This window comes from Pseudodesulfovibrio karagichevae (genome assembly GCF_041414475.1).
In the GTDB taxonomy this organism is placed as follows: Bacteria; Desulfobacterota; Desulfovibrionia; order Desulfovibrionales; family Desulfovibrionaceae; genus Pseudodesulfovibrio; species Pseudodesulfovibrio karagichevae.
Map to the genome: position 1 here is coordinate 1 of NZ_JBGLYH010000004.1, position 55,761 is coordinate 55,761.

At 61.7% G+C, this 55,761-nt stretch carries 59 protein-coding genes and 1 tRNA gene (1 of these 60 only partly in view); 27 read left to right on the forward strand and 33 right to left on the reverse strand.

Annotation, left to right across the window (positions count from 1 at the left end):
• Positions 1–295 precede the first annotated feature (295 nt).
• From AB6M95_RS02395 to AB6M95_RS02405, 3 genes are all read right to left on the reverse strand, one after another.
• The gene (locus AB6M95_RS02395) at positions 296–2,527 is read right to left on the reverse strand and encodes a GGDEF domain-containing protein (RefSeq protein WP_371385133.1); all 2,232 of its coding nucleotides are present in this window, start codon (positions 2,525–2,527) and stop codon (positions 296–298) included.
• 250 nt (positions 2,528–2,777) lie between these two features.
• Positions 2,778–5,024 carry a carboxyl transferase domain-containing protein gene (locus AB6M95_RS02400; RefSeq protein WP_371385134.1) on the reverse strand — a complete coding sequence of 749 codons (2,247 nt, stop codon included), beginning with the start codon at positions 5,022–5,024 and terminating at the stop codon, positions 2,778–2,780.
• Between the two features lie 4 nt (positions 5,025–5,028).
• Positions 5,029–6,447 carry an ATP-binding protein gene (locus AB6M95_RS02405; RefSeq protein WP_371385135.1) on the reverse strand — a complete coding sequence of 473 codons (1,419 nt, stop codon included), beginning with the start codon at positions 6,445–6,447 and terminating at the stop codon, positions 5,029–5,031.
• A 248-nt stretch (positions 6,448–6,695) separates the two neighbouring features.
• Here AB6M95_RS02405 and AB6M95_RS02410 point away from each other — a divergent pair, with 248 nt between their 5' ends.
• Entirely contained in the window at positions 6,696–7,958 is a 1,263-nt protein-coding gene (locus tag AB6M95_RS02410; RefSeq protein WP_371385136.1) for an NAD(P)/FAD-dependent oxidoreductase, read from the forward strand.
• Positions 7,959–8,022: 64 nt separating this feature from the next.
• Here AB6M95_RS02410 and AB6M95_RS02415 read toward each other — a convergent pair whose 3' ends face one another.
• Positions 8,023–10,245 carry a CHASE2 domain-containing protein gene (locus AB6M95_RS02415; protein WP_371385137.1) on the reverse strand — a complete coding sequence of 741 codons (2,223 nt, stop codon included), beginning with the start codon at positions 10,243–10,245 and terminating at the stop codon, positions 8,023–8,025.
• Between the two features lie 151 nt (positions 10,246–10,396).
• Positions 10,397–11,119, reverse strand: coding sequence for a sulfite exporter TauE/SafE family protein (locus tag AB6M95_RS02420; protein WP_371385138.1), 723 nt, complete (start codon positions 11,117–11,119; stop codon positions 10,397–10,399).
• Between the two features lie 161 nt (positions 11,120–11,280).
• On the opposite strand from AB6M95_RS02420, the gene AB6M95_RS02425 reads away from it, so the two are divergent.
• Positions 11,281–11,460, forward strand: a complete 180-nt coding sequence (locus tag AB6M95_RS02425; RefSeq protein ID WP_338666950.1) for a ferredoxin — start codon at positions 11,281–11,283, stop codon at positions 11,458–11,460.
• 64 nt (positions 11,461–11,524) lie between these two features.
• On the opposite strand, the gene AB6M95_RS02430 is transcribed toward AB6M95_RS02425, so the two are convergent.
• The 7 genes from AB6M95_RS02430 to AB6M95_RS02460 all read right to left on the reverse strand — a co-directional run bounded on the left by AB6M95_RS02430 (position 11,525) and on the right by AB6M95_RS02460 (position 15,938).
• A complete protein-coding gene (locus AB6M95_RS02430) occupies positions 11,525–11,971 on the reverse strand; it encodes a DUF1499 domain-containing protein (protein ID WP_371385139.1) in 447 nt (148 codons plus the stop codon).
• Positions 11,972–12,036: 65 nt separating this feature from the next.
• The gene (locus AB6M95_RS02435; protein ID WP_371385140.1) at positions 12,037–12,906 is read right to left on the reverse strand and encodes a DMT family transporter; all 870 of its coding nucleotides are present in this window, start codon (positions 12,904–12,906) and stop codon (positions 12,037–12,039) included.
• Positions 12,907–12,963: 57 nt separating this feature from the next.
• A complete protein-coding gene (locus AB6M95_RS02440; protein WP_371385141.1) occupies positions 12,964–13,296 on the reverse strand; it encodes an MGMT family protein in 333 nt (110 codons plus the stop codon).
• A 46-nt stretch (positions 13,297–13,342) separates the two neighbouring features.
• Entirely contained in the window at positions 13,343–14,053 is a 711-nt protein-coding gene (locus AB6M95_RS02445; protein WP_371385142.1) for a DUF554 domain-containing protein, read from the reverse strand.
• Positions 14,054–14,183: 130 nt separating this feature from the next.
• Positions 14,184–14,486 (reverse strand): DUF190 domain-containing protein, encoded by a 303-nt coding sequence (locus tag AB6M95_RS02450; protein ID WP_371385143.1) that lies wholly within the window; start codon positions 14,484–14,486, stop codon positions 14,184–14,186.
• A 228-nt stretch (positions 14,487–14,714) separates the two neighbouring features.
• Entirely contained in the window at positions 14,715–15,524 is an 810-nt protein-coding gene (locus AB6M95_RS02455; RefSeq protein ID WP_371385144.1) for a ZIP family metal transporter, read from the reverse strand.
• A gap of 159 nt (positions 15,525–15,683) precedes the next feature.
• Entirely contained in the window at positions 15,684–15,938 is a 255-nt protein-coding gene (locus AB6M95_RS02460; RefSeq protein ID WP_371385145.1) for a hypothetical protein, read from the reverse strand.
• A 445-nt stretch (positions 15,939–16,383) separates the two neighbouring features.
• Between AB6M95_RS02460 and AB6M95_RS02465 the strand changes: the two genes are divergently transcribed.
• From AB6M95_RS02465 to AB6M95_RS02475, 3 genes are all read left to right on the forward strand, one after another.
• Entirely contained in the window at positions 16,384–16,635 is a 252-nt protein-coding gene (locus tag AB6M95_RS02465; RefSeq protein WP_371385146.1) for a hypothetical protein, read from the forward strand.
• A 10-nt stretch (positions 16,636–16,645) separates the two neighbouring features.
• The gene (locus tag AB6M95_RS02470) at positions 16,646–16,834 is read left to right on the forward strand and encodes a hypothetical protein (protein ID WP_371385147.1); all 189 of its coding nucleotides are present in this window, start codon (positions 16,646–16,648) and stop codon (positions 16,832–16,834) included.
• 758 nt (positions 16,835–17,592) lie between these two features.
• Positions 17,593–17,910: a TIGR03905 family TSCPD domain-containing protein gene (locus tag AB6M95_RS02475; RefSeq protein WP_371385148.1), complete on the forward strand. Its 318-nt coding sequence runs from the start codon at positions 17,593–17,595 to the stop codon at positions 17,908–17,910.
• 104 nt (positions 17,911–18,014) lie between these two features.
• On the opposite strand, the gene AB6M95_RS02480 is transcribed toward AB6M95_RS02475, so the two are convergent.
• From AB6M95_RS02480 to AB6M95_RS02510, 7 genes are all read right to left on the reverse strand, one after another.
• Complete coding sequence (locus AB6M95_RS02480; RefSeq protein ID WP_371385149.1) at positions 18,015–18,431, reverse strand: hypothetical protein; 417 nt, start codon at positions 18,429–18,431, stop codon at positions 18,015–18,017.
• 23 nt (positions 18,432–18,454) lie between these two features.
• Positions 18,455–19,297, reverse strand: a complete 843-nt coding sequence (locus AB6M95_RS02485) for a peptidoglycan-binding protein (protein WP_371385150.1) — start codon at positions 19,295–19,297, stop codon at positions 18,455–18,457.
• A 387-nt stretch (positions 19,298–19,684) separates the two neighbouring features.
• Positions 19,685–20,851 carry a histidine kinase dimerization/phosphoacceptor domain -containing protein gene (locus tag AB6M95_RS02490; RefSeq protein ID WP_371385151.1) on the reverse strand — a complete coding sequence of 389 codons (1,167 nt, stop codon included), beginning with the start codon at positions 20,849–20,851 and terminating at the stop codon, positions 19,685–19,687.
• A gap of 187 nt (positions 20,852–21,038) precedes the next feature.
• Positions 21,039–21,134 (reverse strand) — tRNA-Ser (locus tag AB6M95_RS02495).
• A 182-nt stretch (positions 21,135–21,316) separates the two neighbouring features.
• The gene (locus tag AB6M95_RS02500; protein ID WP_371385152.1) at positions 21,317–21,703 is read right to left on the reverse strand and encodes a NifB/NifX family molybdenum-iron cluster-binding protein; all 387 of its coding nucleotides are present in this window, start codon (positions 21,701–21,703) and stop codon (positions 21,317–21,319) included.
• A gap of 76 nt (positions 21,704–21,779) precedes the next feature.
• On the reverse strand, positions 21,780–22,268 hold the full coding sequence (locus AB6M95_RS02505; RefSeq protein WP_371385153.1) for a nucleoside deaminase: 489 nt from the start codon (positions 22,266–22,268) through the stop codon (positions 21,780–21,782).
• Positions 22,269–22,277: 9 nt separating this feature from the next.
• On the reverse strand, positions 22,278–23,093 hold the full coding sequence (locus tag AB6M95_RS02510; RefSeq protein WP_371385154.1) for a phosphoribosylformylglycinamidine synthase subunit PurQ: 816 nt from the start codon (positions 23,091–23,093) through the stop codon (positions 22,278–22,280).
• 173 nt (positions 23,094–23,266) lie between these two features.
• Between AB6M95_RS02510 and pyrG the strand changes: the two genes are divergently transcribed.
• The 15 genes from pyrG to AB6M95_RS02585 all read left to right on the forward strand — a co-directional run bounded on the left by pyrG (position 23,267) and on the right by AB6M95_RS02585 (position 35,942).
• Entirely contained in the window at positions 23,267–24,904 is a 1,638-nt protein-coding gene (pyrG, locus tag AB6M95_RS02515; protein ID WP_371385155.1) for a CTP synthase, read from the forward strand.
• Between the two features lie 3 nt (positions 24,905–24,907).
• Entirely contained in the window at positions 24,908–25,711 is an 804-nt protein-coding gene (gene kdsA, locus AB6M95_RS02520; RefSeq protein ID WP_371385156.1) for a 3-deoxy-8-phosphooctulonate synthase, read from the forward strand.
• Positions 25,704–26,228 (forward strand): KdsC family phosphatase, encoded by a 525-nt coding sequence (locus AB6M95_RS02525; RefSeq protein ID WP_371385157.1) that lies wholly within the window; start codon positions 25,704–25,706, stop codon positions 26,226–26,228. The genes kdsA and AB6M95_RS02525 overlap by 8 nt, the downstream gene beginning before the upstream one ends.
• Positions 26,229–26,846: an LPS export ABC transporter periplasmic protein LptC gene (lptC, locus tag AB6M95_RS02530; RefSeq protein WP_371385158.1), complete on the forward strand. Its 618-nt coding sequence runs from the start codon at positions 26,229–26,231 to the stop codon at positions 26,844–26,846.
• Positions 26,830–27,687 carry an LptA/OstA family protein gene (locus AB6M95_RS02535; protein ID WP_371385159.1) on the forward strand — a complete coding sequence of 286 codons (858 nt, stop codon included), beginning with the start codon at positions 26,830–26,832 and terminating at the stop codon, positions 27,685–27,687. Before lptC ends, AB6M95_RS02535 begins: the two co-directional genes overlap by 17 nt.
• Entirely contained in the window at positions 27,688–28,413 is a 726-nt protein-coding gene (gene lptB / locus AB6M95_RS02540; protein ID WP_371385160.1) for an LPS export ABC transporter ATP-binding protein, read from the forward strand.
• A 238-nt stretch (positions 28,414–28,651) separates the two neighbouring features.
• Complete coding sequence (rpoN, locus tag AB6M95_RS02545) at positions 28,652–30,061, forward strand: RNA polymerase factor sigma-54 (protein WP_371385161.1); 1,410 nt, start codon at positions 28,652–28,654, stop codon at positions 30,059–30,061.
• 36 nt (positions 30,062–30,097) lie between these two features.
• A complete protein-coding gene (hpf, locus tag AB6M95_RS02550; protein WP_371385162.1) occupies positions 30,098–30,640 on the forward strand; it encodes a ribosome hibernation-promoting factor, HPF/YfiA family in 543 nt (180 codons plus the stop codon).
• A 2-nt stretch (positions 30,641–30,642) separates the two neighbouring features.
• The gene (locus tag AB6M95_RS02555) at positions 30,643–31,092 is read left to right on the forward strand and encodes a PTS sugar transporter subunit IIA (RefSeq protein ID WP_371385163.1); all 450 of its coding nucleotides are present in this window, start codon (positions 30,643–30,645) and stop codon (positions 31,090–31,092) included.
• Positions 31,093–31,110: 18 nt separating this feature from the next.
• Positions 31,111–31,992 (forward strand): RNase adapter RapZ, encoded by an 882-nt coding sequence (rapZ, locus tag AB6M95_RS02560; RefSeq protein ID WP_371385164.1) that lies wholly within the window; start codon positions 31,111–31,113, stop codon positions 31,990–31,992.
• A gap of 2 nt (positions 31,993–31,994) precedes the next feature.
• Entirely contained in the window at positions 31,995–32,432 is a 438-nt protein-coding gene (locus AB6M95_RS02565) for a PTS sugar transporter subunit IIA (protein WP_371385165.1), read from the forward strand.
• Positions 32,433–32,442: 10 nt separating this feature from the next.
• Positions 32,443–32,907, forward strand: a complete 465-nt coding sequence (locus AB6M95_RS02570; RefSeq protein WP_371385166.1) for a PTS sugar transporter subunit IIB — start codon at positions 32,443–32,445, stop codon at positions 32,905–32,907.
• Between the two features lie 26 nt (positions 32,908–32,933).
• Positions 32,934–33,608 (forward strand): PTS sugar transporter subunit IIC, encoded by a 675-nt coding sequence (locus tag AB6M95_RS02575; RefSeq protein WP_371385256.1) that lies wholly within the window; start codon positions 32,934–32,936, stop codon positions 33,606–33,608.
• A 333-nt stretch (positions 33,609–33,941) separates the two neighbouring features.
• Complete coding sequence (locus tag AB6M95_RS02580) at positions 33,942–34,862, forward strand: manganese-dependent inorganic pyrophosphatase (RefSeq protein ID WP_371385167.1); 921 nt, start codon at positions 33,942–33,944, stop codon at positions 34,860–34,862.
• 360 nt (positions 34,863–35,222) lie between these two features.
• A complete protein-coding gene (locus AB6M95_RS02585) occupies positions 35,223–35,942 on the forward strand; it encodes a PEP-CTERM sorting domain-containing protein (RefSeq protein WP_371385168.1) in 720 nt (239 codons plus the stop codon).
• 177 nt (positions 35,943–36,119) lie between these two features.
• On the opposite strand, the gene dapA is transcribed toward AB6M95_RS02585, so the two are convergent.
• From dapA to AB6M95_RS02655, 14 genes are all read right to left on the reverse strand, one after another.
• Positions 36,120–37,001, reverse strand: coding sequence for a 4-hydroxy-tetrahydrodipicolinate synthase (gene dapA, locus AB6M95_RS02590; RefSeq protein WP_371385169.1), 882 nt, complete (start codon positions 36,999–37,001; stop codon positions 36,120–36,122).
• Between the two features lie 49 nt (positions 37,002–37,050).
• The gene (locus tag AB6M95_RS02595; protein WP_420705220.1) at positions 37,051–37,911 is read right to left on the reverse strand and encodes a UshA-like (seleno)protein family 2; all 861 of its coding nucleotides are present in this window, start codon (positions 37,909–37,911) and stop codon (positions 37,051–37,053) included.
• A gap of 1 nt (position 37,912) precedes the next feature.
• On the reverse strand, positions 37,913–38,188 hold the full coding sequence (locus AB6M95_RS02600) for an HU family DNA-binding protein (RefSeq protein WP_371385171.1): 276 nt from the start codon (positions 38,186–38,188) through the stop codon (positions 37,913–37,915).
• A gap of 136 nt (positions 38,189–38,324) precedes the next feature.
• Positions 38,325–39,134: a MinD/ParA family protein gene (locus AB6M95_RS02605; protein WP_371385172.1), complete on the reverse strand. Its 810-nt coding sequence runs from the start codon at positions 39,132–39,134 to the stop codon at positions 38,325–38,327.
• Between the two features lie 12 nt (positions 39,135–39,146).
• Positions 39,147–39,998 (reverse strand): GGDEF domain-containing protein, encoded by an 852-nt coding sequence (locus AB6M95_RS02610; protein ID WP_371385173.1) that lies wholly within the window; start codon positions 39,996–39,998, stop codon positions 39,147–39,149.
• A protein-coding gene (prfB, locus tag AB6M95_RS02615; protein ID WP_371385174.1) for a peptide chain release factor 2 occupies positions 39,976–41,095 on the reverse strand; the annotation gives its coding sequence in 2 pieces (ribosomal slippage) (positions 39,976–41,019 and positions 41,021–41,095; 1,119 coding nt in all). The genes AB6M95_RS02610 and prfB overlap by 23 nt, the downstream gene beginning before the upstream one ends.
• On the reverse strand, positions 41,095–42,612 hold the full coding sequence (gene lnt, locus AB6M95_RS02620; protein ID WP_371385175.1) for an apolipoprotein N-acyltransferase: 1,518 nt from the start codon (positions 42,610–42,612) through the stop codon (positions 41,095–41,097). Before lnt ends, prfB begins: the two co-directional genes overlap by 1 nt.
• Positions 42,613–42,615: 3 nt before the next feature.
• Positions 42,616–43,437 carry a hemolysin family protein gene (locus AB6M95_RS02625; RefSeq protein WP_371385176.1) on the reverse strand — a complete coding sequence of 274 codons (822 nt, stop codon included), beginning with the start codon at positions 43,435–43,437 and terminating at the stop codon, positions 42,616–42,618.
• Between the two features lie 130 nt (positions 43,438–43,567).
• Entirely contained in the window at positions 43,568–45,451 is a 1,884-nt protein-coding gene (gene mnmG, locus AB6M95_RS02630; RefSeq protein WP_371385177.1) for a tRNA uridine-5-carboxymethylaminomethyl(34) synthesis enzyme MnmG, read from the reverse strand.
• Positions 45,452–45,466: 15 nt separating this feature from the next.
• A complete protein-coding gene (locus tag AB6M95_RS02635; protein WP_371385178.1) occupies positions 45,467–46,690 on the reverse strand; it encodes a M20 family metallo-hydrolase in 1,224 nt (407 codons plus the stop codon).
• A gap of 101 nt (positions 46,691–46,791) precedes the next feature.
• On the reverse strand, positions 46,792–47,079 hold the full coding sequence (locus tag AB6M95_RS02640; protein ID WP_371385179.1) for a PxxKW family cysteine-rich protein: 288 nt from the start codon (positions 47,077–47,079) through the stop codon (positions 46,792–46,794).
• Between the two features lie 129 nt (positions 47,080–47,208).
• Positions 47,209–48,558: an amidohydrolase gene (locus tag AB6M95_RS02645; protein ID WP_371385180.1), complete on the reverse strand. Its 1,350-nt coding sequence runs from the start codon at positions 48,556–48,558 to the stop codon at positions 47,209–47,211.
• A 3-nt stretch (positions 48,559–48,561) separates the two neighbouring features.
• Positions 48,562–49,311 carry an S-methyl-5'-thioadenosine phosphorylase gene (gene mtnP / locus AB6M95_RS02650; protein ID WP_371385181.1) on the reverse strand — a complete coding sequence of 250 codons (750 nt, stop codon included), beginning with the start codon at positions 49,309–49,311 and terminating at the stop codon, positions 48,562–48,564.
• Between the two features lie 12 nt (positions 49,312–49,323).
• Entirely contained in the window at positions 49,324–49,845 is a 522-nt protein-coding gene (locus AB6M95_RS02655) for an adenine phosphoribosyltransferase (protein WP_371385182.1), read from the reverse strand.
• Between the two features lie 113 nt (positions 49,846–49,958).
• Here AB6M95_RS02655 and rsmA point away from each other — a divergent pair, with 113 nt between their 5' ends.
• The 7 genes from rsmA to dnaG all read left to right on the forward strand — a co-directional run.
• Positions 49,959–50,744: a 16S rRNA (adenine(1518)-N(6)/adenine(1519)-N(6))-dimethyltransferase RsmA gene (gene rsmA, locus AB6M95_RS02660; protein ID WP_371385183.1), complete on the forward strand. Its 786-nt coding sequence runs from the start codon at positions 49,959–49,961 to the stop codon at positions 50,742–50,744.
• 273 nt (positions 50,745–51,017) lie between these two features.
• Entirely contained in the window at positions 51,018–51,290 is a 273-nt protein-coding gene (locus AB6M95_RS02665) for an HU family DNA-binding protein (protein WP_371385184.1), read from the forward strand.
• 15 nt (positions 51,291–51,305) lie between these two features.
• Positions 51,306–51,476 carry a hypothetical protein gene (locus AB6M95_RS02670; protein ID WP_165610760.1) on the forward strand — a complete coding sequence of 57 codons (171 nt, stop codon included), beginning with the start codon at positions 51,306–51,308 and terminating at the stop codon, positions 51,474–51,476.
• A 187-nt stretch (positions 51,477–51,663) separates the two neighbouring features.
• Positions 51,664–51,864 (forward strand): 30S ribosomal protein S21, encoded by a 201-nt coding sequence (rpsU, locus tag AB6M95_RS02675; protein WP_371385185.1) that lies wholly within the window; start codon positions 51,664–51,666, stop codon positions 51,862–51,864.
• Positions 51,865–51,867: 3 nt separating this feature from the next.
• Complete coding sequence (locus tag AB6M95_RS02680; protein WP_371385186.1) at positions 51,868–52,314, forward strand: GatB/YqeY domain-containing protein; 447 nt, start codon at positions 51,868–51,870, stop codon at positions 52,312–52,314.
• 17 nt (positions 52,315–52,331) lie between these two features.
• Complete coding sequence (locus tag AB6M95_RS02685; protein ID WP_371385187.1) at positions 52,332–54,629, forward strand: endonuclease MutS2; 2,298 nt, start codon at positions 52,332–52,334, stop codon at positions 54,627–54,629.
• 22 nt (positions 54,630–54,651) lie between these two features.
• Positions 54,652–55,761, forward strand: the 5' portion of a protein-coding gene (gene dnaG, locus AB6M95_RS02690) for a DNA primase (RefSeq protein ID WP_371385188.1). Its footprint extends 642 nt past the window's final position; only the first 1,110 of its 1,752 coding nucleotides appear in the window; it begins with the start codon at positions 54,652–54,654; the stop codon falls past the right edge of the window.

Here is a 55,761-nt window from a genome sequence, read left to right on the forward strand (position 1 = left end):
CCCCCGAACCCCCATCCCCCTTTCCTTCCGAAACTTTTTATATGCGCAGTTGCGCGTGTGAGCTGTGAAGACCGCTTGTGCTTCTTTGCTGTATTATTTCGGGAGCCGTGAAACTTCGGGTAAGCCACGGCTAAACGCAACTCCCCGCGAAGCGGAAACAAAAAGTTCTGGAGATTTTTAAGAACCTCTTTCAAGAGGTTCTTAAGCGGGGTCCGGGGCAGCGCCCCGGCCGCCGGAGGCGAGACATCACCCGTCCATTACCGCGTGGCGGTTTTCAAGTCTCGCTTTAACAAAATCACTTGCACACGGCCGGGTCGATCTTGCCGATGGCGGGCCTGCGGTCGATGACCACGGAGTTGCCGGGGATGGACTTGGCGTATTTCTTGATATGCGCGGCGCGTTCGCCGATTTCCATGAGGGAGCAGGGGCCGTCGATTTCGATGACGCCGAGCGAGATGGTCACCAGCGGGTATTTGCGTTCCTTGTCATCGCGGCCCTTGGCCTGAATCCAGCCGCGCTGCTGGTCCTCAAGGCAGTAGCAGTTCTTGACCAGACGGCCGAAGCAGCGGGTGATGGATTTGCACAATCTCTGGACCGCGTCGGGCGGGGTGATGAGCACGAAGTCGTCGCCACCGATGTGGCACAGGCGGGCATCGCTCGGCCTGTGCTTGCGCGTGGCCCAGGACATGATGTCCGCGGCCAGTTTGATGATCCGGTCGCCGTTCTTGAACCCGTAGGTGTCGTTGTAGACCTTGAAATGGTCCAAGTCGCCGTAGATGATGGAAAAGGGGCGTTTCTGCTTGATGCGCGACTCGACCTCCTGTTCGATGGCCACGTTCCCGGGCAGGCCGGTCAGGGGATTGGTGCCCTTGGCCATCTCCACCTGTATCTTGGCCAGGACGTTGAGCATATCCTGGACCGTAACAACGCCGTAGAGCAATCCCTTCTTGGTCACGATGATGTCGTCGTAGGCCTTGATGTGCTCGCGCTTCATGGCTGCGCGCGCGACCTGCTCCACGGGCATGTCCATGTCCACGATGAGCGGGCTCTTGTCCATGACCGCGTCGATGGATCGCTTGTGGTACAGGGCGATGCCGAACTGGGAGGAGAGCTGGCGGTTGAGGTGGTACTCCATGACCAGTCCCTTGGGCACGTTGTCGCGGACCACCACGATGTTGGTGAACGTGTCGTTCTTGCGGAAGAAATCGTGGGCTGTGGAGACCAGGCAGGACAGCTCCACGGCGTGTGGGGCCTTGGCCAGGTCACCCACGGGCGGGGAGCAGATGATGTTGTTGGCGATGTCGCCCACGGTCTTCAGGTGGCGGCACTCCTCGTTGACGTCCGGCTTGGGCGTGGCGGGCCGGGCCAGGAAATAGCCCTGGCCGCAGTGCACGCCGATGTCCTTGAGGCAGACGGCCTGGTCCTTGGTCTCGATGCCCTCGCCGATGATCCGGGAGCCGATCTTGTCCGCGAAGGTGGCCGTGGTCTCGACCAGGGCGCGCTTGACCGGGTCCTTGTGGATGTCGTCGATGAGCGACTTGTCGAGCTTGATGTAGTCGGGCTGAAGTTCGGCGATGAGGGTCAGGCCCGCGTAGCCCGCGCCCGCGTCGTCCACGGCTATCTGGAAGCCCTGGCTGCGGTAGTGGGCCAGGGTCCGGTAGAAGAGGTCGAAGTCCTGGACCGAGTGCTGCTCGGTGATTTCGAAGACCACGTTGTCCGGGGTCAGCCCGTACTTGTCCATGAGCTCCAGGGTCTGGCCGGGCGAGAAGGCCGGGTCGGCCATGGTCTTGGGATGGATGTTCAGGAAGAGTTTCTGGCCGTCCTTCAGTTCGCCCACGTTGCGGATGGCCGCCTCGCGGCAGAGTTTTTCCAGGGCGAACAACCGGCCCAGCTCCTCGGCGGTCTGGAAGAGCATGACCGGGGAGCGGAAGGCGGACCCCTCGGGACCGCGCGCCAGGGCCTCCCAGCCCAGAATGGTGTCCGTGCGGAAGTCGAGGATGGGCTGGTAGTGGGCCGAGACCCAGCCCTGGACCAGGATGGTGTTGAACCGGCTGGTGATGGACAGCTCGTTCATGTTCAGGGGGCGGCTTTCCATGCGCCGGGCGGCGTTCAGGGCCGTGTTCAGGGCCGCGCCCCATCCGGCGTCGTCCTCCGGGCAGGAGATCGGGGCAAAGCCCATGCCGAGGTCGATGCCCAGCCCGGTGTGGCGGAGCATGGTTGATTCCAGGTCCTTTTGGGCCTGGGTCTTGTACTCGTAGGCGATGTCGGCCGGGTTGTTGTCCTGGGGCACGAGAAAGGCGGCCTTGCCCGAGGCGGGCCGGATGATGCGGATGTTGCGGGCGTTGTTCCCGGCGGCGGTGGCGGCCAGGGAGTCGCCGAGCTCCTTTTCCAGGAGGTCGACGAAACTCTGTCCGTACATCTCCTTGAGCTTGGCGTAGTCACGAATGGTGATGAGTACGAGGGTTCTGGTCAACAGGGTCCCCGTGGGAAGATTGGTCAGCATCTCTACAGATAATCCCTTGTGCATCGTCATTCCCCTGTGGCCGGGAAGGGCAGATCCAGTACGTGTTGACGAAGTTGCATGGATGGAAAGCTTTCACCATTTCGCCGTCCGACCGGCGAGGCAGGCACCGCCGGGTGACATGCGCTTCGAGTCTGTTACATGCGTTGCGCGTTCGGTTGTTACCGCCGGGTGACAGAACATCGGAATTTTCGTTTCAGGACAAAAAAAGGCAGCCCGTCGGGGCTGCCTCGTTCTGTCGGACCGGGGGAAGGGATCAGCGGTAGTAGAGATTCCGTCCGCCGATGGTCAGGAAGGCCTGGTGCAGGTTCTTGCGGATGTCCTTGCGGCTCCACACGCCCTGGATGTGGCCCCGGGACAGGGCCTTGTAGCAGTTGTGGTAGTTGGGCGGAATCTCCAGGCCGGTGGTCTCCTTGATGACGCCGGGACCGGCGAAGCCGATACGCGAGGAGCGCACCGCGTACTGGTAGGGCGAGCAGCCCAGGAACGAGGCCACGGGGCCTGCGTAGGAGTTGGTGTCGTACAGGACGATGTACAGGCCGCCTTCCTCGATGTAGCGGCGCACGGCCATGGTCACCCTGGGCATCTGGATCAGGCCGTTGACGCCTTCCTGGATGCGGATGCCCGCCGTGCCGTGGATGTAGGCCAGGAAGGGCTGGTGCTTGGTCTGGGCCAGTTCCAGGGCGCGGATGAACTTCTCGCCCTCGGCCGCGCCCACGGAGCCGCCCCGGAAGTTGGCCACCAGGGTGGCGCAGGTGACGCGCAGTCCTTCGAGGCTGGCGTTGAAGGTCAGGCAGCTGGATTCCAGGCCGGTCTTCTTCTTGGCGGCCTCGATCCGGGAGTCGAAGTTGGGGAAGCCGGTGGGGTTGCCCGAGGCGATATCGTGGTTGAACTCGCGCACGGAACCACGGTCGAAGACGTTGTGGAGAACCCACTGGTATTCCATGGGGAAGTTGTAGCCGCAGTTGGGACAGACACCGGCGTAGTCGGTGAACAGGTCCCGCGCCCAGATGTCCAGGCAGCCGCGCTTGCTCGAATGGGGACAGGATATCTCGCGGTCCTGGCGGGCCTGGGGGCTGACGTAGTCGCTGTCGTTGACAGGGGTTGGGGCCTCGGGCTCGGACTGGGACAGGCCGGTCAGCTCCATCTCCTTCTGCTTGTCCATGCCCGGCTTCACGCCGATCTTCTTGAGCAGGCCGCGGAACACGGCGTCGAACTTGGCCGTGATCACGTGGATTTCGTCCGAGGCCTCCTCGACGATGCGCTCCACGCGGTACTTGAACGGCTTGATCAACCCGTACAGGATCAGGCTGGCCGTGTTGGAGACGATGCCCGAGCTGGTGGCGCTGAGCTTGTCCAGCAGAGGGCGGTTGTCCTGGTAGGCGCCCTGGGCCAGACGGCGGTACTTGCGGAACCGCTTGGCCACGAGGCGTTCGCGGGCCTTCTCGTTCAGGGACCAGCGCACGATGACGTCGGTGTTCTTCTTGAAGTGGCGCAGGGCCACGGCGCGGAACAGACGCACGCCGCGCACGTTCAGGGCGACCTCGTCGGTGGCCCGGATGACCTGCTCGCGGACCTGCTTGAAGAAGTCGAAGTGATCGGCCCGCGCGCCCAGCGGCGGCTCCTGGATGATCTCGTCGATGTAGCCGCCCGCCAGGTTGTCCTGGGCGGTGATCTTCTGGGCCATGGCGCAGGACTCGATGAGCTCGGCCGGGGCGCGTTCGGAACCCCGGATGCGGCCCTCGATGGCGGCCGCGCCCTCGGGCGAGATGACCGAGTAGTAGCCGTGGGAGAGCATGAGGCGCTTGTCGGCCATGCCGATGGCCTCGGCCCCGCCCGAGCCGCCCTCGGAGAAGATGGCCACGATGGGCACGTCGAGCCCGGCCATTTCATAAATGTTCTCGGCGATCTGCTGGGCGGCACCCGGGAAATCCTCGATGGGGTAGGAGCCCGGCGTATTCACGTAGGCGTGGATGGGAATCTGTTCCCTGGCCGCGACCTTCATGTACTTGAGCGCCTTGGAGTTGCCCCACGGCTTGATGGACCCGCCGTTGCGGAATTCCTCGCCGTGGCCCTTTTCCTGGCCCACGACCATGACCGGCTGGTTGATGATCTTCTTGCCGCGCCGCCGGGTGATGTAGGCCCGGGCGATGAGCATGCCGGGGTCGATGGAGTGCTCGTCCTGGCCGCCCATCTCGGCGTAGTTGTCGTAGACGTTCTCGAGGATGTCCTTGAGGCTGGCCCGCTGGGGGTGGCGGACGATGCGCACCTTGTCCATGGCGGTCAGCTGGGCGTCGATGGCGGCCTCCATGGCGGACAGCCGTTTTCCCAGGGATTCCACGGCGCGGAGAGCCTGTTCCTCGGAGAGGGCGGCGTTCTTTTCCTGGAATTCACTGATCTCCGTGGCGAACGCGTCCAGCTCGGGGCGGGACTTGTTGCCCAGGATGTCGCGGGCGTAATTCACCCGGCCCAGCAGGGATTGGAGAGTTTTTTCTATATTCATAGGCTTAGAATTCGAGGAGGTTGGCGGTTTTTGCGATGAGGAAGGGGATGTTCGACTTCATGGCCCCTCCGGCGGAGTCCGAGCCGTTCAGCCTGAGTTCGTTCAGGAACTTGAGGCCGCGCGCCTTGGCTTCTTCCAGGTCCTTGCCCCAGATGATGGCCAGGGCCAGGTTGGGGTCGTACTCGGTGGGGATCTGGTAGGTGCGGTCAGTGGGGACGTGCGTGTGCATGGTCACCCAGTCGTTCGCGGGCCACTTCAGTTCCTCGATCTTGCCCACCCAGGGGGCGAAGCCGCTCTCGGTGTCCTCGGCGATGAGCCGGTATTCGATGCCCACGCCGTCGAAGGACACATCGTCCTGGGTGTAGCCCAGGGGGTCGCCCAGGCCAATGCGGATCTGCTCGCGGATCAGGTTCACGTCGCGGTCGCCCCGGACCGAGCTGATGCAGGCCGACACGCCGTTTTCCACCTGGATGCGGGTGTTCACCTCCATGAGGAACGGCTCGCCGTTGGGGGTGACGATCCATTCCCAGGTGCCCACGTTGTCGTACTTGATCTCCTTGGCGATGGACAGGGAGTAGCGGGTGATGTCGTCCATCAGTTTCCGCGCGTCGAACGTGTAGGAGAGCCCCTGGGGCCAGAAGCCGGGGGCCACCTCGATGCGTTTTTGCAGGCCGGGCGACTGGACCGAGCAGTTGCGCGTGCCGAAGTGGACCGGGTTGGTCCCGGACCGGTCGGACACGATCTGTACTTCCAGGTGGTTGAAATTGAACACGCGCTGCTCGATGAGCACGCCCTCGTCGTTGAAGGTCCGCAGGCTGTAGTTGCGGATGCGCCGGTAGGTCTGGCGGAAGCGGGCCATGTCCTCGCACTCGTCGATGCCCATGCCGCCGCCGCCCGCCGAGGCCTTGACCAGGACCACGGGCCTCTTTATGCCCATCTTGGACTGGAACTCGAAGAGGCTCTCGGCGATGGCCTCGGCCTCCAATTCATCATATATGGCCCGGTCCGAGCCGGGCACGGTGGGCACGCCCAGAGCACGGGCGATGCGCTTGGTGTTGATCTTGTCGCCCAGGTCCCGGATGACCTCCCAGGAGGGTCCTATGAAGGTCATGGGGCGGTCCCGCTGGACCACGCGGCGGGCGAACCGGTAGTTTTCGGAAAAGAAACCGTATCCGGGATGGATGGCCGTGGCCCCGGCCTCGTCGGCCACGGACAGGATGTCCCCGGCGTCGAGATAGTTGTGGATGCGGTACAGGGATTTTTCCCCGCCCAGCCTGCGGGCCACGTCCATGTGGCCGGACTGGGAGTCCTCTTCGGTATACAGGGCCGCAAAGGGCAGGCCGAGGTCGGAGCATGCCTCCATGATCCGCACGGCGATCTCGCCCCTGTTGGCAATGAGTATCTTGTGTCCGTCTATGCTCACGTTGGATATTCTCGTTTTCTGGTGTGGTTTTGGCGGTGCCCTAAATAGCTTTTCTTCCTCTATCTTGCAAATCTTTTAAAATGACGTTTAATTAATGATCTCAAATAATTATCATAAAACAACCGTTTAAATTATTAAGTATGGATTTTTTACTAAAAAATGTGTAGAAAGTCGGTCCGGCAAGTTTTGACGGCTCCGGTTTGTCAGAATTGTCAATGTGTTGAGAATTGGACCAGGAGGAGTTTCGCATGGACTACGTAATTGTAGGAAACGGTGTTTCGGCCATCGGCGCCATCGAGGGCATTCGCCAACATGACAAGACCGGCTCCATCACGGTCATCAGCGACGAGGCCGTGCCCACTTACGGCCGCCCGCTCATTTCCTATTACCTGTCGGACAAGATCAAATTCGACACCCTGCCGTTCCGCCCCGAGGAATTCTACGAACGCAACCAGGTGACCATGCGGCTCGGCTCCCGCGTCCTGTCCGTGGACGCGAAGGAAAAGGTCCTGGTCCTCGACTGCGGCGACAAGGTGAAATACGACAAGCTGCTGCTGGCCACGGGCGGCACCCCGGTCAAGCCGGCCCTGCCCGGCATTGAAGGCCCGGGCGTGCACAACTTCACCACCGTGGCCCATGCCGAGACCCTTAAGGAGTTGGTGGACAAGGTCAAGAAGGTTGTGGTCATCGGCGCCGGGCTCATCGCGCTCAAGGCCGCCGAAGGCTTTGCCGAGAAGGGCGTGGACGTGACCATCGTGGTCCGCTCCCGGATCATGCGCACCTATTTCGACGAGACCGCGGGCGAGATGATCGTCAGCCACCTGGAGAAGAACGGCATCCGTTTCATGCAGGGCACGGCCACCAAGGAGATCGTCCGCTACGAGGACGGCGCCATCAAGGGCGTGGAGACCGACCAGGGGTTGGTCCCGGCGGATGTGGTCATCGTGGCTGCGGGCGTGCGCCCGAACATGGGCCTGGCCATCCAGGCCGGGCTGGTCACGGAGCAGGGCATCCGCGTGGACGACTACATGGCCACCTCCGACCCGGACGTCTTCGCCGCGGGCGATGTGGCCGAGGCCAAGGACCTCCTGACCGGCGAGTACACGGTCCGTCCCATCTGGCCCAACGCCTACACCCAGGGCCGCTATGCGGGGCGGAACATGGCCGGGGCCGGAACGCCGTACACCGGCGGCCTGTCCATGAACTCCATCACCTACTACGGGCTGCCGACCATCTCGGTGGGCGAGACCAACCTGGCCGACGACGACCGGTACGAGACCGCCGTGTTCCTGGACCGCGAGAAATCGATCTACCGCAAGCTCATCTTCAAGAACAACGTCCTGGCCGGATGCATCCTCATCGGGGACATCGACGCGGCCGGGTTCTACACCAGCTTCATCAAGAACGGCTTCGAGCTGGACGAGGCGGGCAAGGAGCGGCTCATGGAGGGCGATCCCTCTCCGGCCCTGTGGCCCGACAGCTTCATCGAGGGCATGATGAACAACCCCTAGACCGGGGGCCATGCGAATTGCAAAGAGCCGCTTTGAAAGCGGCTCTTTTTTTGGGGCCGGGACGTCACTTCGTCTTGTGCGTGAACACGCAGTCCCAGTGGCAGTCGGGCGGGTTGTCCTTCAGGTGCGCGCATCGTTCCATGTACATGTCGCAGAGAATGGGTTCGGCACCGGTTTCGCGGAGTTCGCGGAACAGCGTTTCGGCGGTGGAGAAATCGCTGTTCACGTACGCCTGATGGGCCCGTTCGTACAATTCCAGTTCCGCCTTGCGCGCTTCGGCCTCCTCCAGGGTGTACACGGTATAGATGGTCACGGGCGCTTCCTTGCCCTTGACCCGGACGTTGTCCAGGATGCGGAAGTAGTAGCCGTCCCCGCAGGCGTCCTTGATGGCCTGGCTGACCACCAGTTTCTGGCCGTAGTACTTGGTCAGTCCTTCCAGACGGGAGGCGAGGTTCACGTTGTCGCCGATGAGGGTGTAGTCGAAGAGGTCGGCCGAGCCCATGTTGCCCACGCGCACCGGGCCGGAGTGGATGCCGATGCCGACTGCGATGGTGAAGCCGTATTTCTCAAGGAATATCCCGTTGAGTTCCTCGAGCTTGCGCTGCTGGGCCAGGGCGGCTTGCAGGGATTTCTCCTGGTGGTTCTCGATGTCCAGGGGGGCGTTCCAGAAGGCCATGACCGCGTCGCCGATGAATTTGTCCAAGGTGCCCTCGTGCTCGGTGATGATCCGGGTCATGGGGGTCAGGTAGTCGTGGAGGAGGTTGGTGACCTGGGTGGGGGAGAGCTTTTCGGACAGGGAGGTGAAGTTGCGCACGTCCGAGAACTGGATGGTGATCTCCTTTTCCTGTCCCTCCAGGCTCAGGGCGTCCGGGTTATCCATGATCTGGGAGATGACCGACGGGGCCAGATAGTGGGCGAAGGCCCCGTGGATATACCGCTTGGCGATTTCCTCGCGCCAGAACTTGATCAAGGTCAGGGTGATGAAGGTCAACCCCAGGGTGATGTAGGAGTACATGGGCGAAATGAAGTAGTTCTGTTCCCGGTAGAAGAACACGGAGCCGTACCACATGGCCCCGCCCATGCAGAGCACGGGCAGGATGATCCAGGAGGCCCGGGCCCACATGAGCAGGAAGGTGGTCGCCAGCCCGCCCGCCAGCATGCCGAGGAATTCCAGGCCCGGGGCCCAGTCTGGCACCGAGAGGAGCTGCCCGGAGAGGATGTCGTCGACGACGGTGGCGTGTGCCTCCGCGCCGGGAAAGCCCGGATCGAGGGGGGTGGCGCGGATGTCCTTCAGGCCCGAGGCCGAGGTGCCGATGAAGGCGATTCTGCCGCGCAGATAGCCGGGCGGCAGCTTCCGGTTGAGCACGTCCGAGGCGGAGATGTATTCGAAGGTTCCCATCCGGCCCCGATAGTTGATGAGCATCTGTCCCTGGCCGTCCGTGGGGATGACGATGTGGTTGAAGCGGATGGACTCGATGCCCACGGATGAGATCTTGAGGACGATGTTCTTCTGTTCCGTGGCCTGCATGAGCGTCGCCAGGGCCAGGCTGGGATAGAATCGCCCTTCGAAGCTGTAGAGCAGGGGCACCCGGCGGTACACGGAGTCCAGGTCGGGCGTGATGGTGATGAAACCGCTTTCCGGGGCCGCCTCTGCCAGGACCGGGATGGGGCAGATCATCCATTTGCCCTGGGGCAGGAAATCGTGGGGCGAGGGCGCGCCCGGCGAGGAGAGCACGGCCACCTTGGTGGGCCGTACCCGGCAGTCGTGCTCGCCGGCAACCGGCTTACGGCTGAAGTCGAAGCCCAGGATGTAGGGCCCGCCCCTGAGGTTGTGGGCCAGGAGCCGGTCGTAATCCATGAGGTCCTTGGGCAGCCCCGTGAAGTCCATGTCGATGTGCAGCTCCCGCTTGACGTCGGCCTTCATGATCTCCGGCGAGGTCCGGTCGGGTTCGCTGAAGATGATGTCCGAGGCCACGGCCACGGCCCCGTAGGCGGTCAGGTATTTGAGGAGCAGGGCCACCCGGTAGCGCGGCCAGGGCCACTGTCCCAGTTCGGACAGGCTCCTCTCGTCCAGGTCGATGATCACCGGGACCTTGGTGGCGGCGGGTTGGTGGTACTGGCGGAGATAGTTGTCGTAGATCTTCAGATTGAGCAGGTGCAGGAACTTCGGCTGGCTGATGTACAGTGCGATCATGAGCACCGTCACCGATACGCCTGCCCCGAGGAGTATCAGCTGGTCCTTCTTGAACATTCTTTTCAGCAGTTCGAGCATAGGTTGCGACCGCATTGGTTGGTATGTGTTCCCTATTATTGCAGATAAACCTCGGCATATAAAGAGAAAGTAACGCAGCTGGTCATAAAACAGCATGACGGGCGGCGCCTCGGACGGCTTGGGTGTGGGGGAATTGCCTGCTATCCCGGAATGTTGCGCCGCACCGCTAGATATTCCGGTAAAGCATCATGCTGCCGAGCAGAAAGACCAGGGCCAGGGCGAGCTGCCGGTAGCCGTGGTCCGAAATGCGGTCGTAGGCCTTGCCCCCAAGGAAGATGCCGGCCAGCAGGGCGGGCAGGGACAGGCCGTAGAAGTGCAGGACCTCGTCCGTGATCATGCCGGACCAGGCCTGGGCGGCGATGACGGCCACCCCGGACAGGGCGAAGAAGAAGGCCAGGGTGCCCTTGGCCCGGTCCTTGGTCCAGGGCTGGAGGGCGGTGTAGATGATGACCGGAGGACCGCCCACGCCCAGGCTGCCGCCGAGCACGCCGGAGCAGAATCCGGCCAGCACGGTCAGCCGTTTGCCGAAGCTTCTCGGCTCGGGGCGGACCAGGAACTGGTAGCTGGTGAATACGACCATGATCACGCCTACGCAAAGGGAAAGCCCCCGTGTGGGAATCTGCTTCAGGGCGTAGACCCCGAGCGGAATGCCGGCCAGGCTGGCGGCCAGCAGTGTGAAAGCGCATTTGAGATCGATGCTCTTGCGCAGGCTGAAGCTCAGGTAGATGCTGATGATTACCGCCAGGAGAACCATCAGCGGCACGCTCGTCTTGATGTCCAGGAAAAAACCCAGAAGGGGTAGGGCGATGAGCCCGAAGCCGAACCCGGTCAGTCCCTGGAGAAAAGCGGCGGCGAGCACGATGGAAACGATGGCGATTGTTTCAGGCATGTGCCGTGGAGTACTGAATTTGGCTCCGCCTGCCAACGGTGAATCCGTGCCCTTTTAATTTAGGTGGAAAAACAGTTGCCACCAAATTGGCTCGCAGGGTATAGGTATCTACAAATGGAAATCCATGTTTAACTAATTCCAGTATCTCAGGAGGTTGAGTTATGGCCATTGTTATTGATCAGGATGAATGCATCGGTTGTGAGTCTTGTGTCGAGATCTGCCCGGAAGTGTTCGAGATGGACGCTGACGGTGAAAAGGCCACGGTCATCGCCCCGGACTCCACTCTCGACTGCGTGGACGAAGCCATCGAGACCTGCCCCAATGAGGCCATCTCCAAGTAACTCACGACTTGGTAAAAAAAGACCGCCCCTTGGGGCGGTCTTTTTTTTGGCCTGCGGCAAACGGCTATTGCATGCCGGAAAAGATCATCCGGATTTCTTCGATCCGGTCGCGGCTGTCCGAGAAATCCAGGACTTCGCCCCGGGACAGGGCATGGACCTGGATCACGCCCGCTTTCTGGTCGTAGTAGAACTCCGCGTCGTCCATAGTGCGCAGGACGCTGCTCTTGAACTCGGCGCGCAGATAGTTGCCTTCGGTCAGGAGCACCCTGCCGCCGAACACGGATTCCACGGCCTTGCCCAGGTCGACCATGACCTTGTTGGGATCGCCCGTGGCCTTGATCGGGTCGATCTTGTTCTTTGCGTAGGTGGCCTGCGAGGAAACGCAGTCCACTCCGGCCGGGCAGAGGGCGAATTTGCCGTCGGTCATGCCAAGGTTCGGAATCTTGGTGGAACACGCGCCGAGGGCGGCCAGGGAGACGACGAACAAGGTGGTCAGGAGTAGCTGTTTCATGGTCATCAATCTATTGTGAAACCGGAGGAAAAAGCAACTCTTTTCCCAAGGGAATCGGGCGGAAATCACCGTGGCCGGGTGGCCATGACCACGCCGGAAAAAATGAGCACGAACCCCACGGCGTGGACCATGGTTGCGGGCTGGCCGAGCAGGAGCCAGGCCCCGATCCCGCTGAAGACCGGCATGAAGTACTGGAACAGGGCGGCATTGCCCGGCCCGATGTGCATGATGGCCGAATTCCAGAGGAAGAAGGCGACCAGCGAGGCCAGCACGCCGATGTACAGGACCGCGCCGAGCACGGCCGGGGTGAAGGACCAGGCCGGGGCAAAGCACTGCTCCACGAACGCCGCCGGGACCAGGGGGATGGTCCCCAGGAGGAAGGTCGCTCCGAGGTAGGCGTTCCGGCTGATGGTCGGGGGCTTGCGTTTGACCAGGATGGAATACACGGCCCACAGGAACCCGGCCGCGAGCATGATGACGTCGCCCAGGCGGAAGGTCAGGTGGACGAGCACGTCCAGGCTCCCATGGGTGGCGATGGCCAGCATTCCGGCGATGGCGATGGCCAGTCCGGCCCAGCGCAGCGGGGAGATGCGCTCCCCCAGGAATATGCGGGCCAGGATGACCACAAAGACCGGGGTGGTGGAGGCGAACAGGGCCATGTTCACCGCGTCCGTGGTCCGCGCGCTGACGTAGACCAGGGTGTTGAACAGGGTCACGCCGGTCACGGCCGCGACAATCAGCTCCCGACGATGATCGAGCAGGGCCCGCATGTCCCGCTGAAGGTCCCGCCGGACGAAGGGCAGAAAAACCGCCGTGGCCGTGAGCCAGCGCAGGGCGGCCAGTGTCACGGGCGGGATCTCGTCCACGAATCCGCTGGCGATGAGGAAGTTCCCGGACCAGATGGTCACGGCGATCAGGGCGAAGAGGAATCCCATGGGGCGGTTGCCGGGCATAGCGGGATAAATAGTCGAACGGGGGCCGCTTGGCAACCGCTATGTGCCCGAGACCATTGGCTCAAGGGGTTGCCAGCCGAAGCGTTCGAGGTCGACGCGGTCCGTCTCGTCGAAGCGCACGCCCTCGGCCAGGAGGAGCCGTTTCTGTTCGTCGTACCCCTGCATTTCGCCCAGGGATATCCGGCCCTCGCGGTTGATGACCCGGTGCCAGGGCAGGTTCTCTGTGCGGGAGCTGGAGTGCAGCACGCGGGCCACCTGGCGCGCGCCCCTTTTGTTGCCCGCCAGGGCGGCCACGCGGCCGTAGGTCGTCACGCGGCCCTCGGGGATGGCCCGGATGGTCTCGATGATCTTCTGGGTGAACGGTGCAGCCATGGGACCTGATAAACCGCCGGGCCCCCCGAAGGCAAGGCGTGGAGTTCTAGAACAGTCGTGCCCAGAGGTAGGACAGGGGCATGACCAGGATCAGCGCCGGGATCATGCTCGCCACCGGGAACTGCTTGATGCCGCAGATGCGGAAGCCCGTGGCCAGCATGATCAGCCCGCCGCAGGCCGAGAAATCGGCCAGCATGTCCGGGGTGGTCAAGGGCAGGATCAGCGCCGAGGCGTAGTAGAGCATGGACTGGATGGCCAGTTGCGGGACGACCAGGATGCCCACGGACAGCCCCATGGTGGAGGCGAAGATCGGGGCCGTGAACAGATCGAGAATGGCCTTGACGATGAGCAGGGTGGGGTCGCCGGTCATGCCTTCGCTCATGGACCCGTAGATGCCGGTGCCGCTCAGGCAGAAGAGGACCAGCAGGGCCACGAACTTGTCCAGGAACTCCTCCTGGCTGAGGTCGCCGCTGGGCCGGACCACCTTGTCGATGAGCTTGCGGGTCTTGCCCGCGCCCTTCTGGATCAGGGATTCCAGCTGGATGAGTTCGCCGAGCACGGACCCGACCACCAGGGCCAGAACAACCGGGGCCAGGAACTTGACCTTGACGATCATGGCCACGCCAAGTCCCATGGAGGCGCAACCGAAAACCATGGGCATCTTGAGCCGGAGATTCATGCTGATTTTGGGGCCGAGAACCGCTCCGGCGACGCTGCCGACCGCAAGCGCCGCCCCGTTTACGAGAGGACCAATCATATAAAAATCCTTACTGCCGGGCGCGTTGTCCACGCGTCCGGTTCATGGTGAAGAGGTGAGAAAACAGGTGTTCGCTCGACGCCGGGCATGGCGCCTTGAAACTGTCGGATCAGGGGAAGCGGCGGAGTGGTCAGCTGTCCGATGTGAAACCGAATTCGATCTCGGACTTGGTGTAGAAGACACGCAGGCCGGTTTCCGCAAACCGGGCCATGAGCTTGTCGCATTCAACCCGCGTCAGGGCCAGGGCGACCTGCACCGGCTTGTCTTCGAGGTCGAAGAAGTTGTCCGAATGGAAGCGGCCGTCATGGCCGAACCCCTCGCTGCCGGAAAAGAGGGTCGCGCCGCGCACGCCGAGACGCCGGGCCTCATCGACGATCCACGTGGCCACGGGTTGGCCGTCGTGTTCACGGTTCTGCTGGGTAAAAAATGTCACAAAGTATCCTTGCATCATGCCTCAGACCTGAGAATTGAATGTGCTGTGTACGGGTCCGCCGGGAAAGAACGGGAGTCGTTCATGGCGGGCCGGGGGGAAGGTGTCCCGCCCAAGTGACAAGAGGCTACACCCGACTGTTGCGGTACTCAACTATTTATTTCGACAGAAAGTGGGTATGCTGTATCAGTATGAAATAATGGTGTTTTATTGATTGTCCATCGTCATTTTCTAGCCCAAGGCCACGTCCAGGATCATCATGATGGTGAAGCCGGAGACGACGCCCATGGTGGCCAGGTCCCCGTTGCCCGAGGATTGGGATTCGGGAATGACCTCTTCCACCACCACGAAGATCATGGCGCCCGCGGCAAAGGCCAGGGCGTAGGGCAGCAGCGGGCGGGCCAGGAGCACGGCGGTTGCGCCGAGCACGGCGGCAACGGGTTCGACCATGCCCGAGGCCTGGCCGTAGAGGAAGGCTTTCATGCGGGACATGCCCTCGCGACGCAGGGGGACGGAAACGGCCGTGCCCTCCGGGAAGTTCTGGATGCCGATGCCCAGCGCCAGGGAGACGGCTCCGGCCAGAGTGGCGGAATCGAGCCCGGCGGCCACGGCGCCGAAGGCCACGCCCACGGCCAGTCCCTCGGGGATGTTGTGCAGGGTGATGGCCGTGACCAGGAGGGTGCTGCGCCGCCAGCTCGTCTTGATGCCCTCGGCCTCGGACAGGGGCGCGTTCAGGTGCAGGTGGGGCAGGATCATGTCCACCAGCCGCAGGAAGGCCGCGCCGAGCACGAAGCCCACGGCCGCAGGGACAAAGGCGAACATGCCCATGCTCCGGGACATCTCGATGGCCGGGGCCAGGAGCGACCAGTAGCTGGCGGCCATCATCACCCCCCCGGCAAATCCGAGCATGACGTCGAGGGTCCGCTTGGAGATGTCCCTGGCCGTGAAGACCAGGGCCGCGCCCAGGGCGGTTACGCCCCAGGTGAACAGGGTGGCCAGAAAGGCCTGGAAAACGGCGTTCTGTTCCATGAACCAGTCCATGCGAAGAGACTCCTTTGGCTGAGGCGGTTCGGACGGGCGAGGCGATCAAGACTGTTTCGACATGATGAACTTAAAGGCTATGTGCCCACGGGACAAGTCTTAATTCGATTCAGGGCCGCGCGGGCGTCTATCCGGGGAGGCGCCCCGGTACCCAAGCGGCTATTTGCACACCCGCTCCTCCTTGTGGTCCGGACTCTGTTCGCCGTCCACCAGCAGGTAGCGATTTTCCCACCGCTTGAGCATGGTCACGAGTACGATGATGTTGGCGTTGAGCCGGGTCACTTCGTTCTTGGTGGCCTTGGTCCATTTCCAGATGAACAGCGGGGCGAAGATCAGGCAGAAGAGCAGAACGATCAACAGGAAGAGGAGGATGAGCATGACCACGCCGTTGGTCGCTGCGATATATGGGTCCATGGTGTCTCCGTTTGGTTTGAGGTAGGAGATCGCGTACGGTCTCCATTGACGAGATGCGCGATGCCGAGCATGGGCGATGCCTGTCGGGCAACTGCGGATTCGAGGGAGTGGCGGTGAGGGGAGAAATGGTCACGACTGCCCCCGTTCCGAATGCGCGCGCCCGTCGGGCGCACCCATGGAATCGATCCTGAAACAGCGAGCAGCCATCATGCGATCTCCTCTCCGATACCGCATCCCGACCCAAAAGCAAAGAGTCCGGCAAGGGGTATACGCGAGCACGATCCGGCGGTCACAGGACTTGACCGGTAAGAGAGGAAGGCATAGAAAATCTCGCTAGTTCAGTATGTTCCCCTCACGGGGAACTCGTTTCCCCATGGGCCTCCCGAGCCGTTGTCCGGCAAGGGGGGCTTTGCGAGTTCACAACCACGTCAGCGGAGGCGGAGAAATGGGCAAGGTCATCGAGTTCCCCAAGAGCGTCAGGGAGCAACCGGAAGAGCCGGAATGCCGGATGAGCGATTGGCTCTACAAGCTGTACAGCCACCTGCTTGACCAGCGGGAGCGGCTGGCCGAAAGCGGGCGCGGGGACATGATCGAGGACATGGATATTGCCCTCACCCAGATACCGGCCGAAGTCATCGGTTTCATGAACCAGCGCTACGGCCTGGAACGCGGCATCGATTGGCCGCCCGAGAACTAGGGAGAGGTCAATGAACGCCAAAGACACCCAGATCGTCAGCGTCAGGGGCATGGACACCGCCGTGTGGCGGGCGTTTCAGGCCTACATCGCCATGACCGACCAGAAGACGCCCGACGCCATGAAGAAGGCCATCGAGAGCTTCATGCGAAGGGAGGGGTATGGCGGGCTGCTCGATTTCCGGCCCGATACGGGCGAGTGACCCCGGAAACGAAAAAGTCCCGCCCGGTCCAACCGGGACCTGGTATGGATGAGTCGATCGGATGGAATGTCCGGTCGGCTTTTTTCTTGGGGAAGGGGAGGCCTGAAACCACGAAAGTTGGAAAAATAACGACTTTCATCGAAAAAGATACTGGCTTTGCCGGAGATATATAACCTACTGATTAATAAGAATATATGCCACGATCTCAAAGGTTATATGTCGGGTGTCCGACAATTACCTGCCAAATTGGGAGGAATAAATGTTCCATGTTTCACAATTGGCGTTTGACATGCTTTTTGAGTTTCTGTAGGTCACTCCCCGGTGACGGGGGATCCCCCTCCCCGTGCCGTTTGGTAGAGAGAGTTCATGACATGTGTCCGTCCGGTTTGTTCGATTCTCCCTGTTTGATTTGGGAAAAAAAGCACAATCCGGAAGGACCCAGCTGGGGGAGTATTTTACCAGAGGTTCGAATCCTCTCCCTCTCCACCGCGGGAATGCGTGGGCCTGCATCGTCGCGGGCCCTGGTGTTGGGACCGTTTTGCATAATCGTTTGCGTCGATTTGCAGCGTGTTCCCGCAATAGCCTTGAGGAAATCGTCTCTGTCCGAACGGAAGACGTGTGACACTCTCCGACGGCCCCCCCCTGTTCAGGGACCACGCCGGAGAGCAGAGAGTGCTTGCGCCGTGCCGCAAGGAAAGACGAGTCGTTCTTTGGCCGGTTCGTCCGGTTTGAATCTTAAAAGAAATGGAATGAATACAATGGATAACATGCTTCACCATACGGCCCCCATGGCCTCCATGCCGCGCGGCCGCGCAAAGATTGAGCACTTCATCCCCGAAGAAGGCGTCTGTACCAAGGAGATCGACTTCATCGTGGACAACGGCAGCATCGACTACGTCAACTTCTCCGGTGGCTGCGAGGGCAATCTCAAAGCCATCGCAGCCATGATCGAGGGCATGAACGTCGACTTCGTCCTGGACCGCTTCAGCGGCATCACCTGCGGCTCCAAGTCCACCTCCTGCGTGGACCAGTTCTGCCACGCCCTGCAGGCCTACAAGGACAAGCACCGGGCCTGACGCGGTGCGCCTTGCCGCCTCACGGCAAAGAGAGCATGAAAAGAAAGCCCCAAGCCATGTGACCTGGGGCTTTCTTGTGTGCGATTACGGGACCCTTCGCAGCCTTAGCAGCCGCCGCTGCTTCCCCCGCCGCCATCGTTATCGCCGCCGCCTTCCCGCTCCTTGACGTGATTATTGAGGAGCTTTTCCCAATTATTCTTGGACTTTTTGGCTTCACTGATTTCCTTTTCAAGCCGGTCTTTTTTCATCTCGTCGTGGAGAACATCCGTCCAATCATTCGGTTTCGACTGGCTCATTCCCTTCAATTCCTTGGTCTTTTCCTCTATCTCCCGTTCACGCATTTTGATTTTATTTTTATAAAAATCCTCCATGTGCGTGTCTTTGTCCACGAACTCTTCCTTGGACGTTCCCGCCCATTTCTCAACAGGTGTCCTGGTGTCCGGGGGTGCCGGGGGAACCATACAGCCGGCCAATACGCCCAAGGCAAGCAAGACAATCACGCTACGCAACAGATTCGGCATTGTTCCCCCTCCGTCCTTTGGACTTATCGATTGTTGGCCGCTGCGGCGAGCAGGGAGTCGATGAGTTGCTCGTCGATACGCCCCGTCGGGGCCAATCCGGCATCCTTCTGGTACGCCTTGATCGCCTCAATGCTCCCCACGCCGATGTTTCCGTCAACGCTCATGGAATAATACCCCAGGGTCTTCAGGGCGTGCTGCACGTATTTCCTGGTTTCCACGGAAGCCAAGTCGTATTTGCTACCGGCAGCACGGGGTGCGGTCTGCGTACCGGCCGATCGGTTCACGGCCTGCGTTGTGACCGGCCAGGGCTGCAACCCCATTCTTTCGAGGGAAGCGGCGGTTTTCATCTCGGCGGTCACCGGAATGCCGTCTTCCTCGACCTGAGCGAAGTGATAGGCGGCCGTGCGGTAATTCCGTTGCACACCCACGATGCCCCGGGAGTAGATTTGCCCCAGCATGTAATGGGCCATTTGGTCGCCGTCATCGGCTGCGGCCTTGAGCAGGGGCATGCCCCTTTGCGGATCGGGTTGGACTCCTTCCACACCCGTGGCCAGGATGAACCCGAGTGTCCGCATGGCAGGAGCATACTGCTGGGCCACCGCCAGTTCTTCTATCTTTCGATACTCGGCAATATTCTTTTCCACACCATCGCCGTTCAGGTACATCTTGGCGAGTTCGTGTTGCGACTCGGCATCACCATCCCTGGCCGCCTTCAGATAATGTTCGTGTGCGGTAACCGGGTCGTTTTCCAGGTAAAGAGCCTTGTTCGCTTCACTGCGGTCGTGAATGCTCGTGATGTTTTCCACGCATCCGGACAGGCCGAGAACAGCAGCCGCCAAGAGAAAAAACAGAAAAAGTCGACTCATATGCCCTCCATGCAAGTTCAAACCTCTGTTTTCTTTATGCGACCATAAATAAAAAACATTCTTTTGTCATGAGGGTAGACGGCTTTTACCTGATAAGATCGCGACATGGAGTTCGGCATGCACCCGGCGCATCCGTGGCGACGTCAAAAGGGCGGAGGGAAACGCGCATGGGCTTCGTATTCCCATTTGCGCCCCCTCGTGAAGGATAAGGCTTTCGGCGGCGGAGAGCCGGAGTATGGCGATAATAGTATTGTAAAACGGATGGGGCACCCAAGGAGGAGCCGGGGGGGGCTCCTTCGCGCAGTCGAAAGAGATTGCCCGATGTGGCGGAAGGTTGCGTTTGGCGGCGCGTGATTTCGGAGCGATAATGCCCGCTCCGGGCATCCGTTACAAATGCTTGGGCAGGACGAACACGAACGAGGTCCCCGGTCCCTCTTCCTGAGTGACCTTGCCGCCCAGGTCCTCGGTTATCTCGTAGAGCATGGTTATGCCCAGGGACTGCGCGGGGCAGGAGCGGGGTTGGGCCTGGAATCCCGGTCCATTGTCCTTGTAGGTGAAGCGGAAGTTGTCCCCCATGTCTTCCAGCGACAAGGTGATGGTCGGATTGGGGTGGGCGTGGCCGAAGGCGTGGGTGAAGGAGTTGGTCACAAGCTCGTTCAGCAGCATGCCGAAGTAGACCGCCTTGTTTCCGGCGATCTCCAGCTTTTCCAGCGAGGTCTCCAGCCGGATCGCCTGATTCGGGGCCGCCTTGAGCCAGTTCTCCATCATCTTGCCGATGTAGGCCGAGAGCTCCACCGATTTGTGGCCCTCGTAGGCCAGGAGGGTATGCAGCTCCGCCACGCCCCTGATCTGATTGGTGAGCTTCTTCTGGTAGGCGGTGAATTCGTCCTTGGTCAGATCGCACGCGAGGTCGAGCTGGATCAGGCTGCACAGGATGTTCAGGTGGTTCTTCACGCGGTGGTGCACTTCGCTGATGGCCGTGTCGAACTGCCGCTTGTGGCTGGTCGTCTCCTGTTTTTCCAGTTGCAGCTGCAGGTCGGTTTCGGCGATGGACTTGAAGAGGGCGATGTCGTCGAGCAGGGCCTGATCCTCGGCCACGGGCTTGTCGCCCAGGGCGCACAGGGTGCCGAAGAGCTCGCCGTCGGGCCAGCGGATGGGGACGCCGATGTAGGAAATCAGCGAGAATTCCACGCTGGGGTTGTTCTTCCAGGCCTCGTCGTTGAGCGAATCGGGCACGAAGTTCACCGTGTTGCCGGTCATGGTGGTTTCGCAATACACACCAAGGCCTAAGGGGAATTTATCGTGCTCGATGAACGTCGTGTCCGGGGTTTCGTTGTGCAGGAAGACGTACAGCGTGTCCTGGTCCAGCCTGGTGATGAGCGCGTGCGGCTGGCGCAGCGCCGTGGCTGCGTGGTTGACCAACCGCTGCCACTTCTCCATGGTCTCGGCGGGAAGCTCTGGTTTGGAGCGCGATGAGGCGGCGACCAAAACCGCCTTGTCGTCAAACCTGCGCAGTCGTGAAACGACATAACCGGTACCTGAGTCCTTAACCATTCATCCCACCTCGGGTTTACTCGGTTGGTGCCTTTTTTTGAGGGCGTCACAACCTACAACAGAACAACCTATTAATTCAAGTAGCCGTTTCCCGCCCGCAGCCTCACGAAAGTTGTGAATCCCGTAACTGGGGGCCATGGTAATAAAGGAAAAGGGGCCAGCTGTTATGCTGACCCCTTTGGATTTCTGGCGGAGAGGGTGGGATTCGAACCCACGTACGGGCTATTAACCCGTAACTCGATTTCGAGTCGAGCGCGTTACGGCCGGACTTCGCTACCTCTCCGTGGTTGACTAGCGCCAATGTGAAGTGGGTATATAAACAGACTCGCGCCAAGTGGCAAGCACCTTTTGGAGTTTGCCGGAGGCGGGGGCGGCCCGGTTTTTGGGGGGCCCTGGTGCGGCGGGCATGAAAAAAGCCCCCGGACGACATCACTCGGGGGCTTTTTCGTGTCCGGGGGCAGCGGCCTAGAGCGGCTTGAGCTTGGTCAGGACGGGCTCGTCGTGATGGTCGCAGTCGTGGTGGTCGCAGGTGATCTGGTTGTCCTTGAGGTCGCCGGACAGCCATTTGTCGAGGACGTCCTCGATGGGGCCGGAGCAGCCCCGGACGACTTGGATGCCGACGTTCCTGAGGATGTTCAGCGCGCCTTCGCCCATGTTGCCGGCGAGCATGACCTTGACGCCCTTGTCGGCCAGGACCGGAGCGATGTCGGATTTGCAGCCGCAGCCCTGGGGTGAATCCATGCGCTCGCTGAAAACGATGCGGTTATCCTCAACGGTCACCAGGGTATAGTGGTCGCAGTGGCCGAAATGGTCGTCGATAAGTCCGTCGCGGGTGGGCAGTGCGATGATCATATGTCTCTCCTGAATGGATGAATGGGTCTGAATATGAGAAAATAATGCGGATTATTCCATTGTAAAGAGGGGACGCCTATTTTCTCCGCTCCAGGAAAAATCGCTTGAGCAGGGCGGAGCACTCCGAGCCCATGACGCCCTCCACGGTCCACAGCCGGTGGTTGGCGAAGGGCAGGGAGCAGCCCTGGAGGTTGGAGACCAGGGCCCCGGCGCGTTCGTCCCTGGCCGCGAAGACCACCCCGGCAACCCGGGCGTGGATGAGCGCGCCCGTGCACATGAGGCACGGCTCCAGAGTCACGGCCATGATGGTGTCCGGCAACCGGTAGTTGCCCATGACGCGGGCCGCCTCACGCAGGCAGAGGATCTCCGCATGCCCGGTGGGGTCATGGCTGGCGATGGGCCGGTTGTGCGCCGAGGCGAGCAGGGTGCCCGGGGGCGTGAACAGGGCCGCGCCGATGGGGGCCTCGCCCGCCTGGGCGGCCTTGCACGCCTCGCCGAAGGCCACGTCCATGAGGTCGCGCCAGGTGGTCCCGGCGGGCGGTTGGGGCGTGGTGGGGGCGGCCATGGCCGGGCCCTACCTCTCCTTGAGGTAGCGCACCCCGGCTTCGAGCATGGTCAGGCCCAGCGGGATGTTCGGGTCGGTGCCGCGCGTCCAGGACGGATGGTTGGTCCTGTGGTTGTACGCTTCGGGGTGGGGCATGAGGCCGAGGATGCGGCCGGTCGGGTCGGTCAGCCCGGCGATGCCCAGCGGGGAGCCGTTGGGATTGTACGGATATTCCAGGGTCACCTTGTTGGTCTCGGGGTGGACGTACTGGACAGCAATGAGATTTTCGTCCTGCAACGCCTGGAAGGTGGCGTCGTCCATCGGGATGATCTTGCCCTCGCCGTGGCGGATGGGCACGTCGAGATACTCGATGCCCTTGGTGAACACGCAGGGGGAGGCGGGGTTGGTCTTGAGCCGCACCCAGCGGTCCTCGAACCGGCCGGAGTCGTTGTAGGACAGGGAGACCTGGCGTTCGAAGTAGCGGCCGCCGATGCCCGGGAGCAGGCCCAGCTTGCAGAGCAGCTGGAAGCCGTTGCAGATGCCGAGGATGATGCCGCCCTTGTCGAAGAAGCCCTTTAGCTGATCCAGGACGGGCTTGCCGTCCGCGTCGTTCGACCACCGCCAGCGCAGGGCCGCCGCCTGGGCCGCGCCCAGGTCGTCGCCGTCGAGAAATCCGCCGGGGCAGAGCAGGTAGTTGTAGTCGTCCATGCGGACATGGCCCGCTGCGAGATCGGAAAAATAAACGATATCGGCATTATCCGCACCAGCTTCCTGCAGGGCGTAGGCGGATTCCTTCTCGCAGTTGGTGCCGTATCCGGTGATGACGAGTGCATTGACGCGGGCCATGAAAATCTCCTCTTCATATTGACTTTGTCGCAGTACCCTGCAAAATTTGCGAAGCAGGGACGCGCTGGGCTGGAACATACGTGTCCGGCGCACGACAGTCAACATGACCGGCGGACGAGATCGGTTGTGATATATCCTTACAATTCAAGCATAACCAAGGGGCTTTCTGACGTATGAAAACCAAGTTCATATTTATTACCGGTGGTGTTCTTTCCTCCCTGGGCAAGGGGCTGGCCGCGGCATCCATCGGCGCACTTCTCCAGGCCCGCGGCCTTAAAGCCACCATCCAGAAGCTCGATCCCTACATCAATGTCGACCCCGGCACCATGAACCCCTTCCAGCACGGGGAAGTGTATGTCACGGACGACGGCGCAGAGACCGACCTCGATCTCGGCCACTATGAGCGCTATCTGGGGACGGCCCTGAGCCAGCAGAACAACTACACCTCAGGCTCCATCTACAACTCCGTCATCCAGAAGGAGCGTCGCGGCGACTACCTGGGCGGCACCGTGCAGGTCATCCCGCACATCACCGACGCCATCAAGGAAGCGGTCATCAACCTGCCCAACGGCGAGGACGTGGCCCTGATCGAGATCGGCGGCACCGTGGGCGACATCGAGGGCCAGCCGTTCCTGGAGGCCATCCGCCAGCTCAAGAACGACCTGGGCAAGGAGAACGTCCTGTTCATCCACCTGACCCTGGTGCCGTACATCAAGGCCGCCGGCGAGTTGAAGACCAAACCCACCCAGCACTCGGTCAAGGAACTGCGCAGCGTGGGCATCCAGCCCGACATCATCATCGCCCGTTCCGAGGTGCGCCTGCCCGAGGACCTCAAGAAGAAGATCGCCCTGTTCTGCGACGTGGACCAGGACGCCGTGTTCACCGGCGTGGACGTGGACAATATCTACAAGGTTCCGCTCGAGTTCTACAACGAGGGCGTGGACCAGAAGATCGCCATCCTCCTGAAGCTGCCCGCCAAGAACGCCGAGCTCGCCCCCTGGGAGAACCTCGTCTACAGGCTGGAGAACCCCAAGGGTGCGGTCAAGATCGGCATCGTCGGCAAGTACGTCGACCTGACCGAGGCCTACAAGAGCCTGCACGAAGCCCTGATCCACGGCGGCGTGGCCAACGAAGTGAAGGTGGAGCTGGAATACGTCAATTCCGAGAAGGTCACCCCGGCCAACGTGGAGAAGAAACTCAAGGGCCTGGACGGCATCCTGGTGCCCGGCGGCTTCGGCTCGCGCGGCATCGAGGGCAAGATCCTGTCCATCAAGTACGCCCGCGAGAACAAGGTGCCGTTCTTCGGCATCTGCCTGGGCATGCAGTGCGCCTGCATCGAGTTCGCCCGCAACGTCATCGGCCTGGAAGGGGCCAACTCCGAGGAATTCGACAAGACCACCCCGCACAACATCATCTACCTGATGAAGGAGTGGTTCGACTTCCGGACCAAGAAGACCGAGACCCGCTGCGAGGAGTCCGAGAAGGGCGGCACCATGCGCCTGGGCTCCTACCCGTGCAAACTCAAGAAGGAGACCAAGGCCTTCGAGGCTTACAAGGCCGTGAACATCGACGAACGGCACCGCCATCGCTTCGAGTACAACAATAAATACATCGAGCAGTTCGAGGCCAACGGCATGGTCCTGTCCGGCACGGCTCCGGATGAGTCCCTGGTGGAGATCGTGGAGCTGCCCGGCCATCCCTGGTTCCTGGGCTGCCAGTTCCACCCGGAATTCAAGTCCAATCCCATGAACCCGCATCCGCTGTTCAGGGAATTCATCAAGGCATCCAAAGACGAGAAGGCCAAGAAGTAGCCTATGGCAGACCTGTACACCGCCAGCCGGTCCGGCCCGTTCATTCTGGCCGGACCCTGCGCCATTGAGACAAGAGAGATCGCGCTTCAGACCGCCGACGTGCTCGCCGGGCTGGCCGCCAAGCTGGACATTCCCATCGTCTACAAGAGCTCCTTCGACAAGGCCAACCGGACCTCGCTGACCAGTTTCCGGGGCCTGGGCATGGAAGAGGGGCTTGAGATCCTGGCCGAGGTGAAACGGACCACGGGGCTGCCCGTGGTCACGGACATCCACCACCCCGAACAGGCCGCGCCCGTGGCCGAGGTGGCGGACGTCCTCCAGATTCCGGCCTTCCTCTGCCGCCAGACCGACCTGCTGGTGGCCGCTGCCGAGACGGGCAGGGTGGTCAACGTCAAGAAGGGGCAGTTCCTGGCCCCCTGGGACATGAAGAACGTGGTCGACAAGCTCCGCGCGGCGGGCAACGACCAGGTCTGGCTGACCGAACGCGGCTCCACCTACGGCTACAACAACCTGGTGGTGGACATGCGCTCCATCCCGCAGATGCAGGCTTTCGGCGTGCCGGTGATCATGGACGCCACCCATTCGGTCCAGCTGCCCGGCGGGCTGGGCGGCGCTTCGGGCGGACAGCGCGAATACGTGCCGGTCCTGGCCTCGGCCGCCGTGGCTGCGGGCGCAGACGGCGTGTTCATGGAGGTCCATCCCGACCCGGACAAAGCGCTGTGCGACGGCCCCAACTCCCTGCCCCTGGCCGAGGTCGAAGCCCTCTTGAGGCGGCTTCTGGCCCTGTGGGAGATCAATCGTGGCTGACGCGACCGCACTGGCGAAAAAGATCAGGCTGCTGGTGCTAGACGTGGACGGCGTGCTGACCGACGGCGGCCTGTACTACGGCGACGACGGCATCCTTATGAAGCGCTTCAGCGTGCAGGACGGCCTCGGCATCAAGGTGGCCCAGGCCGTGGGCCTCGAGATCGGGGTCATCACCGGGCTGGACCAGAAGCCGGTGGAGAAGCGCGTCAAGGAGCTCGGGATCAAGCATTATTACGCGGGCCGTCACCGCAAGCTGCCCCTCTTCGAGAAGATGTGCGAAGAGGTCGGGGTCGCTCCGGAAGAGGCCGCCTACATGGGCGACGACTGGATCGACCTGGCCGTGATGCGCCGCGCCGGGCTGGCCCTGAGCGTGCCCAACGCGGTGCCCGAGGCGATCGAGGCCGCGGACTGGGTGTCCTCCCGCAAGGGCGGTCAGGGCGCGGTCCGCGAGGCCATTTCGTTCATCCTCGAGGCCCGGGGGCTCAAGGAACAGGCCCTGCAGCGCTGGGTGGGCTAGATGAGAGGGCGCCCGGCTCTGGTTCTCCTCATCATCTTCGCCCTGGGCCTGATCCTCGGCCTGGGCGTCAACGCGCTTTTCTTTTCCGACCCCATCCTGGAGAAGCAGGACACCGCCGAGCAGACGCCCATGTCCCGCGAGGACATGTTCGCCGACGCCGACGTCTCGGCCGAGGACATCGAACTGGTTCAGGGCAAGCAGGGCAGCATGGCCTGGAAGCTGCTGGCGAAGAGCGCCAAGTACAACCAGGAGCTCGGCATCATCGCCGTGGATTTCCCCCAGTTGACCGCCTACTTCGGCCCGGACCGCCGGGAGGTCTACGTCCAGGCCGACCGGGGCGAGGTGGACCAGGAAAACGACAACCTGACGTTGTACGACGGGGTCAGCGGCCGGTTCGGCAACATGGCCCTGGATGCGCAGCACCTTGATTATGTGGGCGCAATAGGTAAGGTGTATCTCAAGGGCGGCGTCACCGTGCGCCGTCCGGACATGACCGTCCAGGCCAAGGCCCTGGAGATCGACCTGGTCACGCGAGAACTGGTGGCCGCGGGCGGCGTGGAAGCGCTGCTGGCCCCCGAAGGGCTGGGAAGGAGTCCTTTGCATGAAAACAAGGAATAATACGTTGCTGAAAACGGTTCGCCATACGGGAATTCTGCTGATGCTGGCCCTGTTGCTGGTTCCGGCCCGGGCCATGGCCCAGGACTGGGGCGAGGTGCGCGAGGCCACGGTCAACCTCAACGTCCGCAAGGCGCCCGAACCCGGCGCCGAGCACGTGGTCACCCTGGCCAAGGGACAGCGGGTCCGGACCGATTTCCCCCAGAACGGCTGGCTGGCCGTGTTCGAACTGGGCGAGAAGGACCATGACCTGGCCAAGGCTGTGGGCTACGCCAACGCCAAATATCTCAAGGTGGTTTCGGTCGAGAAGCCCGCCGCCAAGCCCGCCCCCGCGCCCAAGAAGGACTCCGGCGAGGGCGAGGTCAAGGCCCGGGTGGCCGAGACGCCGCCCGCGCCCATCCCGGTGGGCGTGGACCCGAGCCGCATGCCGGTGAAGATCACCTCCGACCGCATGACCTACGACGAGACCGGCAAGGTCATCTCCTTCGTGGGCCACGTGGTGGCCACCCACGGCGAACTGACCCTCTGGGCCGACAAGCTCTCGGCCTACCTCTCGTCCAAGACCGACAAGAAATTCGCCGCCGACAGCGTGGACCGCATCGTGGCCGAGGGCAACGTGCGGGCCAAGAAGGGGACCACCGAGGGAACCTGCGGCATGCTGACCTACCTGGTAGGCCCGCAGATTCTCAAGATGGAACGGAACCCCAAGCTCCAGGACGGCCCCAACTCCCTGACCGGCGAGGTCATCAACTTCCACATCAAGGACGACCGGTCCGAGGTCATCGGCGGCAAGCAGCGCGTCAAGGCCGTGTTCATGACTCCCGGCAACCTGAAGGTGCAGTAGATGGCCGAGGGTCTGCGCGCAACGAACCTGTCCAAGCGGTACGGCCAGAAAGAGGTCGTGCACAACATCAACATCCAACTCGACGCGCGCGAGGTGGTCGGCCTGCTCGGCCCCAACGGCGCAGGAAAGACCACCACGTTCTACATGCTCGTGGGCATTGTCCAGCCCAACACCGGGGAGGTCTCCCTGGGCGGCCGCGTGCTCACGGGCAAGCCCCTGCACGAGCGGGCGCGCATGGGGGTCAGCTACCTGCCCCAGGAGAGCTCCATATTCAAGAAGCTGACCGTGCGCCAGAACCTGGAGATCATCCTCGAACAGACCTCCCTGACCTCGCGCCAGCAGCGGGCCAGGGCCGATGAACTCCTGGAGATGTTCACCATCACCAAGCTGGCGGACCAGGCGGCCATGTTCCTGTCCGGCGGCGAGCGGCGCAGGCTGGAGATCGCCCGGGCGCTCATCCTCGATCCGCAATTCATCCTCCTGGACGAGCCCTTCGCAGGCATCGACCCCATTGCGGTCATCGACATCCAGGAAATCATCTCCGTGCTCAAGTCCATGGACATCGGCATCCTCATCTCCGACCACAACGTCAGGGAAACCCTGAACATCTGCGACCGGGCCTACCTGGTTTACGAAGGCACGGTCATCCTGGAAGGGGCCCCGAGCGAAATCGTCAAGTCCAGCCGGGCCCGCCAGATTTATCTGGGCGAGGATTTCCGGCTTTAATCCGCCTCTCCCGTCTTTTTTTCCTCTTTCCCGATTTACACTGACCCCAAAGGTTGGTACACTTTTTTCATACCAGAATATGCTTGCTGAATTATTAGTCGAAACAGGATGTTAGCACAATTGTGTTGCATCCTTTAATCCGCTATGACATAGTTGAACCGGGAAAAATGTACGGTAGTCGAAAAAAAGTTTCTTTATTTGGCAACCGATAAACATAACTTCAAGCGAGTAACGAATCATGGGACTGGAACTTCGGCAACAGCTCAAGCTCTCACAGCAACTGGTCATGACGCCCCAGTTGCAGCAGGCCATCAAGCTGCTGCAGTTGTCGCGCCTTGAGCTGCTGGAGACGGTGCAGCAGGAATTGTTGGAGAATCCTTTCCTTGAAGAGACCGAGACCGACACCGAGGTTCCTGACAAGACGGAAGTCCTGACCGAGTCCCAGGCCGAGGAGGAACTGGTCCGCAACGCGGACTGGGAGAACTATCTCGGCGAATTCTCGTCCACCTCCAAGCAGGCCCTGTCCCGTGACATGGAGATGCCCGAGGAGGGCATGTCCTTCGAGGCCCGCCTGGCCTCCAAGCCCTCGCTCGAAGGGCACCTGAACTGGCAGATGCGCCTGTCGAATTTCACCGAGCACGAACTGGCCATCGGCGACGTCATTCTCGGCAACCTCGACTCCAACGGCTACCTGCAGGCCTCCCCGGAGGAGCTGGCCGCCATGGTCCAGGCCACCGAAGAGGAAATAGCGGCGGTCCTGCACCGAGTCCAGCATCTGGACCCGGTGGGCGTGGGCGCCCGCACCCCGCAGGAATGCCTGTTGGTCCAGATGGAGGTCCTCGGATACGACGACCCGATCATGGTTTCCCTGGTGCGCGATCACCTGGAGGACCTGGAGAAGAACCGCTACAAGCCCCTGGCGCGCAAGTTCAAGATCTCCATGGACGAGCTCAAGGCCTACCTGGACCTGATGCAGACCCTCGATCCCATGCCGGGCGCCAACTTCTCCAGCACCGAGCCGCACTACGTCAGCCCGGACGTATTCGTCTACAAGTACGGCGAGGACTTCGTCATCATCCTCAACGAGGACGGTATGCCGAGGCTCCAGATGAACACCTTCTACATGGATTCCATGAAGGGCGCGGCCGACAAGGAGAAGGAATATTTTCAGGAAAAGATGCGTTCCGCCGCATGGTTGATGAAAAGCCTGTACCAGCGGCAGCGAACCCTGTATAAAGTAGTTGAGAGCATTGTCGGCTTCCAACGGGCATTCTTCGAGGAGGGCGTGACAAAGCTCAAACCCCTGATCCTCAAGGAGGTGGCGGAAGACATCGAAATGCACGAATCCACCGTGAGCCGGATTACAACCAGCAAGTACGTTTCAACGCCGCACGGCATTTTCGAGCTGAAGTTCTTCTTCAACTCGGCCCTGGATCTGAACGACGGTTCCCAGGTGGGCTCGGAGAGCGTCAAGGCGCTCATCAAGCAAATGATCGCAGACGAAGACACGAAGAAACCGCTCAGCGACGAGCGAATCGGCGAAATCCTCCAGGAAAAGCTGGAAGTGAACATCGCCCGGCGTACGGTCGCCAAATACCGCTCGGCCATGGGTATTCCTTCGTCTTCAAAACGTAAGCAGTACTTCTAGGTTCTGCTTGAAGCACTCTCAACCAGGAGGCAGCGTATGAACATCAGCTTCACTTTCAAGAACTTCGAGCCTTCCGATCACCTCAAGGGGTATGCGGAAAAGCGTTTTGAAAAGGTAGCAAGATACGTTTCCGACGCGGAGGCTGATCTCCAGGTCAACCTGCTGGTCGACAAGTTCCGCCACAAGGCGGACGTGATCCTGAACTCGGATCGCATCCATATCTCGGCCTACGAAGACTCTGAAGACATGTACTCCACCATTGACATGGTCCTGGACAAGCTGGAAGCCCAGCTCCGCAAGATGCGTGAAAAGATGAAGAACCGCCCCAGACAGGCGCGTCCCAATAAAATGGTGCAGATGAACTACCTGTCCTACGAGGACATCGCTCCCGGTTCGTCCCCCACCATCGTCGGCACCGATGCATACGAGCCCAAGCCCATGTCCGTGGACGAGGCAGCCATGCAGCTCGATGCCCGTGACAATGAATTCCTGGTCTTCCTCAATGCGGAGACCGACGGCGTCAACGTGATATACAAGAGAAAGAACGGCGATTACGGCCTCATCGACCCCGGAAACTAAGCATGAAACTCAGTGATTACCTGGCGAAGGAGCTGATCCTTCCCGAACTCAAGTCCGAGACCAAGTCGGACGTATTGAATGAACTCGTCGCCCCCCTGGGCGAACAATATCCAGAGATGGACACGGACCATGCGGTCCGTGTCCTTCTCGATCGTGAACGGCTCGGCTCCACCGGCATCGGGGACGGCATCGCCATCCCCCACGGCAAGCTTGAGGACCTGGAAAAGGTCATCGTGGTCGTGGGCCGCAGCCGAAACGGTGTGGAGTTCGAGGCGCTCGACCACAGCCCGTGCACCATCTTTTTCCTGGTGCTCGCCCCGGAACAGGTGGCGGGCATGCACCTGCGCGTCCTGGCCCAGATTTCCCGTCTTCTCAAGGACGAGGAATTCCGCAAGGCGTTCCTGTCGGCCGATGACCTCGAGGCCCTCTGGGCTCTCCTCAAGGGCGTGTAACTCCATGGACGGACTCCGTTGACCTCGACCAACCCCTTTCCCGTGGTGATCGTCACCGGGCTCTCCGGGTCCGGCAAGAGTACCGCAATCCGGGTCTTCGAAGACTTGGGGTTCTTCTGTATCGACGGGCTGCCTTCCGAGATGTCGCCCAAGCTGGCCGACCTCATCCTCTCCTTCGACACCAAGTACCGCGGCCTGGCGCTCGGCATGGACCTGCGCCAGTTCGAGTTCGTGGACGGGTGGGGTAAGGCCCTGGAAGGGTTCGCCGAACTCGGCATCACCCCGCAGGTCCTGTTTCTCGAGGCCAAGATGGCCGAACTGGTCCGCCGCTACGCCACCACCCGTCGCCCGCACCCCCTGGAGTGCCGCAACCTCGGCCTGGAGCAGGCCCTGGAGATGGAGAAAAAGCTCCTGGAGCCCGTGCGGCGCGGGGCGGTCCTGGTCCTGGACACCACGGACTATTCCATCCACGACCTGCGCCGGGTCATCCAGGCCAAGTGGTCCTCCCTTGAGGACGTGAGCTTGGGCATGCGGGTGCACATCATCACCTTCGGCTTCAAGTATGGGGTTCCGTCCGAGGCCGATCTGGTTTTCGACCTCCGCTTTCTGCCCAACCCCTATTTCGACAAGTCCCTGCGCCCCATGTCCGGCCTGGACAAAGCGGTCTCCGACTATGTCCTGGGCAACCCCACGGGGGCGGGCTTCATCAAGCGGTTTCATGAATTTCTGCTCTATCTCCTGCCGCTTTACGCCGAAGAAGGCCGCTACAGGATCACCCTGGCCCTGGGCTGTACCGGCGGCCGCCACCGGTCGGTTTCCGTGGCCGAGTCGGTGCTGGCAACCCTGAAGGAAAAAGGGTATACGGTTTCGATCGAACATCGACACATGGAACTCGGTTAGACATGGCTGCAAACACTGACAAAAAAGATGTCGTGATCGGCGTGGTGCTGGTTACCCACGGATCCTTCGGCGAGAGCCTGCTCAAGGCCGCGGAAATGGTCATGGGACCGCAGGAAAACTGCCTGGCCGTCGGCATCGACGTGCAGAAGGGCGTGGACGAGGCCCTGGAAGGGGTGCGCAAGGCGATCCAGTCCCTGGAGCAGGGCAAGGGCGTCCTGGCCCTGACCGACCTGTTCGGCGGTTCCCCCACGACCATGTCCCTCTCCCTCATGAAGTCCGAAAATCTCGAAGTCATCACCGGCGTCAATCTCCCCATGGTTGTGGCCGCGCTGCAGGCCCGGTCCATGAAACTGCCCGAGCTGGCCGACAAGGTCATGGAAGCGGGGCAGCAGGGGATCAAGGTCGCCGGGGCGATGCTGCGCAAAAAAGCAAAGAAATAGGTATGATGCCGTGACTCTCGTTCGTATCGACAACCGCTTGATTCACGGCCAGATCATTGAGACGTGGCTGCCGTACACCGGCGCCAAGAACGTTGTCGTGGCCAACGACGAACTGGCCCACGACATCCTCCAGCAGGAGATCATGTCCCTGGCCATCCCCCAGGCCGTGAAGAGTTCCTTCGTCACCGTGGACGAGGTGCCCGCGATCATGTCCAAGCTCTTCTCCGCGCCGGGCGATCATGACACCATCATCCTCTTTTCCAGCTGTTCCGATGCCCGCCGCGCCTTTGACTCCGGGTTCGATTTCCACGTGCTGAACATCGGCAACGTCCACTACAGCCCGGGCAAGCGCCAGATCTCCCCGAGCGTGGCCCTGTCCGACGAGGACGAGACCTGCCTGCGCCACCTGAACCGCAAGGGCGTCGAACTCGACTTCCGCTGCGTGCCCAACGATCCCGTGCAGGTGAGGTTCTAGGCCATGATCGTTCAGCACACCCTCGCCTGGTTCGCCATGGTCGCTTTTTTTTTGCCCTCTTTTCCCAGTTCCGCTCGTCCTTAACCATTGGTCTGCTTGAGCGCCCCCTGGTGGTCGGCTTCTTCTGGGGCGCGGCCACGGGCGAGTATACCACCAGCCTGTACATCGCCATATTCTTCGAACTGTTCTGGCTCGACCTCATCCCCGCAGGGGCGTACATCCCGCCCCAGCTCACGGCGGCCACCTTCTCGGCCCTGGCCCTGACTACATGGTTCGGCCTGGACCAGCCGTCCAGGATCATGTTTGTGCTCTTCGCCAGCATGCCGCTGGCCTGGATCGGCACCAAGGTGGAAGGGTGGCTGCGCGAACGGGAGCAGGGGAGTTACAACGCGCTGCTCAACTGGGCGCGCACCCCCGATTCCAAGAACCTGCCCGGCGCGCTCATCCTCCGGTCCATGGCCAAGGGACTGTTCATGAGCTGGGCGACCTTCCTGGTGGCCGTCCTCATCCTCAAGCAGGGGTTCGAGCTCGTCTTCTCCGCCTATCCGACGATTTTCTCGCACCTGGGCGTGACCTGGGCCCACCTCTGGGTGGCCGCCTCCCTCGGCGGCCTCATGGCCCTTCGCCTGAAGCGGGCCTACGTCATCCTGGCTACCGGCGTCATCCTCTTCGCCCTGTACCGTTTCCTGCCCACCTTGTAGGGAACCGTGTCCCGCCTCCGGACCGGATATCCGGTACGTTTGTTCGGCGGGGCAATGCTTTGGGATCATCTTCACATGGTTACTGCCGGGCAGCCTGCGTCCCGACAGCTGCATCGGACCGAGTATTCACACTGCGGTTCACGCGGGAAGCCTTGCGGGGCTTGGCTTGTAGCGGTCTGGTGGCATTCCGGCGACAGGCGATGTCCTTTTCGCGATTTTATCGCTTGGCCTTCGCTTTTAGCTTGGCAGCCGGAATGCTTTGTGATATCTGTCACATTCTGTTTTCGATGCTCAATTTCCTTATACAGGATAATTCAATTAGGAGGACTTGATATGGCTATTTTGGTTGTTGGACACAAGAACCCCGATACCGACACCGTCGCTTCCGCGATCGGTGCCGCCGACCTGTACAGCAAACGTGGTATGGAGGCCAAGGCCGTGACCCAGGGCGAGATCGCTCCGGAGACCGCCTTCGTGCTCAAGAAGTTCGGCGTTGCCGTTCCCGAGATCGTCACCGACGCCACCGACAAGCAGATCATCCTGGTCGACCACACCGACATTTCCCAGACCATCGACAATCTGGACAAGGGCGAGCTCCTGGCCGTCGTCGACCATCACAAGCTGGGTGACATCACCACTTCCGGTCCGCTGGAAATGTGGGTCTGGCCCGTGGGCTGTTCCGCCACCGTGCTGAAGTCCATGTACGACTTCTACAACGTCGAGATCCCGGCCAACATCGCCGGCATCATGCTGTGCGCCATCCTGAGCGACACCGTCATGTTCAAGTCCGTCACCTGCACCGACGCCGACAAGGCCGCCGTCGAGGCGCTGGCCAAGATCGCCGGTGTGTCCGATGTCATGGCTCTGGGCATGGAGATGTTCAAGGTCAAGTCCGCCGTTGACGGCGCTTCCGCCAGCGAGCTGGTCTTCCGCGACTACAAGGACTTCGACATGTCCGGCAACAAGGTCGGCATCGGCCAGCTGGAAGTCGTGGACCTGTCCATGCTGGACGCCCACAAGGCCGCCCTGCAGGCCGAGATCGAGAAGGTCAAGGCCGAAGGCCGCCATTCCGTCTTCCTGCTCCTGACCGACATCATGAAGGAAGGCTCCGAGATGCTCATCGCCTCCGATGATCCCGCGGTCGTCGAAAAGGCTTTCGGCATCGCCACCAAGGGCGAGCCGGTCTGGCTGGACGGCGTCATGAGCCGCAAGAAGCAGGTCGCCCCCAACTTCATCAAGGCCTTCGAAGGCTAAGCTGCAACAGCTGATTTAGTGCGCAAAGTCGGGCCCGCCAGCGTTGTGCTGGCGGGCCTTTGCTTTTCCCTTTTTCAATCAATGTTGAATGACGCGACAGATTCGACTTGGACTTGTCGTCTCTCATCCCTCCTGTCCGCGCTCCTTGTTTTCCGTTTTGAATTACATGGCCATGGACAAAAAAATGTAAAGTTTTCTTTCGATAACAGCCCTAATGTGTAAGGCCTGCCGACAATTTAATTAGTTCAAGACGATCAATTTATTGAAATACAAAGGGGTTGTGTTTGGCACACGCCTTGCTTTGTGAATATATTGTCAAATGTCAGCCGGCCCTGCTACCTCATTCCAAAAGGCGATCCTATGAAGAAAATTTTATTGTCATTAGCCATTTGCATGCTGTTGATTCCCAACATGGCCAACGCCAGCGTCTTTACCTTTGATGACGACTCCCAACTTTCGGCATGGTACCCCGACCGTACCGCTCCCGACCAGTTCGCGACTACTCCGGACGGCCGCCTCGCCATCGGAATAGCGCCTCCCGTGCCCGGTCTGGAATTTTATCAGACCAAAGGTCAAAAGACGGACATCAATACGCCCGCCACAGGCAAGATGATCATCGGCGACCTGTTCGTCGACGCCAACTGGCATGACATGCGCGCGGGCCTGTGGGGAACATCGAGCGTCGGCAGTGTGACCGGCTGGCCGATCATCAGTTGGCATAATCTGACCGACAGCTACGGGTTCCATGTCTGGGATCTGAATCATTGGGTCGCGGTCGGGCTGGATTATACGGTCCAAGACGCCTGGTATTCACTGGGAATGGCCATCACCGGCAGTTCTATTGACTACTACATCAACAATTCGTTGGTATATAGCTCCTCCCTTTTCCTTCCCACGACAATCGATGAGATCATTTTAAATACCAAAACTTCCCAACCTCAGGAATATACGGTGTTATGGGACAATGTCGGCGTGGTCGATGCGCCGACTCCCACTCCCGAGCCGTCCACGTTCCTTCTGCTCGGGGTCGGTATTGCCGGGTTGCTGGCTGTTGGCAAGAAAAAGATCAGCAAGATATAAAGCAAGTTACCGTACAAATGAGAGAGGCGTCCTTCATGAAGGGCGCCTCTTTTGTTTTGTTGAAATTGCTGGACGGGAAACCAGGAGGGAGACGGAATCAAAAAAGGGACGGCCAGGAACCGTCCCTTTTCGGGAGATGACGAAAAAAGACCCCGGCTATGAGCCGAGGCCTGGATATCACAAAAGACCGGCAGTTTTCAGCACGGCTTTCAGTTTGGGTTTGTTCTCGTCCTGCAGCGGGACGATAGGCAAACGGAACTGAGCGTCCTTGAAGATGCCCATCATGGCCAGGGAGGTCTTGACCGGGATGGGGTTGGTTTCCATGAACATGGCGCGGTTGACCGGGGCCATCTTGAGGCTCAGTTCGAGCGCCTTTTCGTGGTCCTTGTCGAAGAACGCCTTGCACATGCCGCTCATGACCTTGGGCATGATGTTGGAAATAACGGAAATGACCCCGACGCCGCCCACGGCCAGCAGGGGCAGGGCGGTGAAGTCGTCGCCGGACAGCAGCATGAAGTCGCGACCGCAGAGCTCCAAGACTTCGGCGCCCTGGGTCAGGTTGCCGGTGGCCTCCTTGACCGCCACGGCCTCGGGCACCGCGTCCTTGATCAGCTTGAGCGTGGACGGCAGGCAGTTCAGGCCGGTCCGTCCAGGCACGTTGTAGATGACCATGGGCAGGGGGGCCGCCTGGGCGATGGCCTTGAAGTGGGCCACCAGACCGCCGGGCGTGGGTTTGTTGTAGTAGGGCGTGATCTGCAGGGTGGCGTCGGCCCCGGCGTTCTTGGCCATCTTGGTCAGCTCGATGGCTTCCTTGGTGGAGTTGGATCCGGCCCCGGCGATAACCGGCACGCGGCCCTTGGTCTGCTCCACGCAAATTTTGATGACCCGCCCCTGTTCCTCATGGGACATGGTCGCCGCTTCGCCGGTCGTGCCGCAGGGCACCAGGCCGTCGATGCCCTGCTCGATCTGCCATTCAATGAAATCGCGATAGGTCGATTCGTCGACCTCGCCATCCTTGAAGGGCGTCGAGAGAGCGGTGAAAGCTCCTCGTAATTCCATCGTCATCTCCTCCTGAAGTATACGTATGCACCCGAAAAAAAATGCTGTTCTATTGAAACAGAGCATCAATCTCCGGATTATCCTTGATCGCGTCGTTCATACCTACGGAAGCTGATGTATAATTCTTCGCTTCTTCCCAGGCAAATGAATTTTCTCTTTTCGGCCATTGCAGGACATTCACTTCGGCCAAGCTGCGGCCCTTGTCGTAGGGCCGAACCCAGAGGCAGCGCCCGTCGGCCTGGACGCGTCCGTTGATGCCGGCCCCGCCTCCACTGCCGAAGAGCATGTCCGGGACCTGGGCCGGATTGGATTTGAGGTAGTCGCTCTCCGCCACCCAGCCCCAGTCGCACAGGCCGATGAGCAGATCCACCTTGTCCCGTTCCGCCTTGATCTCCTTGGAGAGCCTGGCGACCAGGTCCGCCGACGGTCCGTCGGCGTCCTCGGGCAGTGACGGGTAGCGCAGGAATCCGACCTTGCGGCCGCCTTCGATCTCCACCACGGTGAAAGGCGCTTCCTCGGCCGTCTTCTGCCAGGGCCAGCGGGGCACGTCGTCCTCGGCCAGGGCCTTGGCCTCCCGTGCGGAAAGCAGCCCCACGTCGTAATGCATGGCGTTGAACGACTTACTCAGGGCGACCATGGTCCTGGCCAGCCCGGGGTTGCCGTTCGGACGCATGTACTCCCAGGCGCCGGAAACCAGCAGCCTGGGGACGTCGGTAGGATGATTGTCCATAAAATACGTGGCCCGACGGGCCACCCCTCCGAGGGTCTTGCCGCCTCAGGTAGGGCATGGCTTCACCGTGCCATACGTATTTGCCGAATATAGGATGGTCAGAATAGAACCCTGCGCACGGGCATCGCCGCACACAAGGACCAGGGCCGCCAAAAAAAGGCAGTATGTAAGGCGTCGCATCCTACTGGTTGATGTATTCCTTCAGCTCTTTTCCAGGACGGAAGAAAGGAAGTTTCTTGGGCCTGACCTGGACGACCGTTCCGGTCTTGGGGTTGCGCCCGGTGTAGCCTTCGTAGTCCTTGATCTTGAAGCTGCCGAAACCGCGAATCTCCACGCGGTCGCCCTGGAGAAGGGCTTCCTTGACGGAGTCGACGAAGGCGCTGACCACCTTGGTGGCCTCGTCAACGTGCATTTTCTTCTGTTCCGACAGAGCCTTGATCAATTCGCTCTTATTCATGATGTTCCCCCTGAAACATATGTTTCCCGCAGGTTCCGATATTGGCCCTGTGAGGTAACAAAAAAGGAATCAGTCCGAAATTCTCACTAACTATGCCGAAAAATAACTCTTTTCGTCAACCATTATTTCTCGAATTTCATTCCGAAGGAAAATCTTTCAAAATCGGACGGCCGCCGATACGCTCGCGGTTGTCCTCGCGGTAGCGGATGAGCTTCTTGGCGATGCCGACGATATCCTTGCTGGCCGTGGCCTGCGGGGCGAATTTCATGAGCGGGGTCTGGCGACGGACCGACTCGACCAGGGTGCGGTCCTGGTGCACGAAGCCCAGGTTGCGCAGCTCAATGTTCAAGAAATTCATGCAGGCGGCGTTGAGCCGGTCAAAGGTCTGGTTGGCCTCCTTGGCGCTGACGGCCTGGTTGACCAGAACCAGGAAATCCCTGATGTCGTGCTGGGTGGCCAGGACCTTGATCATGGCGTAGCTGTCGGTCAGGGAGGTGGGCTCCGGGGTGACCACCACCACGCGCAGCTGGGTCAGGGCGGCCAGGGACAGGACCGTGTGGCTGATGCCCGCGCCGAGGTCGAGCATGAGGAATTCGTATTCGCCCGCGATGTTGATGAGCTTCTTGAACAGGATGTCCTGCAGGTCCTCGTCCATTTCCACCAGTTCGGGCACGCCGCTGGTGGCCGGGAGCATGTCGAAACCGTCCTCGATGGACACGAGCACATCCTCGGCGTCCACACCGGTCTGCAGCAAATCGTGCAGGTTGCGGTCCGGGGATATGCCGAGCAGGACGTCGAGGTTGGCCAGCCCGAGGTCGCAGTCCATGAGCAGGGACCTGATATTCATGGCATGCAGGGCATAGCCGAGGTTGAGGACGATGTTGGTCTTGCCGACCCCGCCCTTTCCGCTCATGATCGAGAGACTGAGTGTATTGTTGTGGTTCATTGTCCGTCTCCGTTATTTCCCGCCGAACAGGAACTGCTTTTCGTTGGCGTGCACCAGGGTCTCGTTGGGGACGTTGTCCGCAAAGGCGAGCCTGGAAACCTTGACCTGATCCTTGCCGGCGGCCTTGGCTTCGTAGAGCGCGCCGTCGGCCAATTCGATCAGTTCCTTGTCCGTAATACTCACGCTCCCCTTGTAGCAGGTGAGACCGACGGAACAGGTGACGTGAAAGGTCCCGTCCCCGTCCGGGGTGGTGAATTCGATCTGCTTGAACTCGAGGAGCAGACGGCTCAGGAGCCGCTGGGCCTTAACCAGGCCGGACCCGGCCATGACCAGGGCGAATTCCTCGCCGCCGAAACGGGCCGCGAGGTCGTAGCGCCTGGTGTTGGCCTTGAGGTGCCTGGCGAAGGTGCTCAGGACCTCGTCGCCCTTCTGGTGGCCGTAGGTGTCGTTGACGCTCTTGAAGTCGTCCAGGTCGAAGATGGCCAGGGAGAGCGGGGTGCGGGCGCGCTTGGACCGTTCGATCTCGACGTCCAGGATGCGGTTGAAGGCCCGCCGGTTGGCCAGCTCGGTCAGCGGATCGTGGTCGGTCTGGTAGGCCAGCTTCTCCAGGGTCTCCTGGAACCGTTTCAGGTGCGGATAGGCGTCGCCGTTGATGGGCAGGGAGAGCCACTGGCCGAGGTCGCGCCTGGCAGCGATGGACTCCCATTCCTCGCAGGTGACCCCCTGGATGAGCCGGAAGACCCAGACCGCATGATCGAGCTTCTCGCCGATCCCCTTGGAACATTCGCACAGCTCCTTCTGGAGCGTGTTCAGTTCCGAGGCGAGTTCGTTCTCGGGGAACTTAATTTTTTTGTCCGTGGGCATGGATGAATAATAGGTGGTTTCGGATCATTTCGTCCAGATCACCGTCCAGGAAGGCGTCGACGTTGCCGCTTTCGCTGTTGGATCGGTGGTCCTTGACCAAACGATACGGTTGCAGGGTGTATGTCCGTATCTGGCTTCCCCAGGCGATGGCGTCCTTGGCCTGGTAATCCTGTCTGCGGCTTTCCTCTATCTTCTTCAGTTCGCGTTCGTACAGGCGGGCCTTGACCAGGCGCAGGGCGGTGGCCTTGTTGCGGTGCTGGGACTTCTCGTTCTGGCACTGGGCCACGATGCCGGTGGGAATGTGGGTGATGCGCACGGCCGAGCTGGTCTTGTTCACGGACTGGCCGCCGGGGCCGCTGGACCGAAAGGTGTCGATGCGCAGGTCCTCGTCCTTGACCTCGATCTCGATGTCGTCGTCCATGTCCGGATAGACGTCCACCGAGGCGAACGAGGTGTGCCGCCTGCCCGAGGAGTCGAAGGGGGAAATGCGGATCAGCCGGTGCACGCCGGTCTCGCCCTTGAGCAGCCCGTAGGCGAAGAGCCCCTCGATCTGCAGGGTGACGGACTTGAGCCCGGCCTCCTCGCCCGCCTGGTAGTCCAGCTGGGTGACCTTGAACCCTTTGCGCTCAGCGTAGCGGTTGTACATGCGCAGCAGCATCTCGGCCCAGTCCTGGGACTCGACGCCGCCCGCGCCGGGGTGGATTTCGAGGATGGCGTTGCTCTTGTCGTGCTCGAAGGCGAACATGGTCGCCAGTTCGGTCCCGGCCAGCCGCTCGCGGAGCAGGGCCACCTGGGCGTTCAGGGCGGACAGGGACTCCTCCTCGGGGGCCTCGTGGGCCAGCTCGAGCCAGGCGTCCAGGTCTTCGCGGGCCTCGGACAGCCCGTCGTACATTTCAAGCTTGGTGGAGAGCTGGCTCTTTTCCTTGAGCATGGGGGTCAGGGCCTCGGGATTGTCCCAGGCTCCCGGCTTGGAGAGTTCCTTTTCTATCTCGTCGAGGCGAGTCCTGGTCTCGGCGTAGTCAAAGACGCCCCCAGAGGGATTCGTATTGCTCGATGAGGTCCGCGGAGGCGGCTTTCAGTTCGGGGTATTCCAGCATTATTGAGTAATTCCTTTATTTCGTCTGGCCGCAAAGACAATGAAGCCGAAGGCGGCCGCAGTCATCCCGTAGATGAACATCTTCAGCCAGCCGTTGATGCGATGATACACGGTCTTGCCCGTAAGGGCAGCGATTTTCATGCTCAGACTCTCGGCCTGGAACTGGCGGCCCACGGCGGCCTCGCGGCCCACCGGGTCGATGAACGCGGAGATGCCCGTGTTGGTGCAGCGGGCCAGCCAGCGCCCCTGTTCGACGGCCCGCATGGTGGCCAGATCGAGGTGCTGCCCGGGTGCGGACGTGTTGCCGAACCATGCGTCGTTGCTGATGTTCACCAGCACGTTGGCCCCGCGTTCCACCTGCTGCTGAGCCAGGTCCGGAAAGATCGCTTCATAGCAGATGAGCATGCCCAGCGCAACGCCGTTGAGTTTGAGCGGCCGGTTGTCGACGCCCGGCTTGAAGTTGCCCGCGGCCTGGACCAGCTGCTTGAAGGGCACCCACTTGGCGAACGGCATGTACTCGCCGAAGGGCACCAGGTGCTCCTTGTCGTAGTATTGGGTGGTCAGTCCCATGGAGTCCATGAGCCAGGCCCGGTTGAAGAGGTCGTAGGCCCGGGTCTTCATGTCGGTCACGTGGTAGGCGGGCGAACCGGTGATGATCGGGGTGCCCGTCTCGCGGGCCAGGGTCTCCAGCGCCTTGCGCAGGGGAGTCTGGTCCTGGAGGTAGAAGGGCATGGCCGTCTCGGGCCAGATGACCACCTTGGGATGGTTCGCATCCACGGCTTCGACGGTCAGCTTGGCGTATTTCTTGATGGTCGCCACCTGATAGGCGGGGTCCCACTTCTTGCCCTGGTCCACGTTGCCCTGGACCAGGGTGACCATGTAGTCGAGCTTGCCCACGTCGAAGGTGGACACGCGGTGGAAGCCGAAGCCGACGATCAGCGCGCCCAGGCCCACGGCCAGGAACAGGGCGCCCCGGTAGGTGGCGCACAGCAGCAAAGCCACGGCCAGGGCGGCGAACACGCCTGAGAGCCCGAAGGCCCCGACCACGGACGCCCCTTGCACGGCAAAGGGCCAGACCGCGAAGGCCGAGGACAGGTTCATCCACGGGAAGCCCGAAAACAGGGTACCCATGAGCATCTCCATGCTGGCCCAGGCGAACCCGGCCAGCAGACACAGAGGCACGCCGTCGATGAGCCTGGCCGCGTGGTGCATGCCGTAGGTGAACAACCCGAAATAGAGTCCGATGACCGCGGCCAGGAGCACGGGGCAGGGCAGGGCGATGAACCACGGCAGGCCGCCGTAGATCTGCACCGGGATGACCATCCAGTAGAAACAGCCCGTGGCCGCCAGGGTCCCGGCCAGCCAGCCGAAGCGGAAGGCCTTGCCGCCGGACACGGCGCGCAGGCCGATCCAGGCCAGTCCCAGGGGGAATGCGAGCACGGCGGGCGGGAAATGGAAGAGCGGGTTGGCGAACCCGATCCAGGCCCCCAACGTGGCGATAAGAACCAGCTGATACACGGGTTACACTATCCCCAGGGGTTCGACCTTGATGGTCCAGATCTGGCGCTCGTCGGCCTCCATGACCATGAACCGCCAGCCCGAAAAGGTGTACAGCTCGCCCTGGGGAGGGATGCGTCCGGCCAGGGCGGCCAGGTAGCCGCCGATGGAGTCCACCTCCTCGCTCTCGAGGGTGAGCGCGAACTTGCGATTGACGTCCTCCAGCGGCGCGCGGCCCGAGACGATGAAGGTCCCGTCCGAATAGTCCTGGATCTCGTCCGGGCGCTGGTCGTCGTATTCGTCCGAAATCTCGCCGACGATCTCTTCGAGCACGTCCTCCATAGTGACCATGCCCGAGGTGCCGCCGTATTCGTCCTGGACCACGGCCATGTGCAGCTTTTCCTTCTTGAAATAGGCCAGAACCTCGTCCAGGGACTTGTCCTCGGCCACGAAGAAGGCGGGCCGCAGGAGCTCCACCACGGACCGGTCCACCTCGCCGTTGAGCAGGGGCTCGAGCAGGTCCTTGGCATGGACCAGCCCGAAGATGTGATCCTTGTTGTCCTGATAGATGGGGATGCGGGAGTGGGCGCCCTGGTTGACGATGAGCTCGGCCACGTCCTTGACGGTGCTGGTGGCGTCGGCGCAGACCATGTCCGTGCGCGGGACCATGATCTCCTCGACGAGCTTCCGGTCCAGGCCGAGCACGTTCAGGAGCATGGAAACCTCATAGCTCTCCAACTCCCCGTCGGCCTTGGCTTCGAGGATGTGCTCCTCTATCTGATGGTCGTTGTTACCGAATATTTTCTTGAAGATACTTCGAAATCGACTGTCGGATCCTTCGTCCAAGACCAGACTCCTTGAAACGGTTGCAAAAAGATATGCGGGAACAGGCCCGCCGCCGGGCGAACGTCGTATCAATATTCATGTATTTAGACAGACTGGGACACCCTGTCAACAAACGAAGAAGAAAGGACTGTTACGATAAGCCGAGTTTTTTCAGGTGAATCTCCAGGCAGGACAAGGCGGCGGGCGTGACCCCGGAGATGCGCCCGGCCTGGCCCAGGGTCCGGGGCTGGATGCGGGTCAGCTTCTCGACCACCTCGCGGGTCAGGCCGGAAACCGCCGCATAGTCCAGATTCTCGGGCAGGACCTTGTCCTCCATGGACTTGAACCTGGCCACCAGCTCCTCCTGCTTGACCAGGTATCCCTCGTAGCGCACCTGCACTTCGGCCTCGCGCAGAACCTCCTGGTCCAGTCCGTCCAGCTCCGGGTAGAACACGGCCAGCCGTTCTATCTCCATCTGGGGCTGGCGCAGCAGGGCGGCCAGTTCCACGGCCTTGCCCGGCACGGACGCGCCGACGGATTCCAGGAGTTCGCGGGTGGGGGCGTCGGGCCGCACCCGGATGGAGTGCATGGCTTCAAGCGTTGCTTGAAGTTTTCCCCGCTTATCGGAATACAGCCGCCACTGGGCGTCGTCCACCAGGCCCAGGTCGCGGCCTATGGGGGTCAGGCGTTCGTCCGCGTTGCCCTCGCGCAGCAGCAGCCGATGCTCGGCGCGCGAGGTGAACATGCGGTAGGGCTCCTCGGTGCCCTTGGTCACCAGGTCGTCCACCAGCACGGCCATGTACGCCTGGTCGCGGGAGGGCAGGAACGGCTCCCGGCCCTTGAGCTTGCAGGCCGCGTTGAGCGCAGCCCACAGCCCCTGGGCGGCGGCCTCCTCGTAACCGGAGGTGCCGTTGATCTGGCCCGCGCAATAGAGCCCCTGCACCGCCTTGGTCTCCAGGGTGGGCCGAAGCTGGGTGGGCGGAACGAAGTCGTATTCGATGGCGTAGCCCGGCCGGACGATCTGGGCGTTTTCCAGCCCCCGGATGGCCCGGACCATCTGCTTCTGCACGTCGAAGGGCAGGCTGGTGGGGATGCCGCTGGGGTACATCTCCGGGCTGTTCAGCCCCTCGGGCTCGACGAAAATCTGGTGCCGGTCCTTTTCCGGGAACCGGGCCACCTTGTCCTCGATGGACGGGCAGTAGCGCGCCCCGGTGCCCTCGATGATGCCGGTGAACATGGGCGAGCGGTCGAAACCCGAGCGGATGGCCTCGTGGGCCGCTTCGTTGGTGTAGGTCAGCCAGCAGGACACCTGGGGCATGGGCACGGTCCGGTTGCGGAAGCTGAAGGGCACGGGCGGATCGTCGCCGGGCTGCTCCTGCATGGCCGAGAAATCGATGGAATCGCGCAGCAGGCGCGGGGTGGTGCCGGTCTTGAGGCGGCCCAGGTCAAAGCCCAGCTCGCGCAGGTTGGCCGACAGCGAGTTGGAGGCCGGGTCGCCCATGCGCCCGCCGCTGAAGTGCTCCAGGCCGATGTGCATGAGGCCGCGCAGGAAGGTGCCGGTGGTCAGGAGCACGGCCCGGGCCGGGAAGACTTCGCCCAGTTCGCTGCGCAGACCGCTGACCCGGCCGTGCTCCGTCAGCACGGCCGCGCCCATGTCCTGGAAGACCCACAGGTTGTCCTGGGAGAAGATGGAGCGCTGGACCACGCGCATGTACTCGGCGCGGTCGATCTGGGCGCGGCTGGAGCGGACCGCCGGGCCCTTGCGGGTGTTCAGGATGCGGAACTGGATGCCCGCCGCGTCGGCCCACAGCCCCATCATGCCGCCGAGCGCATCGATCTCCTTGACCATGTGGCCCTTGGCCAGGCCGCCGATGGCCGGGTTGCAGGAGAGGTGCCCGATGCGGTCCAGGTTGATGGTCAGCAGCAGGGTTTTCAGGCCGAGCCGGGCCGAGGCCATGGCGGCTTCGCAGCCGGCATGGCCCGCGCCGACCACGATGAGGTCGAACTCGGCCGGGAACGGGGTCTTTCGCTGCATGATCGGGCTGCGGCGCTACTTGGTCAGGAGCATGTCGGCGATGACCTTGGCGTCGCCGATGGTGCTCTTGATGGACGACCATTCGTTGGGCTGATGCGCGTTGTGGTACAGGGTGGACCAGACCACGGCGTTGTAGCCCTTGCGGCGCAGGAACGCGGCCACGGTGCCGCCGCCCACGCCCACGGTGCGGGGGGTGTTGTTGTAGACCTTGCGCACCGAAGCCATGGTCCGGACCGCGATCTCGCTGTCCGCCGGGGTGGCCGGGGCGGCCTGCTCCCGCATGACGGGCTCGCACGTGACGGTCACGCCATACTTGGCCGCGATCTCGACGCCCATGCCCTTGATGGTGCCGAGCACGTCGTCCAGGTCGTACTCGGGCATGACCCGGCAGTCCACGTAGAACACGTCCCGCCCGGGGATGGTGTTCACGTTGGCCACGTTGGCCTCGCGCATGGTCGGCTGGAAGGTGGAGCGGGGCGGGTTGAACAGGGGGTCCTCGGCCGGATACAGGGTCTCCAGTTCCTTGATGCGCAGGATGAACTCGGCGGACGGGAACATGGTGTTGATCCCCTGATCCGGGGTGGAGGCGTGGCACTGCTTGCCGATGACCGTGACCTTGAGCCAGAACATGGACTTCTCGGCCACCTCGACCATCTCCGAGGCGGGTTCGCCGGAATCCGGAACCAGGAACAGGTCGTGTTCGCGGAAAAGATCTTCGTGCTCGCGGACGATGTAGTCCAGACCGAAGCCCGAGCCGGTTTCCTCGTCGGACACGAGGATCAGGCCGTAGTTCATCTCCGGGGTGATCTTCAGGTCGAGCAGGGCCTGGGCGGCCAACAGCGAGGAGACCATGCCCTGCTGGTTGTCCTCCACGCCGCGCCCGATGAGGGTGTCGCCGTCACGCTGGACTACGTAGGGATCGGAGTTCCACAGCCCGAGGTCGCCCGGAGGGACCACGTCGATGTGTGAGATGACCCAGAGGGTCTTTTCCGTGTTCCTGCCGGGGATCACGGCCGCGATGTTGGGCCGGTACCCGCAGGGCACGTCGGAGTCGGGGGCGTTGTATTCGCGGATGTCCTCGATGCCCATGGATTTGAGATGGCCGAGCAGGAAGTCGGCCTTGGCCTTTTCGCCTTCGCCCCCGTTGCGGGGTCCGAGGGCCGGAATGGCCGTGAGTTTGGTCTGCAGTTCGACGATCGCCTCTGTCTGGCGATCGAGTTCGGAAAAGAGCGCGTCCATGGGACCTCCGATGTTGTTTTTGATGAAACTAGTCCAAAAATCGGATCATACAAACAAAAAAAAGGCGGGGACATCGCCCCGCCTTTCCTGCTTGCAGTGGTCTAACGACCGCGCGCGGCGCGCTTGGAGGCCTTGAGCGGGTTGACCTTGACCTTGCCGGTCTTGTCCACCTCGGCGCGAACGTGCGTGGCGAAGTTGCACACGCCGTTGGCCCACTTGCGAGCGGGCTGGGCATAGGTCGGGCAGAACTGCTCGTCCTCGAAGGGAACGATGCGCTCGCAGCCTTCACACTTTTCAACAACGGGTTCCATGACGACACCCTTGTAGGTCAGACCTGCATCGGTCTTGACGGCGCCTTCCAGGGAAACGATACCTTTTTTCTTGGCCATGTCGTGCCTTCCTCCTAAAAATAATGCGGCTCACAGGATGCCAGCGGCATACGTAATTTCATTTCGGTGCAAGAGCAGACTTCGATATGCACCCAGGGCGGGTGTTGTCAAGCTCTTTGCGGTTCTTTTTCATTTTCCGGAGACGCTTCGAACCCACTTGGAGCACCGCAGGGCCTCCTTGCGCAGGCCGCTGACGTCGAGGGTCCGGAACTCGCCGTACAGGTACAGGACCTCGCCCGCCACCATGGTCATGCACACCTCCATGCCCGTGGCCGCGTAGACCGCGTGGGACACGTGGTTGAACACGGGCATGAGGTTGGGGGAGGAGAGGTCCAGGGCGATCATGTCCGCCGGGAAGCCCGCCTCGATCCGGCCCAGTTCGGGCCAGCCCAGGCAACGGGCCGAGTGGCGGGTGGCCATGTCCAGGGCGGTCCCGGCGTTCACGGCCGAGGCGTCCTCGTGGCGGACCTTGCCGATGAGCGCGGCCAACCCCATGTCGCGGAACATGTTCAACTGGTTGTTGCTCGACGCGCCGTCCGTGCCGAGCCCAACATTGACCCCGGCGTCGAGCATCTTCTGCACCGGGGACATGCCGGAGCAGAGCTTCAGATTGGAGGCCGGGTTGTGGACCACGTTGGTCCCGGACGCGGCCAGTTGCAGGATCTCGCCGTCCGTGACGTCCACGCAGTGGTGCAAGGTGACGCGCGGGGAGAGCAGGCCCTCCTTGCGCAGGATCTCCACCGGCCGCATGCCGTACTTGCCCAGGCAGACCGCCGTTTCGGCGGGCGATTCGGCCAGATGGGTCTGCCAGGGGATGTCCAGGGCCTCGGCCAGTTCAAAGCTGGCCGCGAGGTCCTCCGGCGGCACGGTGAAGGCCGCGTGCGGCGTGACCGCCGTGCGCACCAGCGGGTCGTCCCGGAAACGCGCCTCCAGGGTACGGATGGTCTCCCAGCAGGCCTCGGCCGTGGGGAAGAACGGCGAGGGGAAGGCGAAGAACCCTTCGCCCAGGACCGCGCGCAGGCCGCAGTTCGAGGCCGCATCGCCGGTCACGTACTCGTGGAAATAGCCGTTCAGGAAGGCCGTGCACCCGGTGCGGATGAGCTCCGCGCAGCCGAGCCGCGCGCCGATGCCGAGCAGGTCCTCGTCGAGCTGCGCCTCCACGGGCCAGATGTGCCCCTCCAGCCACTCCATGAGCGGCAGGTCGTCGGCAAAGCCGCGCAACAGGGTCATGGGCAGGTGGGTGTGGCCGTTGACCAGGCCGGGCAGGAGCATCTTGCCCGACATGTCCAGCCGTTGGGCGGCATCGTACCGGGCGTCGAGGTCGGCGTAATCCCCGACCTCGAGCACCAGGTCGTCGCCGATGGCCACGGCGGCGCCGGTCAGGACGCGCCGGTCGTCGTCCTGGGTGATGATCGCGTCGGCCCGGACCAGCAGGTCGCAGGCGCGGGGCGCGGAATCGGCGGGAACGGACGTCGTCATGGCCTAGTCCAGGTTGCCGATGACTTCGACGAGCAGGGAGGTGACCTTTTCCACGTTGCTCTTGAAGACCTCGAGAATCTCATCCCAGGTCACCGGGGCCTCGTCGGTCTTCCAGCAGTCGTAATCGGTGCTCATGGCCACGGCGGCGTAGGGGAGGCCCGCCTCGTTGGCCAGGATGCACTCCGGGGCCACGCTCATGTTGATGACGTCCGCGCCCCACAGGCGGAACATGTTGGACTCGGCCCGGGTGGAGAAACGGGAGCCTTCGATGGTGATGACCGTGCCGCTCTTGTGGTGCGCCAGGCCGAGCTTGTCGCAGGCCGCGTTGAGCAGCCCGCGCAGGGACGCGTCGAACGGGTCGGCCATGGCCGTGTGCACCGCGCAGTGCGGCTCGAACTCGTCGAAAAAGGAGACCTGCCGACGCCGGGTGAAGTCGATGAATTGGTCCAGGATGACCAGGTGCCCCCGGGCGATCTCCTGGCGCAGGGAGCCGCAGGCCGTGGTCGCCAGGATGCGGGTGCAGCCCGCGTCCTTCAGGGCCTTGATGTTGGCGCGATAGTTGACGAAGGTGGGCGGAATGGTGTGCTCCCGGCCGTGCCGGGCCAGCAAGACCACCTCCCGGCCCGCGATGGTCCCTTCCTTGAGGAGGGCGGACGGCTTGCCGTAGGGGGTGCCCATCTCCACGTCGCGGGCGTCCAGCAACAGGTCCGGATCGTCCAGGCCGCTGCCGCCGATGATGCCTATCTTGCTCATGGTAATTCCTTGTTAGTCGATTTCAATGAGGAAATCATGCTTCACGCCGGCCGCACGCATGACCTCGTCGCCGTCCAGGAAGGAGAGCTGGATGACGAACCCGGCCCCCACGATCTCGCCGCCCGCCTCGCGGATCAGCTTGACCATACCCTCGGCCGTGCCGCCCGTGGCCAGCAGGTCGTCGATCATCAGGACCTTGTCGCCTTCCTCGATGGCGTCCACATGCATGCACAGGGTGTCGGACCCGTATTCCAGGTCATAGGTCACGCAACGGTTCTTGTAGGGCAGCTTGCCGGGTTTGCGGATGGGCACGAAGCCGATGCCCATCTTGAGCGCCAGGGGCGCGCCGAAGATGAAACCCCGGGCGTCGGCGGCCACGATCTTGTCCGCACCGGAGTCCTTGTACTTCTCGTACAGCTGGTCGATGACGTAGCGGAAGGCCTTGGGGGTGCTCAAAATGGGCGTGATGTCGAAGAAAGTGATCCCTTTCTTGGGATAATCCGGGATGTCCCGGACGTAATGGCGTAGATTCATGGGTCCTCCTCCTTGAATGAATACCGGGGATTCATACGTTTTCCGGGGAGATCGTGTCAATGCTGTTGCCAGCCGGACCGGGTTCCGCTATCCCCTGACGACGGAGAACGCATATGGCGCATCAAGACGGAACGCACCGGGCCAAGAAGAGCCTGGGCCAGAATTTTCTGACCGACCCCAACATCTGCCGCAAGATCGTGGACGCGATCGCCCCCTCGCACGAGGACTATATTATAGAGATAGGTCCGGGGCAGGGGGCGCTGACCGAGCATCTGGCCGAGGTCGGGGCGCGCCGCCTGCGCGTGGTCGAGATGGACGACGATCTGGCCGAGCGGCTCGAGGAACGCTGGCCGGAGCTGGACGTGGTCCGGGCCGACGCCCTCAAGTTCCCCTGGACGGACCTGAACGGGACCGGACCGTGCAAGATCATCGGGAATCTCCCGTACAACGTGGGGTCCAAGCTGATCTGGGACATCGTCAGCAGGGTGGAGACCCTGGAGCGGGCGGTCTTCATGGTCCAGCACGAGGTGGCCATGCGGCTGACCGCCGAGCCCGGCACCAAGGCCTTCGGCGGGCTGACCGCCTGGGTGCGGAACTTCTGCGACACGCGCTACCTCTTCAAGGTGCCGCCCACGGTCTTCCGGCCGCGCCCCAAGGTCGACTCCGCTGTGGTCCGCTTCGATCCGTTCCCGCTCGATGCCCGTCCCGCCGCCCCGGACAAGCTGGCCGAACTGATCAAGCTGCTCTTCCAGCAGCGGCGCAAGCAGATTTCCACCATCCTGAAAAAGCGCATGACTCCGGAAGTGGAGCAGTGGTTCCACGACGAAGGGGTCAGCCCTTCGGCGCGGCCCGAAAACCTTACGCCGGCACAATTTCGTACACTTTCCTTAATATATTAGTCCTTTTTTTCACAAAGACCTATAAAATACCTGACTCCCGGTACCGAAAAAGCGGAGTTCAGGCCCTCAAAATAGGGGGGGCAAAAGTCCCGGAAGCGCCATATAGCGTAGGTTTTTTCGCTTTTTTCAATGCTCGGGCTGGACACGGGACGAAAGTTCATTTAAAGGCCAAGGGGTGAGTTGGTGACGGAAACAAAGTGTGAGCCGCTTTGTGCTCTGGCTGCACTTTAACAAATACCATCAGGTAATTATTTCACCGAGGAGGAAGGACTGATGACAAAGGCTGAATTGGTTGTCAAAATCGCGGAAAAGGCCAATCTGACCAAAGCGAATGCCGAACGTGCCCTGAATGCGTTCCTGGAGACCGTGGAAAGCACACTGGTTTCCGAAGGCAAGCTTACCCTGACCGGGTTCGGCACCTTCGTTGTGGAACTCCGCAAAGCCCGCGTTGGCCGCAACCCCCGCACCGGCCTCGAGCTCAAGATCCCCGAGACCAAGGTTGTCAAATTCCGTCCCGGCAAGATTCTCAAGGACGCCGTTAAATAAGTTGGAGATGATACGATGATTCACGGTGAAACCGTTCACAGCCCGCTGCCCATGGATCTTCCCTGGTGGATGCCCGACCATTTCGTCTTTTTCGGTGTCCTGTACATCGTCCTCGGCGTCATCGGTGTCGCCCTGGCGGTTACGGTCCTGCAGTCTTTGCGTGACGCGAAAAAGGCTGATCATTAGTCTCTGAATAGTACGGAATCGAAAGGGCCTGCCCGGGTACTGCCGGGTGGGCCTTTTTTGCTTGACGCCGTTCCGGGTTTTTATCCGCATTTTTGGGTTGCTTTTTTGTTTTTTTGTATATATGTAGTGTCTCTTATTTCGCTGGCCCGCCAAAAGAGCGGGCGGTTCACCGAGGAGGTGATTTTCATTGCCCGGAGTGTATTTTGACGACAACGACAATTTCGACATCTCTCTGCGCCGCTTCAAGAAGCAGGTGGAGAAGGCCGGAATCCTGTCCGAACTGAAGAAACGCCAGCACTACGAAAAGCCCAGCGTGCAGAAGAAGAAAAAGAAAGCTGCCGCCAAGAAACGGCTTGCCAAAAAAATGCGTAAAATACGCAGCATGTAGATTATGAGTCTGTCCAAGCAAATAGACAAAGACTACATAGAGGCCTATAAGGCCAAAGCTACGGTAAAAGTGGCCGTCTTGAGACACCTCAAGACGGCCATTAAAAACCGTATGGTCGAAGAGAAAAGCCAGGACCTGTCCGACGAGACCGTGCTCGATCTCATCGCCAAACAGGTCAAGCAGCGCAAGGACTCCTTCGAACAGTACACCACGGCGGGGAGGGACGACTTGGCCAAGGTCGAAGCCGACGAACTCGCCGCCCTTGAAGTCTATCTTCCCAAGCAGCTGTCCGACGAGGAGCTTTCCGCCGCCATCGACAAGGCCATCGCCGACGTCGGCGCGTCCTCCATGGCGGATATGGGCAAGGTCATGCAGGCCGTGCTCGGGGCGCACACGGGACAGGTCGACGGCAAGAAGGCCAGCTCGCTGGTCCGGTCCAAGCTCTCCTAACTCTCCAAGGTTCATCCATGGAGTCCAGAACTTTCCAGGTATTGGAGTTCCCCAAGATTCTCGGGGCATTGTCCGGTTTCGCCACGTCCGAACCCGGGGCTGCCGCGTGTCTTGCCATCCATCCTTACGATACCCTTGAGTCCGTCCGCCGGGCAGGAACCCTGTTCGCGCAGGGCGCGGCCTGGGTGGGGGAGTCCGGGTTCCGCATGCGCGCCTTTCCGGAGCTGGGCGGCATCTTCCCGCACCTGGGCAGCGAACTGGCCGTGCTCGACCAGGACGCGCTCTTCGCGCTCAAGATCCTCCTGGACCTGGCCAAGGACGCCCGCGAATCACTGGCGGGCTTCGAGGAACGCGGCTGGGACGTGCTCAAGGATGAACTCTTCGCCTATGCCTGGCCGCAGAAGACCGTGTCCGGCATCGGGCGCTGCCTGGACGCCGAGGGGCAGATCAAGGACGAGAGCTCCCCGAACCTGATGTCCGTGCGCCAGGAGATCCGGGCCATCCATCAGCGCTGCACCAAGCGGGTCAAGGACTTCATTCTCCAGGAAAACCTGGGCGCGGCCATGCAGGACGAGTTCATGACCGTCTCGTCCGACCGCTACGTGCTGCCCATCAAGGCGAATTTCAAGAACAAGACCAAGGGCATTATCCACGACTACTCGCAGACCGGCGAGACCTGCTACTTCGAGCCCCTCTTCCTGGTGGAGACCAACAACAAGCTCCAGGAACTCAAACGCGAGGAGCGGGCCGAGGAATACAAGGTCCTGCAATACCTGACCTCCCTGGTGCGCCAGGAGCAGGACGAGGTCCGCGAGGCCTACTTCGGGCTGGTCACCTTGGATGTGCTCATGGCCAAGGTGCGCCTGGCCGACGCCTACGGCGGCCGGACCATCGAGGTCACGGAGGAGGGCGCGCCCAGGCTGCTCAAGGCCCGCCACCCGCTCCTGGCCCTGACCGACGAGTCGGTCCACCCCGTGAACATCGAACTGCTCGACGGGCAGCGGGCCATGATCGTCAGCGGCGGCAACGCGGGCGGCAAGACCGTCTGCCTCAAGACCGTGGGCCTCATCGGCCTGATGGCCTTTTCCGGCCTGCCGGTACCGGCCGCCGAGGGCAGTTGCCTGCCCCTGTGGGACGACATCTTCGTCATCATGGGCGACGAGCAGTCCCTGGAGGAGAACGTCTCCACCTTCACCGCCCAGATCCAGTACCTGAAGCGGGTCTGGGACAAGGTGGACGAACGCTCCCTGTTCATCCTCGACGAGTTCGGCGCGGGCACGGACCCCACCCAGGGCGCGGCCCTGGCCCAGGCGGTCATCGACTCTCTGCTGGAAAAGCGGGCCACCGCGTTCACGGCCACCCATTTCCCGGCCCTCAAGGCCTACGCCATGGCCACCAAGGGCGTGCGCGCGGCCAGCGTGCTCTTCGACCCGTCCACCAAGAAGCCGCTGTTCCGGCTGGCCTACGACCAGGTGGGGGCGTCCATCGCCCTGGACGTGGCACGCGAGCACGGCCTGCCCGCCGTCATCCTGGAGCGGGCCGAAAAATATCTCCTGTTGGACGGTTCGGACACCTCCGCCGTGCTGGACCGCCTCAACGCCATGGCCGTCAAGAAAGAGGCCGAACTGGACGCCATCGAGGAGGAGCGCACCCGCATCGAAAAGAAGCGGGCCAACCTTGAACAGAAGTTCGAGAAGGAGCGCACCAAGATCCTCAAAGAGGTCCAGTCCAAGGCCCAGGACGTGGTCAAGCAGTGGAAGACCGAGCGCATCGGCCAGAAAGAGGCGCGCAAGAAGCTCCACCAGGCGCGGCTGCGCATCGAGGACATCGCGCCCGAACGGGAAAAAGAGCCCGTGTTTTCCTTCTCGGATATTGTCCCGGGCAAGAAAGTATCGTATCTGGCATGGAACAAGTCGGGTACCGTGCTGGAAATCAACGAGAAAAAGAAGCAGGCCAAGGTCGATATCGGCGGGGTGGCCATGTGGGTCAAGGCCGAGCATCTCGGCCCGGCCGACGGTCCTTCCCGGCCGTTCGGCAAGCCCTCCGAGGCCAAGACCCCGGCTCCGAGCGAACTGGTGGTCGAGGTGGACCTGCGCGGCCACCGGGCCGACGAGGCGCTCAGCGAACTGGAACGGGCCCTGGACGCCGCCCTGCGCAAGGGCGCGGGCAAATTAGAGATCGTGCACGGCCGGGGAACCGGCGCCTTGCGGCGCGAGGTGCACGAATTTTTGAAGTACTATCCCGCCGTGGAGAATTTTTCCCTGGCCCCCGAAGACCGGGGCGGGGACGGCATGACCGAGGTAACGCTCAAGTAACGGCTTTGCCCGGAGGCGTCTGGTGGACAGAAGTGGTATCGAGGCCGTCAAGGCCCGGATCAATATCTCGGACATAGTGCGCCGGTATGTTGACCTGAAACCGGTCTCGGGCCGGTGGATGGGCGCGTGTCCTTTCCATCAGGAAACCAAGCCCTCCATGTCCGTGAACGACGACGAGGGCTTCTTCTATTGCTTCGGCTGCCAGGCCTCGGGGGACGTCATCGATTTTTACGGGCGCATCAACGGCCTGGAGTTCCGGGAGGCCCTGGAACATCTGGCCGCCGAGTGCGGGGTGGAACTGAGCCACGTGCCGCACGATCCGCATGCGGCCGAGCGCAAGGCCAGGAAGCAGGTCCTCCTCGACATGCACGACGAGGCCAACCAGTTCTTCCAGCGCAACCTGTCCCTGGCCTCCGGGGACCATTGCCGCCGCTACCTGGCCAATCGGGGGATGACCCCGGAGATGATCGCCAAGTTCGGCCTGGGGTATTCCCCGGAGGACTGGCACGGATTGGACAATTTTCTGCGCACCAAGGGGCGCAATCCCGACCTCGGGGTCGAAGCCGGGTTATTGTCGAAAAATGAAAAAGGCAATATCTACGATCGGTTCCGAGGAAGGTTGACCTACCCCATCCAAAATTTATCGGGGCGGGTCATTGCTTTTGGCGGCAGAATAATTACAGAAGGAGAACCCAAGTATCTGAACAGCTCGGATACGCCTATATACAAGAAGGGCGACCACTTGTACGGGCTCAATCTGGCCCGGTCCACTATGACCCGCACCAAGCGGGCCATCCTGACCGAAGGATACATGGATGTGATATCGCTCCACCAGTTCGGCTACACCGATTCCTGCGGCGTCCTGGGCACGGCCCTGACCGCCGATCAGGTGAAGACGTTGGCCGGATTCTGTTCGCGCGTCGACCTGGTCTTCGACGGCGACGGGGCGGGGCGCAAGGCGGCCATGAAGTCCAGCAGGATGATCCTGCTCCAGGGCGTGGCCTGCAAGGTGGTCCTCATGCCGGACGGCGAGGACGTGGACAGCCTGCTCCAGACCAGGGGAGCGGAAGGGTTCGAGGCCTGCATGAACGAGGCCCCGGACGGTTTGACTTTTTGCATGAACACCCTGCGG

Bases quoted from the DNA above. Each gene is read 5' to 3' on its own strand.
- AB6M95_RS02500 (WP_371385152.1), bottom strand. From the start codon at position 21,703: ATGATCATCGCACTGCCCACCCGCGACGGACTTATCGACGACCATTTC.
- AB6M95_RS02420 (WP_371385138.1), bottom strand. From the start codon at position 11,119: ATGCCTGAAACAATCGCCATCGTTTCCATCGTGCTCGCCGCCGCTTTT.
- AB6M95_RS02645 (WP_371385180.1), bottom strand. From the start codon at position 48,558: ATGACGACGTCCGTTCCCGCCGATTCCGCGCCCCGCGCCTGCGACCTG.
- AB6M95_RS02430 (WP_371385139.1), bottom strand. From the start codon at position 11,971: ATGAAACAGCTACTCCTGACCACCTTGTTCGTCGTCTCCCTGGCCGCC.
- AB6M95_RS02455 (WP_371385144.1), bottom strand. From the start codon at position 15,524: ATGGACTGGTTCATGGAACAGAACGCCGTTTTCCAGGCCTTTCTGGCC.
- AB6M95_RS02410 (WP_371385136.1), top strand. From the start codon at position 6,696: ATGGACTACGTAATTGTAGGAAACGGTGTTTCGGCCATCGGCGCCATC.
- AB6M95_RS02605 (WP_371385172.1), bottom strand. From the start codon at position 39,134: ATGAACCACAACAATACACTCAGTCTCTCGATCATGAGCGGAAAGGGC.
- pyrG (WP_371385155.1), top strand. From the start codon at position 23,267: ATGAAAACCAAGTTCATATTTATTACCGGTGGTGTTCTTTCCTCCCTG.
- rpoN (WP_371385161.1), top strand. From the start codon at position 28,652: ATGGGACTGGAACTTCGGCAACAGCTCAAGCTCTCACAGCAACTGGTC.
- rsmA (WP_371385183.1), top strand. From the start codon at position 49,959: ATGGCGCATCAAGACGGAACGCACCGGGCCAAGAAGAGCCTGGGCCAG.
- lptB (WP_371385160.1), top strand. From the start codon at position 27,688: ATGGCCGAGGGTCTGCGCGCAACGAACCTGTCCAAGCGGTACGGCCAG.
- AB6M95_RS02600 (WP_371385171.1), bottom strand. From the start codon at position 38,188: ATGAATAAGAGCGAATTGATCAAGGCTCTGTCGGAACAGAAGAAAATG.
- lptC (WP_371385158.1), top strand. From the start codon at position 26,229: ATGAGAGGGCGCCCGGCTCTGGTTCTCCTCATCATCTTCGCCCTGGGC.
- AB6M95_RS02425 (WP_338666950.1), top strand. From the start codon at position 11,281: ATGGCCATTGTTATTGATCAGGATGAATGCATCGGTTGTGAGTCTTGT.
- AB6M95_RS02565 (WP_371385165.1), top strand. From the start codon at position 31,995: ATGGCTGCAAACACTGACAAAAAAGATGTCGTGATCGGCGTGGTGCTG.
- AB6M95_RS02490 (WP_371385151.1), bottom strand. From the start codon at position 20,851: ATGGTTAAGGACTCAGGTACCGGTTATGTCGTTTCACGACTGCGCAGG.
- AB6M95_RS02555 (WP_371385163.1), top strand. From the start codon at position 30,643: ATGAAACTCAGTGATTACCTGGCGAAGGAGCTGATCCTTCCCGAACTC.
- AB6M95_RS02680 (WP_371385186.1), top strand. From the start codon at position 51,868: ATGAGTCTGTCCAAGCAAATAGACAAAGACTACATAGAGGCCTATAAG.
- AB6M95_RS02580 (WP_371385167.1), top strand. From the start codon at position 33,942: ATGGCTATTTTGGTTGTTGGACACAAGAACCCCGATACCGACACCGTC.
- AB6M95_RS02480 (WP_371385149.1), bottom strand. From the start codon at position 18,431: ATGCCGAATCTGTTGCGTAGCGTGATTGTCTTGCTTGCCTTGGGCGTA.
- AB6M95_RS02535 (WP_371385159.1), top strand. From the start codon at position 26,830: ATGAAAACAAGGAATAATACGTTGCTGAAAACGGTTCGCCATACGGGA.
- hpf (WP_371385162.1), top strand. From the start codon at position 30,098: ATGAACATCAGCTTCACTTTCAAGAACTTCGAGCCTTCCGATCACCTC.
- AB6M95_RS02585 (WP_371385168.1), top strand. From the start codon at position 35,223: ATGAAGAAAATTTTATTGTCATTAGCCATTTGCATGCTGTTGATTCCC.
- AB6M95_RS02685 (WP_371385187.1), top strand. From the start codon at position 52,332: ATGGAGTCCAGAACTTTCCAGGTATTGGAGTTCCCCAAGATTCTCGGG.
- AB6M95_RS02640 (WP_371385179.1), bottom strand. From the start codon at position 47,079: ATGGCCAAGAAAAAAGGTATCGTTTCCCTGGAAGGCGCCGTCAAGACC.
- AB6M95_RS02510 (WP_371385154.1), bottom strand. From the start codon at position 23,093: ATGGCCCGCGTCAATGCACTCGTCATCACCGGATACGGCACCAACTGC.
- AB6M95_RS02395 (WP_371385133.1), bottom strand. From the start codon at position 2,527: ATGCACAAGGGATTATCTGTAGAGATGCTGACCAATCTTCCCACGGGG.
- AB6M95_RS02415 (WP_371385137.1), bottom strand. From the start codon at position 10,245: ATGCGGTCGCAACCTATGCTCGAACTGCTGAAAAGAATGTTCAAGAAG.
- AB6M95_RS02435 (WP_371385140.1), bottom strand. From the start codon at position 12,906: ATGGGATTCCTCTTCGCCCTGATCGCCGTGACCATCTGGTCCGGGAAC.
- mnmG (WP_371385177.1), bottom strand. From the start codon at position 45,451: ATGCAGCGAAAGACCCCGTTCCCGGCCGAGTTCGACCTCATCGTGGTC.
- AB6M95_RS02635 (WP_371385178.1), bottom strand. From the start codon at position 46,690: ATGGACGCGCTCTTTTCCGAACTCGATCGCCAGACAGAGGCGATCGTC.
- AB6M95_RS02460 (WP_371385145.1), bottom strand. From the start codon at position 15,938: ATGGACCCATATATCGCAGCGACCAACGGCGTGGTCATGCTCATCCTC.
- AB6M95_RS02400 (WP_371385134.1), bottom strand. From the start codon at position 5,024: ATGAATATAGAAAAAACTCTCCAATCCCTGCTGGGCCGGGTGAATTAC.
- AB6M95_RS02665 (WP_371385184.1), top strand. From the start codon at position 51,018: ATGACAAAGGCTGAATTGGTTGTCAAAATCGCGGAAAAGGCCAATCTG.
- AB6M95_RS02440 (WP_371385141.1), bottom strand. From the start codon at position 13,296: ATGGCTGCACCGTTCACCCAGAAGATCATCGAGACCATCCGGGCCATC.
- AB6M95_RS02470 (WP_371385147.1), top strand. From the start codon at position 16,646: ATGAACGCCAAAGACACCCAGATCGTCAGCGTCAGGGGCATGGACACC.
- AB6M95_RS02655 (WP_371385182.1), bottom strand. From the start codon at position 49,845: ATGAATCTACGCCATTACGTCCGGGACATCCCGGATTATCCCAAGAAA.
- AB6M95_RS02670 (WP_165610760.1), top strand. From the start codon at position 51,306: ATGATTCACGGTGAAACCGTTCACAGCCCGCTGCCCATGGATCTTCCC.
- kdsA (WP_371385156.1), top strand. From the start codon at position 24,908: ATGGCAGACCTGTACACCGCCAGCCGGTCCGGCCCGTTCATTCTGGCC.
- AB6M95_RS02485 (WP_371385150.1), bottom strand. From the start codon at position 19,297: ATGAGTCGACTTTTTCTGTTTTTTCTCTTGGCGGCTGCTGTTCTCGGC.
- AB6M95_RS02505 (WP_371385153.1), bottom strand. From the start codon at position 22,268: ATGGCCGCCCCCACCACGCCCCAACCGCCCGCCGGGACCACCTGGCGC.
- mtnP (WP_371385181.1), bottom strand. From the start codon at position 49,311: ATGAGCAAGATAGGCATCATCGGCGGCAGCGGCCTGGACGATCCGGAC.
- AB6M95_RS02445 (WP_371385142.1), bottom strand. From the start codon at position 14,053: ATGATTGGTCCTCTCGTAAACGGGGCGGCGCTTGCGGTCGGCAGCGTC.
- AB6M95_RS02475 (WP_371385148.1), top strand. From the start codon at position 17,593: ATGGATAACATGCTTCACCATACGGCCCCCATGGCCTCCATGCCGCGC.
- AB6M95_RS02465 (WP_371385146.1), top strand. From the start codon at position 16,384: ATGGGCAAGGTCATCGAGTTCCCCAAGAGCGTCAGGGAGCAACCGGAA.
- AB6M95_RS02610 (WP_371385173.1), bottom strand. From the start codon at position 39,998: ATGCCCACGGACAAAAAAATTAAGTTCCCCGAGAACGAACTCGCCTCG.
- dapA (WP_371385169.1), bottom strand. From the start codon at position 37,001: ATGGAATTACGAGGAGCTTTCACCGCTCTCTCGACGCCCTTCAAGGAT.